This is a genomic window from Streptomyces sp. NPDC097617 (assembly GCF_044761485.1).
In the GTDB taxonomy this organism is placed as follows: Bacteria; Actinomycetota; Actinomycetes; order Streptomycetales; family Streptomycetaceae; genus Streptomyces.
Window position 1 is genome coordinate 1 of record NZ_JBIWCL010000021.1, and the last position, 55,211, is coordinate 55,211.

Here is a 55,211-nt window from a genome sequence, read left to right on the forward strand (position 1 = left end):
CGACACATCCGGACCAACGCCATACGACCGGCCCGGGACACTCCCGGACCGGTCACACCATACGAATCAACGACCCGCGAAGTACGGGGCTAGACAGCCGCACCGGCCGCACCGAGTGGGGAACCGGTCCCGTGGCCGCGCGTCATCTCAGCCCGCCTCGACACGAGTTGGTCGCGCCGAAGCCACCGCACCGACCCGGGTGACCAACTCACCCTCTCCACACGTCCGTTACCGAGTCCACCCATACCGTCGCGCAGAAACAATCAGGCATACGGTCACACAACTCCCCGAACCGCTTCCCCGCCTCCACGAAAAAGTACCTGTCGACTGGTTTCCTTTCCGGATGCCCGACTACATTGACGGCACACCGCAGCGACCAGCGCGCGGGAAGTGACCAAGGGGACGAACGCACGTGGCGAGGGCCAGACAGGAGCGGGCCGAGATCACCCGCCAAGCCATACTCTCCGGCGCGGCAACCGCCTTCGACGCCAGCGGGTTCGACGGCACCAGCCTCAGCGACGTCGTCAAGCACGCCGGAGTCACCAAGGGCGCGCTGTACTTCCACTTCCCGTCCAAGGAAGCCCTCGCCCGGACCCTGATGGACGAACAGTTCCAGGTCTCCGCGCACCTCCCCGCCGTCGAGGACCCCGGCCTGCAGACCGTCATCGACCTCACCCACCGGATGGCCCACGGGCTGCGTACCGACGTGCGCATCCGCGCCGGCATCCGCCTGGTCATCGAGTTCGGCTCCTTCACCAACCCCGACCCGACCCCGTACGACGCCTGGATCAACACCTGCCGCAGCTGCCTGACCCCCGCTCAGCAACGCGGCGACATACACCCGTCGCTCGACGTCAAGGCCCTCTCGACGCTGCTCGTCGGAGCCTTCACCGGCATCCAGGTCACCTCGCACGTCCGGACCCGCCGCGAAGACCTCCACACCCGGGTCACCGACCTGTGGAACTTCCTCCTCCCCACGATCGTCCCGGCGCAGCGCATCAGCAGCTTCCGGCCCACGGGCACCCCGGGCAGCCCGACGCCCTCCCCCACACCGCTGCCTCCCACCCACTGACTCAGGACGGCCTCGCACACGCCGTGGCGAACCACGGGGGTGCTCGCCACGGCGTGGCCGAGACCGTCCTGACCCGAACCGCTCCTGACCCGAACCGCTCCGCACCGGCCTACGGTTGCGAGGCCGACCGGGGGTGCTCCAGGACGAACGCCTGCCGGGACGCACAGGTCCAGATCACCGGCCTGACCCGGTTCTGCGCATCCAGCGCCGCCCCGCCGACGCGGTCGTCGTCCGTGACGGCGAAGGCGGCCGTGAACCGGGACGGGGCCAGCCCGGGCAGCACGCGCATCGGTCCACTGCCGGTCCAGTACTGGGCCCGGGCCTGCGGGCTGTCCGGCGGGCGCGGCGCGGCGTAGGTGAACTCCGCCAGGCCGACCGCGACACCGGTGTTCGGGCTGATCGCGTCGAAGGTGCCGCCGATCGCGCCGGGCGCCCAGGGCGCATACACGGGATCGCCGTCGGGTCGGTTCCACAGGACGGCGAACTCGGCGGCGCCCCCCGTCTCCCTCCACCGATATCCGACGATCCGGCCGGATTCGTCGATACCCCGGGTGTGGTACCCGTCCCCCGTGTCGTCGACGGGCCGCAGCACCGAGGGCGCGGTGGCCGGGTAGGCGGGCCAGTAGAGCCCGGGTGTGACCAGGAACCGCGAGCCCGGGAGGGGATCCTGCGCCTGGCCGTCTCCGGAGACCTGCCCGGCGTTGTTGAGGCCGGACGCCGTGTGGAACCGGTATCCGGCGGGTGGCGGCAGTTCGCGGCGCAGCCGGCCCCCCGACCATTCGAGACCGATGGTCCGGTTCAGGGCGGCGTCCCAGAGGCTGCCGACGATGACACCCCGGTCGTTGACCCCGCTCGCCTCGTCCCCGCCGGGCAGTACGGTGATGGCGCTCTCGCCGTGCCGGTAGCTGAACGCCTTGCTGCCCTCGGGCGTGGACACCTGCCCGACCATCAGGCCGGACCGGTTGACGTCCACGACCCGGCCCGTACCCGAGCCCGCGGGGACCGGTACCGCGTACACCCGGTCCCCGATCCAGTACGCCGCCTTCATGCCGGACATGCCGACGGCCAGGCGCGAGGACCCCGGCGCGATGGCGGAGACCTGGGTGCGGCGCACCCAGGGACTGGGATGCGGATCGTCGGTGGCGGGCAGCGTCTGAAGGACCTGGAGGGACGGCTTGCAGGGTGCGGCGGCTCCCCCCGGGGCCGCCTGGGCGGGAGCGGCCACGCCGAGCCCGGCAAGGATGCTCCCCGCCACGGCCAGGCCCGTACGCCTCGTGTGCCTCGTATGCCTCGTGCGCCTCGTTCTCGTTGCCATGAATCCCCCCGGATCACGTCACGTGGAAGCAGACTCGCAGGGAGACATCCTTGCCCCACCGGACTGGGGTGAACAGCGACGATCCGGACAATCAGCACGTCTCTTCCGGGCCCGCCTCCGGAATTCGGAGCCGTCGGGCCGCAGGGGTCAGGCGTCAGCGGGGGCGAGGGAGTCGGCGTCCTCCACGAAGCCGAGCACCCGGGCGTTGACCGGGCAGCATCCTCGCGGGACAGCGGAAGCCCGAGTCGGCCATCGCGGTACTGCGCCACCACCTCGACCGAATCTTCACCGTGCCCCGGCCCTCCACGCCCACCGAGCCCCCCACGCCCGCCGACGGGCAATAGCCCGACGCTCCGGCGAGTTCCAGGACTGTTCACCCCCGCGTGACCCGCATCTTCCCGGACGAGCCGGGCGCGGGCTGTCGAATGACCCGAGCGAGAGGTCTGGACCAATCGAGTCGCGCCAATCCATGGCGCATTGGCTCCGGTGCCACACCCTCGCAACAACTGGTCTATACCTTTGACGCTAGGGTGGGCCACCTGAAACGGGTACATGCACAGCCGTGGGGGGCTTTATGACCGTTCATCATCTTCCGCAACCACCATCCGACGAAGAGCTCTACTGGTACTTCGGACCGCAGCGCCGCTGGGTGCTCGTCAGCACCTCGCTCGCCTTCGTGTTCACGGCGGCGACCATGTTCACCTTCGCCCTGCGGACACCGGCCCTGTGGGCCTTCCTCGCCGTCCTCGGCCTCAACGTCGCGGCCCTCGCACTCTCCTCCGTCAACAGCCTGCGCCAGCGCCGGCTGACCCGGCAGTCGCACGAGGTGCTGGTCCACGCCTGGCGGCCCGCCGCGCTGCCGCACGTCGACCTGTACCTGCCCACCTGCGGCGAGCCGCTCTACGTGCTCGGCAACGCCTACCGCGCGGTCGCGGCCGTCGACTGGCCCGATGCGCTGACCGTCTGGGTCCTGGACGACGCCGACCGGCCCGAAGTCGCCGCGCTGGCCGCCTCGTACGGCTACACCTACGTCGTACGCCCCGACCGGGGCCGTCTGAAGAAGGCCGGCAACCTCAACCACGCGCTCACCCTGAGCAGCGCGGAGTTCATCGCCATCCTGGACGCCGACTTCGCTCCGAGGCCGGACTTCCTGCGCCACCTCGTGCCCTACCTGGCCGACCCCGCCGTCGGCATCGTGCAGAGCCCGCAGTGCTTCGACACCGACGAGACCATGGGGTGGATCCAGCGGGCCGCCGGCTCCGCGCAGGAGTGGTTCTTCCGCTGGATCCAGCCGTCCCGGGACGCGAGTGACGCCACCATCTGCTGCGGCAGCAACGCCGTGTACCGGCGCAGCGCGATCGACCTGGCGGGCGGCTTCGCCCGGCTCGACCACAGCGAGGACCTGTACACCGGACTCGCCCTCCACGAGCGGGGGTTCCGCACCCTGTACGTGCCGGTGCTCGTCGCCAAGGGCACCTCGCCCGACGAGGTCACCTCCTTCGTCAACCAGCAGTACCGGTGGGCGATGGGCAACCTCCACCTGCTCGGCACACCCGTGCTGCGGCGGATGCGCGCGCCCTGGCGGATGCGGCTGTGCTTCTACGAGGGCATCGTCGGCTATCTGACCACCGCGGTGAACACCTTCGTGGCGCCGCTGCCGCCGCTGGTGATGATGTTCTGGTACCCGGACCACATCCGGCCCTGGCACGTGCTGCCGCTGCTCGCCCCGCTGTGGCTGTGGCACGTGCTGCTGCCGAGGATCAGCCGGACCCGCTGGCGGGTGGAGGTCATCCGGGCGAACGTGCTGACGAGCGTGGCCGCCGCGACCGCGTTCGTGCACACGCTGCGGGGGCGCAGCGCCGCATGGGTCCCCACCGGCACGCGCGGTGCGGCGGCCCGGGGCGGGATGGCCCGCCGGGTGATCGCCGTCGCGCTGGTCTGGCTCGTCCTGTCCAACGGCGCCGCCGTCATCGGCCTCGCGCTCGCCGTGGACCGGGGCGGCTGGGAGCCCAACTGGGGTCTGCTGCTCTACCTCGTGGTGCAGTGCCAGATCAACGTCCCGCTGATCCGGGACCTCGCGGCGGAACTGCACCCGACACCAGGACCGGTACGCGCCCGGCTGCGGGCCGCCCTGCGCTCGCGCACCGGCATGCTGCCGCGCCGCTGGCCCGAGACCGTGGCCGCCTCGGCGGTCCTCCTGCTCACCGGCCTGCTGGCATCGGGGTGGGTCAACCCGATGCTTCCCTGGCTGAGTTGAAAGGCACCATCGCCATGTCCTTCCTCGTCACACCCGGCCGGCGCCGGCCCCGCAGGGGAACCGTCCCGCGAGCCGGAGAGCTGCCGTCCGGACCCCGCTCGGGCAGCGAGTCCGGGCCGAGCCCGCACCGGTCCCCGTTCCGGCCCGACATCGAGGGCCTGCGCGCGGTCGCCGTCCTCGCGGTGCTCGCCTTCCACGCCGGGATTCCCCGGACGGCCGGCGGATTCGTCGGCGTGGACGTCTTCTTCGTCATCTCCGGCTACCTGATCACCGGCCTACTGGTCCGGGAGGCGATCACGACCGGCCGGATCCGGCTCGGTGACTTCTTCTCCCGACGGGCCCGACGGCTGCTGCCCTCGGCCGCCGTGGTGCTCGCCGCGGTGGCCGTGGCCGGGGCCTGGCTGACCGTGCCGCTGCGCCGTGCCGACATGGAGTACGACGTCGTCGCGGCGGCGCTGTCCTTCGCCAACTGGCGGTTCGTGTCACAGCGGACCGACTACCTCGCCGCCGGGCACGACCAGAGTCCGCTGCTGCACTTCTGGTCCCTCGCCGTCGAGGAGCAGTTCTACCTGTTCTGGGCCCCGCTGCTGGCGGTACTGGTACTGGGCGCGGCCCGCGCGGTCCGGCGCGGCCGGGCCGTGCGCCTCGCCGTGGTGCTCGCCGCCGCCCCGCTCGCCGGCGCGTCGTTCGCCCTGGGTGCCTACTGGACCGAGCACTCCGTGTCGCTCGCGTACCTCGCAACGCCCTCGCGGGTCTGGCAGTTCGGCGTCGGGGCGCTGCTCGCCCTGCTGCCCTGGCACCTGATGCGCGGGCCGCGCCCCCTGCGGCTGTTGTGCGGCTGGGCCGGCGCCGCGGCGATCGGCTGGTGCGTCGTGACGTACGACGCCGCGACCCCGTACCCCGGTTACGCGGCGCTGGTGCCGACCCTGGCCACCGCCGCCGTGATCCTCGCGGCGATACCGGGCCGGGGCGAGCGGTACACCCCGGGCACCTGGGACGTCGGGCGGCTGCTGTCGGGGCGGGCGCCGCGGGCCGTCGGGCGGCTCTCCTACACCCTCTATCTGTGGCACTGGCCCGTGCTCGTGCTCGCCGAGGCCCGGTTCGGCACCCTCGGCTGGCCCGCGAAGACCGCGCTGACGCTGACGGCCGTCCTGCCCGCCCTCGCCACCATGCGCTGGGTCGAGCAGCCGCTGCGCCGCAGCCGTACGGTCTCCGAACTCCCGCGCCGCGGGCTGTCGGTGGGCGTCTCCGCGATCGTGCTGCCGGTGGTCCTCGCGCTGGTCGTCGGGACGACGACGCTGCGCGTGCTCGGGCCGGCCGTCCCGGTGGACACGCAGGGGCTGCCGCCGGGCGCCGCGGCCGGCCCCACGCTGCTCGCCCGCACGCCCGGTACACCGCTCGTGGACGGTCCGGTGGTGCCCAGCCCCGTGCAGGCCCGGTCGGACTTCCCGCCGGACGGGCCCTGCGAGGTCGCGCCCGCCGAGACGCGCAGCCCGGACTGTCTGTTCGGCGCGGTGGACAGCCCGGACCGGATCGTGCTGCTCGGCGACTCGCACGCCGGGCAGTGGTTCTCCCCGATGCTCGCGCTGGCCTCGCAGCGGGGCTGGGCCCTGCAGGAGCTGGTCAAGCAGGGCTGCCCGCTGCCGGAGCTGGCGGTGGACAGCCCGCAGCTCGGCCGCGCCTACCGGGAGTGCGACACCTGGCGGGCGGACTCCCTGGAACGGCTGCGGCAGCAGCCGAAGCCCCGCCTGATCGTGATCGCCTCGCTCAACCGGTACACCACCGACACGAAGCTGCTGGCCGGGGCCTGGGAGAAGACCCTGACGCCGCTGCGTGCACTGGGGGCGCCGATCGTCTATCTCGAGGACACGCCCGTACCCGGTAGGGACATCCCGGCGTGCGTCTCCGGCAGCCCCGACTCCCCCGCCGACTGCGCGTTCAGCCGCACCGACGCCCAGCTGCCGGATCCGCTGGCGCTGCGGATCGCCTCCGGCGCACTGCCGGGCGTACGGAGCGTCAGCGTGAACCCGGTGCTGTGCCCGGGCGACGGGCCGACCTGCCCGGCCGTGCTCGACCGGATCCTGCTCTACCGCGACGACGCGCACCTGACGAACGCGGCGGCCGTGGTCCTGACCAACCGGCTGGAGCGGCTGTTCACGGAGTCCGGGCTGCTGCCCGCCGCGGCCGGGGCGGACCCGGCCGGACCCGGCTCCGCCCCGGGGGCGGACGGGTGGACGCGGCTGCTGCGCGACGACTTCGACGGTCCGGCGGGCACGCCTCCGTCCGCCGCCGACTGGCTCCACGACGTCGGCACCTGCTACCCGGGCTGCCCCGCCCCGCAGTGGGGCACCGGGGAGATCGAGACCATGACCGACTCGACCGACAACGTCCGCCTGGACGGGAGGGGCGCCCTGGAGATCGTGCCCACCCGCAAGGACGGGCAGTGGAGTTCGGGACGGATCGAGACGCGGCGCTCCGACTTCGCGCCGCCGCCCGGCGGGGCGTTGCGGATCGAGGCGTCGATCGCGCTGCCGGACGTGACCGGCGGGAAGGCGGCCGGGTACTGGCCGGCGTTCTGGACCCTGGGGGCTCCGCTGCGCGACGGGTACACGGGGTGGCCGGGTGTCGGGGAGCTCGACATCATGGAGTCGGTGAACGGGCGCGACACCGTCTTCGCCACGATGCACTGCGGTGTCCTCGAAGGGGGACCGTGCCAGGAGCCGGCGGGCCTGACCTCGGGTCCGCAGCCGTGCGACGGGTGCCGTACGGGGTTCCACTCGTACGCCGTCGAGGTCGACCTCACTCCCGGCGCGCAGGAGGTGCGCTGGTACCTGGACGGGCGCGTGCACCACCGGGTGGGCGCCGACCGGATGGACCCCGGAACGTGGAAGGCAGCCGTGGAGCACGGGCTGTTCCTGATCCTCAACGTGGCCGTCGGTGGCAGCCTGCCGCTCGCCGACGGCGCCGTCGCGGGTCCCGCGACCGAGCCGGGGCATGCGATGCGGGTGGACCACGTCACCGTGTCGGCCCGGGGAGGCACGGTGTAGACGCAGGAGGGCGAGCGCCCCGCTCCCGGGCCTGGAGGGGTCCGGGAGCGGGGTGCCATGTACGGGGACGTTCAGTCGAGGACCGCGATGGCCTCCACCTCGACCAGGTGCTCGGGGACGTCCAGCGCCGCGACGCCCAGCAGCGTGCCCGGCGGTACGGGGGTGACGCCCAGCTTCCTGGCCGCGCGGCCGATGCCGTCCATGACCAAGGGCATCTTGTCAGGGGTCCAGTCGACGATGTACACGGTCACTTTCGCCACGTCGTCGAAGGACCCGCCGGCCGCCGCGAGGGCGGTGGCGATGTTGTGGTAGCACTGCTCGATCTGGGCGGCCAGGTCGCCCTCGCCCACCGTGGCCCCGTCGGCGTCCCAGGCGACCTGCCCGGCGATGAAGACCAGCTTCGACCCGGTCGTGATGGCCACCTGCCGGTAGGCATCGATCTTCGGCAGTCCGTCGGGGTCCACCAAGGTGATCGCCATGGTTCCCGCCTCCCTCTCTCGTGGTCTCTTGTGGTTACTGGGGAACCGTAGGAGAGTGAGCGCTGACATGGAAGAACGCACTTTTGAGTGACTGGGGAACCTTATGGTGACCAAGCAGTTCAGCGACTCGCCCGAGGGGGCGGAGTTGAGGCGCGCCGACTCGCTGGCCCGGGAGATCTTCTCGGACGTGGCCAACAAGTGGGCGCTCCTGATCATCGAAGCCCTGGGTGACCGGACCCTGCGCTTCAGTGAGGTGCGCGACGAGGTGGAGGGCATCAGCCACAAGATGCTCACCCAGAACCTGCGCATACTGGAGCGCAACGGGCTGGTCGTTCGGACCGTCCACCCCACGGTGCCGCCGAGGGTCGAGTACACCCTCACCGCTCCGGGCCTGGGGCTGCGGGAGACCGCCCACGGAATGTGCGACTGGACCCAGCGCAATCTCGGTCATATCGAGGCCTCACGCCGGGAGTTCGACGCCTGACCCGGACCGGACTCAGAACGCGAAGACGGCGTTCCCGTTGAGGGTGGCGGACATGGTGCAGGAGTTGGAGAACGTGTGCTTCCAGGCGACGCGGCTGCCCTTCCACACGCCGTCGGCGGTCACGGTGACCGGGGCGTAGTGCATCGGGCAGGCTCGGTCCGGGTTCGGAGCGGCCAGCAGGCGGTCCAGCGCTCCGTCGGCGGAGTTGAGGGCGGCGCAGGCGGCCCGCGGGTCCGGGTGGGTGCCCAGAGCGGTCGGGGCGCAGCTGAGGGTGGAAGCCCGCAGGACGGTGGACGCGGCGGCGCCGTCGCCCTGCGCGACCGTGAACACCAGGGCGGACGGGGCGTACAGGCTGGAGGGTTGGGCAGCCGCGACACCGGTGGCGCCGGCCAGACAGACAAGGGCGGCGGCGGAGGCAGCTGCGATGCGGTGACGCACGACGAGACTCGCTTTCGATTCGAAGGTTGAACGCGATATTTGGTTTCGATATCGCGTCCTTGCGGCACCAGACTGTCCGACCTGAGGGCAAGTCGCACACTGATGACCGATTTACGGACAGAGCGTTCGTATATCGACGACCGAATGGTCGTTCGGGCAGCTCACGAGGGGCGCACCGCGCGTAGCGGGTAGACGCCGAGGCACCCCCGGCCGATCACGACGTGCACCGCCGCCCCTGCTGACCCGCCGTCGGCCGCGCACGGTTCACCGGACGGCCACTCAGCTTGACCGGATATGCACGTCCGGACCCGCGAGCACCCCGTCGGGGAAGGACAGGGCGGTACGGATGCCTGACATGGAGTTCCCCTTGGGCGTTCGGTGGGCGAAGGTGCCGATCGATAGAGGTTCAATTGATCGTTAGAGGCTATAACGACTTGCGGTGATGGTCAATAGATTTCGTGATACCTTCTAACCAACTTGATCGGGTGAACGGTCGGACGCGGAAGGCGGCAGATGATGGCGGGAACGGACGCGGGGACCCCCCGGGAGCGCTACCGGGCCCAGGTACGCGCGGAGATCAAGGAGCGCGCCTGGGAACAGATCGCCGCGGCGGGCGCGTCCGCGCTCTCCCTCAACGCGATCGCCAAGCAGATGGGCGTGAGCGGACCGGCGCTCTACCGCTACTTCGCCGGCCGCGACGAGCTGATCACCGAACTCGTGCGGGACGCCTACCGGAGCCTCGCCGACACCCTCGGCGCGGCCTCCGCCGCCGGCGCCGACCTGACCGGCCTGGCACGCGCCCTGCGCGACTGGGCCCTGGCGGACCCCCAGCGGTACTTCCTGATCTACGGCACGCCCGTCCCCGGCTACCACGCACCCGAGGACACCACCGCCATCTCCGTCGAGATCATGACCACCCTGCTCGACGCCTGCACCACACCGGCCCGCACCACCCCCACCGCCGCCACCGCCCCCGCGGCGCAGTTCACCGCCCACCTTGCGGACCATCGCGACTGGGCCGCGGGCCGCCCCGCCCCGTCTGACGCCCTCCACCGCTTCCTGACGTTCTGGACCCGCCTGCACGGCGTGCTGTCCCTGGAACTCGCCGGTCACTTCGCCACGATGGGCTTCGCCCCCGCCCTGCTCTTCGCCGCCGAGGTCGACAGCCTCCGGACCCACGGCAATTGACGCCGAGGGCTCACTGACACACCCACCCCGCGCCGTCACCACGGACGCCGCCGCTCTTGACGACCGCGCCCGGACCCGGTCGGGCTGCATCCCGCCGCATCCGGTCGCCCGACTCCTCGAACTCGGCCATGCCGAGCAGGTGGAGGTCTGGGCCGGGCACGGCGAGTGGTTCTGCGCGCGGGAGTGGGCTCGGCTGCTCGGTGAACGCGGCCGCCAGGGGCAGGCACAGGCGCTGGCACTCCTCGACCCCTACCTCGCGACGGGCTGGTGGCCGGGCATCCACGGGCGCTGGAGTCCTACGCCCGCCTCCTCGCCCGGCACGACCGGACCCGGGAATTGCGCGCCTACGCGGCAACCGAGGACTGGATCCTCCATTGCTCTGCACCCTCTGCACGGACCAGGGCCGTCCCGACGACGGCCTGGCCCACCTCGACGCCCTCGAGGAACGGCGCGGCGAGGAGGAGTGGGACCTGTTCCGGATACGGTTTCCGCTGATGGCCGCCTGCGACCGCGTCGGCGAAGCGATCGAGCGGGCGCAGGCCCACCCCGAGGGCGGGGCCTCGTACGCGGCGCCGCACATCGCTGGGCTGCTGGCCGGGGACGGCCGCACCGAGGAGGCCGTCGCGGTCCTGCTCCCCCACGCCCCCGCGAACGGCTGCGAGCTTGCCGGCTACCTCATCGACCTCGGCCGTGTCGAAGAGGCCGTGGCCGTCCCGCACCGACCCTGATCGCCCGGTCGGAGTCCTTCGAGGCCACGGGCATGCCGGGGTACGGCGTTTCAGCGCTGCGGCGGGTGCGCGGCGAGCCAGTGACGTGCGATCTGCTCGCGGGTGGCGATCCACGCCCCGCCGCGCTGCGCCACATGGTTCAGGAAGCCGTCGAGCACGCGGATGCGGCCCGGGCGCCCGATGATCCGGCCGTGCATGCCGACGCTCATCATCCGGGGACGGTCGGCCCCCTCGGTGTGGAGCGTGTCGTAGGTGTCGACGAGGTACGCGAGCATGTCGTCCGCGGTCGTGAAGCCGTGCACGATCAGGAACTTGAAGTCGTTCGCGTCGAGGCTGTACGGCACCACGAGGTGCGGGCGCCCGTCGCCGCCACCCGTCCCCACATAGAACGGCAGGTCGTCCGAGTAGTCGTCGGAGTCGTAGAGGAACCCGCCCTCCTCGACGACGAGGCGCCGCGTGCGCGGACTCGTCCGGCCGGTGTACCAGCCGACGGGCCGACGGCCCACGAGCTGCTCGATGGTCGCGATCGAGCGGGTCATGTCGGCGCGTTCGACCTCCTCGGGGACGTGCCGGTAGTCGATCCAGCGCCAGCCGTGGCTCGCCACCTCCCAGCCGGCGGTGCCCATCGCCCGCGCCGCCTCGGGGTTGCGGACGAGGGCCTGCCCGACCGCGTACACCGTGAGGGGCGCGCCGTGCGCCAGGAGCGTGCGGTGGATGCGCCAGAAGCCGGCGCGCGAGCCGTACGCGAACATCGACTCGACGTTCAGGTCACGCCCGCCGACCACCGGGGGCGCGCCGACGAGCTCGTGGAGGAAGCCCTCGGAGGCGGGGTCGCCCTCCAGGACGTTCTGCTCGCCGCCCTCCTCGTAGTTGAGGACGAGGCTGACGGCGACGCGGGCGCCGCCGGGCCAGGCGGCATGCGGCGGCGTGGCGCCGTAGCCCACGAGGTCGCGCTGGTGCTCGGACACGGTCGGCACCCTACCGCCGAACACCTCCCGCGCCGCGGCGACCGCGCGGTGGTCCGGATCCGGGTCCGGGACGGGCGCGTGCTCCCTCGCCGTACCGTTCTAGAGTGGGGCCCCGAAGGGGGAGGGTGGTCATGACGAACCGTCACGCGGTGGTGGTCGGAGCCGGAATCGGCGGCCTGACGACCGCCGTCGCACTGCACGGCCGGGGCTGGGACGTCACCGTCTGCGAACGCGCCCCGGAACCCCCCGTCACCGGCGCGGGCATCGGACTCGCCCCCAATGCCCTGCGCGCGCTCGACGCCGTCGGCGTCGATGTCTCCCGCGCGGTCGGCGGCGCCGTTCCCGCCATGATGGGCGTGCGCCGACCCGACGGCCGGTGGCTCACCCGGGCGGGCACCGCGCAGATGACGGCGCGCTACGGCAGGGCGCCCCTCGCGGTCCCCCGCCCGGCCCTCACCGCCACCCTCGCGGGCGTTCTGCCGCCGTCGGCCCTTCGCTACGGCACCGAGGTGACCGGCGTCGACGATGCCGAGGGCCGTCCGATCGTCCGCACGGCGGCGGGCCCGGGCCTGCCGGCCGATCTGGTCGTGGCCGCCGACGGCATCCACAGTCCGCTGCGCCGCGCGTACTTCCCCGCGCACCCCGGGCTGCACTACATCGGTGAGACGGCCTGGCGGACCATCGTGGACGCCCCGGACCTGCGGGTACCGGCCATGAGCGAGACGTGGGGGCGGGGGAAACGGTTCGGGGTGACCCCGCTCGTGGACGGCCGGTACTACCTCTACGCCACCGCGGTCGTCCCGCCGGACTCCCGCTTCGCCGACCCGTGCACCGAACTGCGGCGGCGCTTCGGCGGATGGCACGAGCCCATTCCGGCCCTGCTGGACCGCGTCGGCCGCCTGGACCCCGCCGATGTCCTGCGCAACGACCTCTACGACCTGGCCGCCCCGCTCCCGTGCCTGCACCGGGGCCGGATCGCCTGGCTGGGCGACGCGGCCCACGCCATGGCCCCCAACCTCGGCCAGGGCGGCTGCCAGGCCATCGAGGACGCGGTGGTACTCGCCCGCCTGCTGCCCACCGGAGAGCGCGGGGACGAGGGGGACAGCGGGGACGACGGGGACGGCACGGACGCCGCCGTGCCGGCCGCTCTCGCCGCGTACACCGCCGCCCGCCTCGGGCGCACCGACGCCGTGCGGCTGCGTGCCCGCCGCGTCGGGCGTCTGGGCGTCCTGCGCCATCCGCTCGCGGCGGCCGTCCGCGATCTCGCGGTCCGGGCCACGCCCGACCGGCTGGCCCTTCGCGGTATGGACGACCTCTTCAACGGTTTCCGCCTCCCCGACTGAGCGGGGACGCCGGCCGGAACCGGGCGCTGCCCGGTGCTGCCCGGTGCTGCCGGACGCTACGGGGCGGTGCGGGCCGGGAAGGCGAAGCTGTAGCCCTGCTCGGTGAGCCAGGGCAGGTACTCCTTCAGCGCGGCGACGGTCTCGCTGCGGTCGCCGCCCCCGTCGTGGAAAAGGACCGTCGGCTGCTGGGGGAGCTTGCCCTGCACGGTGGAGAGGATGGCCTTCAGGCCAGGCCTGCTCCAGTCCTTGGGGTCGACGCTCCACCCCAGCGGCCGCATGCCGCTCTCGGCGGCGATCGCACGGCTGTCGGGGGTGAAGGCTCCGCCGGGCGCACGGTAGTAGCTGACGGGGACCCCGGGAACGGCCTTCTCGATCATGGCCTTGCCCTCGAGGATCTGCTGCCGCTGGTAGGCGACGGGCTTGTGGTCCATCGTGACGTCGTGGTCGACGGAGTGGTCGCACAGCTGGTGCCCGTCGGCGGCGACCGCACGCGCCAGTTCCGGGTACTTCTGAGCCTTCGTGCCGATCATGCAGAAGGTGGCCTTGACCTGGTTCTTTCGCAGCGTCTCCAGGACCTGCGGGGTCCAGCGGGGGTCCGGGCCGTCGTCGATGGTGATCGCGACCTGGCGGCCGGTGCCCTGCGCCAGCCGGGAGATCCCCAGCGGGACCTTGGCCGTGCCGTGGGCCGCACCCTGGGCGGCGCCCTTGGCCTCGCCCTTCACCTCGCCCTTGGCCGCACCCTGGGCGGCGCCTGCGGCTCCGGCCGGTACGGAGTGACCGGCCGGGGGCGCGTCCGGGGCGCGGTCCACCGAGCCGTCCGTGGTGGCGTACGCCGGAGTGCCGGCTGCCGCCAGGAGGCCGAGGAGGGCGGCCGCAGTGGCGTACCCCGCCCGTCGACGACGTGCGGGACTGGTGGTGATGCGCATGGACGTGCTCTTCCTTTGCCCTCAGCCCCCGAACCTCGCTGGTCGGTCCAGGCTAGGTCATCCGTTCGGGGTCCCTACTCGACCAAATGGCCCCTTTTGCGTGGTTCCGCGCACACGGGTCCCCCGGCGGAAACCCCACAGCCTCGGAGCGCCAACGGCTGTGGCGGCCTCCGTGGTGCGCCATCGCGTGTGAGCAGTGTCACGACCCCCGGCTCACGGCGCGGACGTGGCGCCCCAGTGCTTTCTGATCAGCGCGTACGAAGCGATGCGGTCACCGAGGTCGTGGACGGGCGTGGCCAGCATCAACTCCTCCGCCCCGGTCTCGGCGGCCAGCTGTGCGAGCCGCCGCACGACAGTCTCGGGCGTGCCGACGGCCTGCTGGGCGCGGAAGCCCGCCAGCGCCTGCCGTTCAGGCTCCGTGAAGGGGTGGGTGGCCGCCTGGGCGGGGGTGGGGAAGGGCATCTGGCTCTCCCCCTTCAGGAGGCCGGCCTTGACGACGTTCATCGGCGCCGCTCGCCGGACGGCTTCCTCCTCCGTCTCCGCGCACACCGTCTCCACGCACAGCAGCACCCGGGGCCGCTCGCACCAGCGGGACGGGGTGAAAGCCGACCGGTAGTGCTCCAGAACCGCGCGGGTGTTGTCCGGCCGGATGTGGTGCGCGACCGCGACCGGCAGGCCGAGTTCGGCGGCGAGCGCGGCTCCTGCGGGGCTCGACGCCAGCAGCCACGGCTCCGGCAGCGGTCCCAGCGCCACCTCGTCCACCAGGAACGACAGGATCGCGGCCACGTCGGAGCGGTACTCGGCGTCCGTCGCAGGTCCGGCGCCGCGGCGCAGGGCCCGCGCGGTGGCTTCGTCGAACGTGCCGGGACCGCGGCCGATGCCCAGGTCGATACGGTCCTCGTGCAGGGCGGCCAGCGTGCCGAACTGCTCCGCCACCGTGATGGGGGCGTGGTTGGGGGCCAGCACCCCGCCGGAACCGAGACGGATGGCCGAGGTCGACGCGGCCGCGTGCGCCGTCAGCACGACCGGTGGGAACGCGCCGATCGCGGGAGAGTGGTGATGCTCCGCGTACCAGATGCGGTGGTAGCCGAGCTGCTCCAGTCCTTGGGCGAAGGCCGTGGTGTCGCGCAGGGTGTCCGCGGCTCGGGTGCCCGTTTGCACCATCGCGACTTCCAGCGCTGAAAGAGGTATGTCGAGCATGGCGTCAGCATAGGGACCGCGGGTGGCGGCGCGGGCGAGCGTGATCGTTTTCGCGCCACACCGCCGTGCCGCCGTGCCGCCGTTACGGCCGGGTGGGTGACTCAGTGCCCCTTGAGCAGGGCGCAGACGAAGTTCTCCTGCACGGTGCGCAGTCGGGCCAGCAGCGCGGGCTTGTTGCTCTTGCTGGTCTGGGTGTTGATCGAGAAGGTCAGCGACCGGGTGCCGTCGGGCGTCGTGGCGGCGAGCTGCGTGTACCCGGGGAAGTTCCCGGTGTGTCCGTAGAGCACGCCGCAGCGGGTGGTGTACTGGAAGATCGCCAGCCCGGCGGCGTTGGTGCCGGGGCCGGCCGGCTCCGAGGAGTCGCCGGGGCGGAAGGTCAGCTGCTCCTTGCGGGTCTGTGCCGACAGCAGCGAGGGGCCGCCGTAGGCGCGGATGAAGGCGCCCAGTTCCCTGGGGGTGGAGACGATGCCGCCGGAGGCCCAGACACCGGAGGCGCCCACGGCCTCGCTGATGTCCTCCGGTGCGGCCGGCGGTTGGACGTCGTAGCCGTGCAGGTACGGACGCGGGAGCCGGTATCCGAGGGGCAGGCTGGTGCGGCGCAGCCCCAGCGGGCGGTACACGAGCTCCTTGAGGAGGTCCTCGTAGCTGCGGCCGGTGGCCGCCTCGGCCATCAGCGCGACGGCGATGTTGTCCGAGTTGGAGTACTCGTACAGGGAGCCGGGGGCGAAGTGCAGCGGCTCGTCGGCCACGAAGTCGAGGAGGGTGTGCGGGTCGAACACATGACGCGGGTCGGCGGTGAGGATCTCCAGGAAGCCCGGGTCGGTCGAGAAGTCCGGCAGGCCGCTCGTGTGCTGGAGGAGCTGGCGCAGCGTCACCGCGTGCCAGTCCTGCGGCTGGCCGGGCAGGCGCTCGCCGATGGTGTCGTCGAGGGAGAGCAGGCCCTGGTCGACGAGCCGCAGGGCGACGGCCCCGCTGAACGCCTTGGCGATGCTGGCGATGCGCATGTGGTCGTCGGGGTGCGGCGGGCGGCCGGTCGCGATGTCGCCGACACCGGCCGTATACACCTGCGTTCGGTCGCCCCGGGTCAGCATGGCGATCACCCCGGGCGGGCCGTCCTCCTGGGCGACCAGCCCGTCGAGCTGCCGCTGGAGGCCCTTGTCGTGGCGCGGGCGGCCATCGCCCGGGCCCGGGTCACCGGCCGCCTGCGCGGGCTGCAGAAGCCCTCCGAGCGCGGCGGCGGTCAGGACGGTGGCGGACAGTCCGGTGCGGAGGCGGCTTCGGCGGGCACGGGCACGGGCACGGGTCGGCATGTACGTGGCTCCTGGTGTGCGCTGGGACGGCCGGAGCGAGCGTCACCCGGCCCGGCCCAGCAGTAGCAGCCCGAGCGGCACGCCGGGGTCGCGGCGCGCGCCGCCACCCCCCGGTTGGCTGTGTAAGTCACCGTCCGATACCGGCGGTCGGAGTACCGGGTGGTCAGCGGCCGGGCGCGCTGCCGGTGCCGCCCGGCAGGGGCGCCACCTGCCGCGGTTCGACCAGGAGTTCGCTGCGACCGTCCAAGCGTCCGGACGGGGTGCGGCGGGCCGCGCGCACGAGGTCGACCGCGTCCGCGCCGACGAGGCCTGCCGGTCCGGACCGGCAGGCGGTCGAGGCCCGGCCGGGGACGGCCTTCGAGACGCGGCAGTCCGTCGCCGCGTACCGGCCGAGCCAGGGCGCGCCGGCGCGCCTGCCAAGGACAGACCGCCCGGCCGCGTCACCCGGCACGGTTCGACCCGCCCGCGCCGGGGCAGCCGCTCACGGTCAGCCGGACCGGCGCCGCTGCCGGAGGCTCCGGCAGGCGCAGGCCCGGACCGCCGGGCGTGATCGAGCCGAGGACGCTCGTGTGCCGGGCGCCGGTGCAGGAGGGGACGGTGCCCGGCAGACCGTGCGCGGTGAGCCAGCCCAGAACGGCGAAGGCGTAGGCCTCTTTCGCCCCCGCAGGCAGCCCGAGTTCGTCCGAGGACCGCACCAGGCACCCGCCGACCCCGGCCAGTTCCTCCCGCAGCCAGTCCATCAGTACCGGGTTGCGCGTCCCCCCGCCCGACGCGATCACCTCGGTCGCCCCGAAGGGCCGGATCGCGTCGGCGACGGTCCGGGCCGTCAGCCGCGTCAGGGTGGCGACGACGTCCTCGGCGGGCAGCGGCCCGCACGGGTCCAGCGCCGCGCGCAGATAGGGCAGGTGGAAGAGCTCCTTGCCGGTCGTCTTCGGCGCGGGACGGGCATAGTACGGATCGTCCAGCAGCCTTCGCAGCAGCGGCGGGTGGACCGTGCCCCGCGCGGCGAGAGCTCCGTCCGCGTCCATCGAATACGCCTGGCCCGAGGCGTCGCGCCCCGCCAGCGCGCGCACCGCCGCGTCGATCAGCGCGTTGGCCGGGCCGGTGTCGAAGGCCAGCGGTTCACCCACGATCCCGCCCGCCCTGCCTGACCCGCCCGTCCCGCCCGCCGCGTCCACTCCGCCCGGCACGACCGTCACGTTCCCGATCCCTCCCAGATTCAGTGCGACCGGCACCCCGGGCCGTCCCCGCAGCCACATCACGTCGACGATGCTGACCAGCGGCGCGCCCTGTCCCCCGGCTGCCACATCACGGGTACGGAAGCCGGAGACGACGGGCCGCCCGGTCGCCTCGGCGATCCAGGCCGCCTCGCCGATCTGGAGCGTGCCGCGCACCCGGCCGTCCTCGGTCCAGTGGAAGACCGTCTGGCCGTGCGACGCCACCAGGTCGGCCCGTCCGCCGCACAGTTCCTCGTCCGCCCGCACCGCCGCCGCGGCGAGGGCCCGTCCGATGCGGGTGTCGAGACGGCACACCGTGGCCAGGTCCGCCCCGGCGGGCGGCAGGGCCCCGGCCAGTTCCGCCCGCAGCTCCTCGTCGTAGGCCGTGCTGATCATCCCCAGGGGCGTGAGCACCAGGGTATCGCCGTCGAGGGAGAGGTCGGCGGCGGCCGCGTCGATCGCGTCGTACGACGTGCCGGACATCAGCCCGACCACGCGCAAGGTGCTCACCGCAGCGCCCGCTCGTGGTCGTCGCCGCGCAGCGTCAGCAGCGCGGCCACGCTCACCGCGCAGGTCGCCGCGGCGTAGTAGCCGGGGACGTCGACGTTCCCGGTGCGCGCGACCACCTCGGTGATGACCAGTCCCGCACAGCCCGAGAACACGGCGTTGGACAGCGCGTACGCCAGCCCGAGCCCAGTGCAGCGCACCCTGACCGGGAACATCTCGGCCAGCATCGCGGGCCCCGGACCCGCCATCAGGCCGACGCCGGCCCCCGCGGCGAACAAGGCCGCGCCCTTCGCGTATGCCGGTCCGCGCGGATCCTGCACCACGTGCAACAACGGGAGCGCGAGCGCCGCCACCAGCAGGGCCCCCGCCAGCATCACCGCCCGCCGCCCGATCCGGTCGCTCAGCCGGCCGGCGGGCAGGATCGACGCGGCGAACCCCAGGTTCGCCAGGACGGTGCCCAGCAGTGCCTGCTGGAAGGTGGTGCCGAGCGTGCTCTGCAAGTAGGAGGGCAGGACCACCAGGAAGGTGTAGCCGGCCGCCGACCAGCCCATCATCCGCCCGACGCCCACCACAACGGCCCGGGCCGTCTCCCCGGCGCGCGGCCGGGGCCGTCCCGGGACGGGCGGCTCGGCCTGTACGCGGGCGGGCGGTTCTTCCGGGGGCAGCCGCAACCGCAGCCGCAGCGCGACGAGTCCCAGCGGCAGGGTCAGCAGGAACGGCACCCGCCAGCCCCACCCGTGCAGCTGCGAGGTGGTCAGTACGCTCGCCAGGGCCACCGCCACGCCGGCGCCCGCGAGCAGGCCGAGGGCCACCGTGAACGACTGCCAGGCTCCGTACAGGCCCCGGCGGCCCGGCGGCGCGCACTCCGTCATGACCGATACCGCCCCGCCGAACTCCCCGCCCGCCGACAGCCCTTGCACGATCCGCAGCAGGGTCAGGAGCCACGGCGCGGCGGCGCCGATCGAGGCGTACGTCGGCAGCGCGCCGATCATGGCCGTGGCACCCGTCATCAGGCAGATGACCAGGACGAGCGCGGGCCGCCGGCCCACCCGGTCACCGAACCGCCCGAACACCGCGGCCCCGACCGGCCGGATGAAGAACGCCAGGGCGAAGGACGCGTACGCCTTGACGAGCCCCTCCACCTCGCTGCCGCCCTCCGGGGTGAAGAACTGTGCCGCGATGACGGTGGCGAAGTAGCCGTAGATCCCGAACTCGTACCACTCGATGAAGTTGCCGACGGATCCCGCCACCAGCGCCCGGCGCGCATCGCCCGGCCGAACCGTCGCAGGAGGCCGCACCGGAGCGGGGACGGGTGTGGTCATGGGTCAAGCGTGCTGACCGCGGGGCAGCTCCACAAGCGCCGTCCGCCATCTGCCGTACGCCGGCGCGCCCCCGAGAGAGGGCATGGGCCGACAGGGTCTGGCGGGGCCGGGGGCGGGTTGCGAGACTGACGGGATGGAAGATCTTCCCGCATCCCGGATCGACGCGTACCTGAGGCGGATCGGGGCGGGGTGGCCCGGGTCGGCGAGCGCGGCGGCGCTGCGCGACCTGCACCTGCGGCACCTGCGGACCGTCCCCTTCGAGAGCCTGTCCATCCACCTGGGCGAGGAGATCGTGCTGGAGGCGGACGCACTGCTCGACAAGCTGCTGACCGGTGGCCGCGGCGGATTCTGTTACGAGCTGAACGGCGCGTTCGCGCTGCTGCTGGGGGCCCTGGGCTACCGGGTGGAGCTGCTGCAGGCCCGGGTGTACGCGGCAGGCGGCGGGCAGGGCGTCCCCTACGACCACCTGGCACTGCGCGTCGAGAGCGAGGACGGCCGTCCGTGGCTGGTGGACGTGGGCTTCGGCGACCACAGCCACTTCCCGCTGGCCCTCGACGAGCGCGGCGAGCAGCCCGACCCGGGAGGGGTGTTCCGGATCGCGGTGGCCGACGGCCCCGAGGGGGACCTCGACGTCCTCCAGGACGGCGCGGCGCAGTACCGGCTGGAGACGCGCCCCCGGATCCTGCCCGACTTCGTGACCGGCGCGTGGTGGCACAGCACCTCGCCCGTGTCGGGATTCACCCGCAAGCCGGTGTGCTCGATGCTGACGGAGGGCGGCCGAACCACCCTCAGCGACCGCGTCCTGACGGTCACGACCGCCGGGAAGCGGACCGAACGGCCCCTCGCCGACGACGCCGAGGTGCTGGCGGCCTACCGCGACCACTTCGGCATCGACCTGCCCCGCGTCCCGGTCCCCCTCCACCCCCGTCCGTGACGGCCGAGCCCCACCTCCCGTGCGCCGCGCCGGGTGTCAGCCCGTATCGGCCCGGGGCATCAGGCGGGTACCGCACCAGCTGCAGTAGCGGGCGTCGGCCTCGATGGCGTGCCGGTGGCACTGGTCGCAGACGAGGTGGACCGGGCACTGCGGGGTGAGCGGTTCGGTGCGGGGAGGCCGGCCGATGGACATGCCGGCGCGCCTGCGGTGCGCGGTGAGGAACACCAACCCCTCGGGGCCGGCCCGGAGCGAGCGGGGGGCTCCGCGCGGCAGCAGGATGAGGGAGCCGGGCGAGGCCTCCGATACGGCGCCGTCCAGGCTCAGCGAGCCGCCGCCCTTCACGACGAGGAGCAGTACGTCCACCTCGGGCTCGCGGTGGAGGGCGATTTCACCATCGGGCAGGAGACGCACCAGGTTCGCGTCGAGCTGCCGACCCTTGTGCCGGAGCCGCCACAGGGCGCCGCTCCGGCCCTCCGCGGCGGCCTCGATCAGTCCTGTGACCGTGACACCCACGGCTCCTTGCTCGACCACCACTTGTCCTTCCCTCGCGTCCGGCCGCTCTGCCGGCCCACTGTGATCGACTATGAGATCACCTCGGCCCGTGTCCGCACCAACCACCGGGGGCGAAGCGGTCGCACGAACGCAAGGACATGAGCGATCGGCGCGCCGGTTCCGGCGCAGCGGTGTGTTCCCGGCCTCGGGCGTGGGCGAAGGCGGGTGGAGGAGGGATGCCACCCGTTGGGGTCAAGATCCGCCGCGTCACGGGACTGTCCCGGCGGACGACCGCCTCGTAACGGTGCGGAATTCCGGCGGGAACCGCCGTTCCGGCTGGTCGGCGGCGCGCCCTGGGAGGGTGGGCACGTGTCGGACCCGAGAGTGCGTGTAACAGGAAGGTATTGGCGGGCGGTTGGGTGGAACGGCTGTACGGGCCGGGCGGGTCCTGCTGTTCGGAAAGGCTCGCTCGTACCGACCCGAACAGCGGGACCCGCCCGGCACCGCCAACCGATCGATCCTGAGGAAGAAACGATGCGCGTTCACAAGCTGACCCTCGCCGCCGCGGCCGTTGCCGCGAGCCTCTCGCTCACGGCCTGCCAGAACGGCGACGACGGCGCGGGGGAGAGCGCCCCGTCGTCCACGTCCACCGCGTCGGCCCCGGCTGGCGCTTCGGCCTCGGGCAGCTCGGATCAAGGCGGCGGGAAACCCTCCACCGGGGCGAGCTCCGGCGGGAGCGGCAAGAGCGACACGTGCCGAACCGACGAGCTGGCGATCACGGCCGCGGAGCACACCATCGGCGGTGACACGGACGGCACGGTCGCGGTGACGCTGAAGAACCGCGGTAACCGGGACTGCTCGATCTCCGGGTACCCGGGCGTCGACCTGAAGACCGACTCGGGCTCGCTGTCCGCGCAGCGCACGGGCCAGCAGCCCGACACGGCCGTCCTCAAGAAGGGGGAGTCGACCTACTTCGGGATCAGCTACCCGCTCAACACGTCGGGCGGCTCCGGCGTCCGCGTCACGGGGCTGGTGGTGACCCCGCCGGACGAGACGAAGTCGGTCACCCTCGCCTGGCCGGGCACCGGCTCACTGCCCGTCACGGAGGGCGGCGGCTCGGCGGTGAAGGTGGGCCCGGTCGGGAGCGCCGGTCAGGGCGGCTGACCCGGACACCCCGTCCGGACGCCCCACGGGGTCCGCGCCGGGAAGGACCGGCAGGACAGCCGACTGCCCCGTACCCGGGTGGTGACCCGCGGGGACGGGGCAGGTCCGTTTCCGCAGGGCCGCGCCGCCCGGTCGGGCGGGCGGCGACCGGTCAGACGGCGACGGTCACGCCGCGATGGTCAAGCCGCGGCGGTCAGGCCGTCGGCGGGGTCCAGTCCGCGGGCAGGCCGGACTGGGCGAGGACCGTGGCCAGGCTGTAATGGTCCTTGTCGGAGGCGATCCGGCAGCCGTTCCTGTCCAGGTCGAGCACGGTGGTCATTGGCACGGCGAAGGGCTTGGGCGCGCCCTTGAGGTGGCCGGCGTACACGGCCCGGACCGTGACGCGGTGGCCTTCGACGCGGGTGGTGCGCACGGTGACGTGGACGTTGTCGATCAGGCTGTCGGCGCGGGCCTTCCACCCCGAGATCTCCTTGCGGCCCCGGAAGGTGGCGGACACGGCCTCGTCGGTGTAGGTGCCGTCGACGGTGAACAGGGCGCCGAGCGCCTGCGGTTCGGTGCCGTTCCAGGCCCGGGCCCAGGCGCTGACGATGCCCGGCGTGCGCCGGGCATCACTCTGCGCGGCATAGGCGGCGGTGGATGCGGTGGCGCCGAGCACCGCAGTGGCGGTCAGCACGGTCATGGCACGGAGTGCGCGGGACGTCATGGTGGATGCTCCTCGGGATACGGATACGGATACGGATGCGGGGGCGAGCACGGGGGCAGGTGCGGCCTGGGCCGCGTCCGTCCGGATACGTGCAACGTTCATGGGCACAGACTCCTGGCGGTCGGTGTCCACCTGCCAGGCCCTACGGGGCCGTTGACTGTCCAGCCCTGCCCACTCCTGTCCACCCGGACCGGCCGGCCGGGCACATCCCGGGCACTCCCCCGGCATCCCCGGGCACCCCGGGTGCCCTCCCTACGCCGACCGGCCCAGCGAGCTCCGTACGTACGCGCCCGGCGTCTGCCCGAAGTGGCGACGGAAGGCCAGGATGTAGCCGTTGGTACTGACGAACCCCACCCGGGCCGCGACCGCTCACCAACTGGCCCTGTTCCAGAAGGCTCAGGGAGTGGTTGAGCCGGAGCCGGGTGCGCCATTCCGAGAAGGCCATGCCGGTTTCCGCGCGGAAGGCCCGGCGCAGGCTGGTCGAGCTCGTGTAGAGGTTCTCCGCCCACTCCGTCGCGGTGCGCGGGTCGCTCGGGGTCCGGGCCAGTTCCCGCGCGACCGCTCCGGCAGTGTGGCTGGTGGGCTGGGGCAGCGGGAGGCAGTTGCGGTGCCCGGCGGACAGCACGGCGAAGACCTCCGGGTCGTCGTCCCGGGCGAGGGTGCCGCGCATCCGGCCGAGCACCAGCCGACGTTGGGCGTCGGTGATGTTGATCGTGGTGACGTGGCCGCCACCCCGGCCCGGCTGCGCGGCGCCCACCGGTCGGGCGTCCGCCGCGCCGTCGTCGTCGCCTGCGTACTCGTCCTGATGCTGCTCGCGCTGCTCGTCACCTCAGTGCTGCTGGGCGGGGTCAAGCGGATGGCGGCGGGTGACATCCTGCCCGCCGCGTTCGGCATGCGCACCGGGCTCGCCGACTACGTGATCTTCCGCATCCGGATGCCGCGCGCCCTGGCGGCGCTGCTCGCCGGAGCGCTCTTCGGCCTCTCCGGCGCCCTCTACCAGCGGCTCATCCGCAACCCGCTGGCCACCCCGGACATCGTCGGCATCTCGGCGGGCGCCGGGGCCGGCGCCACGACCATGCTGCTGTTCGCCCCGGCGGTTACCTACGGGACCTCGCCGGCCGGCCTCGGCGGGGCCTTCCTCCTCGTGGCGATGGTCCTCGCGCTGAGCCGGCGCGGCGGGAGTGTGGACACGTACCGCATGGTCCTCGTGGGCATCGGCCTGAGCGCCGTGTGCACCGCCTACGTGAACTACCTCTTCACGGTGGCCGGGCAGCACAGCATCGCGCAGGTGATGCGCTGGCTGGTCGGCAGCGTCAACGACGCCACCTGGGAGGGGGTCTCCACCCTGGCGGGCACGCTCGCCGTGTGCGGACTCTGCACCGCCCTGCTCGGCCGGTCCCTGGGCAGCATGGCCCTCGGGGACCAGCTCGCGCTGGGGCTCGGCACCCGGGTGGGCGCGGCCCCGATCGCGACCCTGCTGGTCGGGACCGCGGCCGCCGCGCTGGCCACCAGCGTCACGGGCCCGATCGGTTTCGTCTCGCTGATCAGCGGTCCCATCGCGGTCCGGCTGGTGGGCGCCGACCGCTCGGTCGCCCTGGCCGTCCCGATCGGCGCCGTGATCGTCCTCGGCGCCGACGTCCTCGCCCAGCACGGCCCCCTGATCAGCCCGGTGCCGACGGGCGTCCTCACGGCGCTGCTCGGCGCCCCCTACTTCGTCTGGCTGATCCTCCGGCGCAGGCAAGGAGCCACCGTATGAGCGCACCACCCGTACGCGCCTCCACGGACGCCGGTTTCCGGCTCGAAGCCCGCGGCATCAGCGCCGGCTACGACCGCACTCCGACCATCGAGGAGCTGTCACTCGGGATCGAGCCCGGCAGGATCACCGCGCTGGTCGGCCCGAACGCCTGCGGCAAGTCGACCCTGTTGAAGTCGGTCGCCCGGCTGCTGCCCGTGGCCGCCGGATCGGTCCTCCTCGAGGGCCAGGACATCCACGCGCTGTCGACCCGCGAGGTGGCCCGACGCCTCGGCATCCTGCCGCAGTCGCCGATCGCCCCGGAGTCCATCACCGTCGGCGACCTCGTCTGGCGCGGACGCCATCCGCACCGCCGGTTCGGTCAGCGGCGCACCGCCGCCGACGACGAGGTCATCGCGGACGCCCTGATGGCGACCGGTACGGCCGAGCTGATCGACCGGCCGGTCGACCAGCTCTCCGGAGGCCAGCGCCAGCGCGTGTGGATCGCCCTCGCCCTCGCCCAGGACACGCCGACGCTGCTCCTGGACGAGCCCACCACCTACTTGGACATCGCCCACCAGATCGAGGTCATGGACCTCCTCGCCGACCTCAACAAGCAGGCCGGCAAGACGATCGTGCTGGTGTCCCACGACCTCAACCAGGCCGCCCTGTACGCCTCGACGATCGTCGCCATGCGCGACGGCCGGATCGTGCGCCGGGGCACTCCCGAAGAGGTACTCACCGAGCAGACCGTGGCCGAGGTGTTCGGCCTGGACTGTCTCGTCGTCCCCCATCCCCGCTCCCAACGGCCCCAGATCCTCCCCCTGGGCCGTCGTATCCCCGCATAGGAGAACCCACCACCATGTCCGTCCTGAACAGATCGCGCCGCCGTCCGGCCCGCGCCATCGCCGCCCTCACCGCGGCCGCCGCCTGCCTCGGCCTGCTCACCGCGTGCGGTGGCGAGGACTCGACCGCCACCAACGACAAGCCGGCCGCGTCCGGCGCCGACGCGGCCGCCGGGTTCCCCGTCTCGCTCACCAACGCGTGGGGCAGGACCGAGGTCAAGAAGAAGCCGGTGAAGGTCGCGACGGTCTCCGACGGCGACACCGCCATCGCACTGGCCCTCGGCATCGTCCCGGTCATCACCCCGGACGTCGAGGACGGCGCCAAGGTGCCCGAGTACAAGCAGCGCGCCATCGACAGGCTGGGCACGGGCAAGCTGAAGACGTACGACGACACCGACGGCACCGCCTACGAGGCCATCGCCGCCGAGGCCCCCGACGTCATCCTCGGCATGAACACCTGGGAGATGGACGCGGACTACGCGAAGCTGCAGCCGATCGCCCCGGTCGTCACCTTCACCGACAAGACGCACGGCGACACCCTGACCTGGCAGGACCGCCTGAAGACGGCCGCGAAGGCCCTCGGCCTGAGCGCCAAGGCGGAGGAGGTCATCGCGGCGAACGAGAAGGCCACGACGCAAGCCGCGGCAGCGCACCCCGAGTTCAAGGGCAAGACGTACACGTACACGGTCGTCCACCCCGAGCAGATCAGCTTCATGTCCTATGCGGACCAGGACCCGGGCGTCTTCGAGAAGCTCGGCCTCACCAAAACCGACAAGGCGAAGAACTACGCGCCGAACAAGAACGCCGTCAGCCTGGAGAACCTCGACCAGCTCGACGCGGACGTCCTGCTCGTCACCTACCCCTTCGGCGACCGCGGTGTGATCAGCGCGACCGAGCTGGAGTCCAGCAAGCTGTTCCAGTCGCTGAACTCGGTGAAGACCAGGCACTTCACAGTGATCCCGTCGGAGAACTCGCTGTCCTCGGCCATCGCCTACCCGGACGCGCTGAGCGCCCCGTGGGTGGTCGAGCAGCTGACCCCGCTCCTCGCGAAGGCCGCCGCCGGCCAGTAGCAGCCGCGCCCACCCCGCGGCCTCCGCCTGGGCCCGCCTCCCCCGGAGGCGGGCCCAGGGCGTCTCTGATCGCGCACGTGCGGACAGGCCGTCGATATCCGGTCCTGATCCCGGTGTCCGGCGGCGGGAGATCCCGGCGCGGACGCGTCCTGGCCGTCTACGCGGCATGGGCCCTTCGGCTCGTTGTCGGCCGCGGACTGCCCGGGTCAGTGGTGCCAGGCATGGCCGCCCGTGTTGTGGATGAACCGCTGGAGGACCTTCAGCGTGGTCACGTACTCCTCGTCCGGGATGTCCCGGTGCCGCTCCTGCCACAGCTCTGCCTGGGTCGCGGCCAGCCGGGCGTAGAAGTCCGTTCCCCCGGCGCTGAGTTCGAGGCGTCCTTCGGGGTCCTGTATGACCCAGCCGCGGGCGACGGTGGCGTCGATCTCCTCGTCCAGGTCGTCGATGCCCGCGGCCGCGTAACCGCTCAGCACCCCGGTCACCCCGTCCCGGGTCGGCGGTGTTTCGGCGTTCGCGATCCGGTCCAGGATCCATGCCTGCGGCTGGGTGGTGCCGATTCCGGCGAGGACGGCCCTGATCCGGGTGACGACCGCCTCGGCCGCGGCCCAACCCCAGTAGCCGATGGGCTGCCGGACCAGTTCGACGTCAGTGTGCGAGTACTCCATGGCGGATGCGCTCCGTTCGCTCTTTCGAGATCCCCTGTCGCACAACACCGTAGGAGCTCAAGCGCACTTGAGGTCCAGCCTCAGGGTCCGGCCGCGGCGTCGAAGCGTGCGCACCGGATCGTGGAACCGGGCCTCCGGATTGCGCGCACGGTGCCAGTGACGTGGCCCGCGGGTTCGATGCGGCGCGCGTCCGCAGACGTAGCGTGGCCGCAACCCGGATCTACCGGCCCGGATGTGAAGGAGCAGTCAGATGTCCACCCGTAGTCCCCGCTCGGTCGTCACCTTCCCCATCGTGCTCAGGGAGCTGACGGTGGTGCGCGTCTCGGACGTCACGCCCGGGATGCGGCGGGTGACCCTCGGCGGGCCTCAGCTGCACGCCTTCGAGCACGCGGGCCTGTCCCTCCCGCCGCTGCGCACCGAGGGCTTCGACGACCACGTGAAGTTCTTCTTCGCCGAGGAGGGCCGGGATCCGGTGTTGCCGCGGCAGAACGTGAGCAGCCTGGACTGGCCCTCGGACGGCCGTCCGATCTCCAAGGACTACACGCCGGTGCGGTTCGACCCGGTGGCCGGGGAGATCGACTTCGACTTCGTCCGGCACGACGGCGGGATCGCCTCGTCCTGGGCGCAGCAGGCCGCTCCGGGCCAGGTGACCTGGATCGCCGGGCCGAAGATGTCGCACAGTCACCCCGAGGGCGCGGACTGGCTGCTGGTGATCGGCGACGAGACGGCGCTGCCCGCGATCGGCCGGTGGCTGGCGGAGATGCCCGCGGAGACCCGGGTGCGGGTGTTCGTCGAGGTCGGTGAGGACAGCCACCGCCAGGAGCTGCCGACGCGGGCCGACGCCGAGGTCACCTGGCTGGTGCGCGGTGCCACTCCGGCGGGGCGCAGCGAACTGCTGGAGCAGGCGGTGCGGGACATGGAGTGGCTGCCGGGCACGGTGTTCGTCCGGGCGGCCGGTGAGGCCGTCACACTCAAGGGCATCCGGAGGCACCTGTCGGTGGACCGGGGCGTTGCGCGCGAGCAGACGCACATCACCGGCTACTGGCGGCGCGCCGAGGTCGCACCCGGCCTCGCCGCGCCCGCCGACCCCGATGTCCTGGAGGGCGAGGACGCGCACGAACGCCTCCACGAGCTGACCGACCTGGCGCCGGGGCTGGCGATCCGCGTGGCCGTAGCCCTGGGGCTGATCGACCTCGTCTACCAGGGCGTACGGGAGCTCGCGGAGCTGGCGCGGCGCAGCGCGACCGAGCCGCGCACGCTGGGCGCTGCTGAAGTACCTGGTGGAGATCGAGGTGTTCGAGCTCGCCGACGACGGCTACCGGCTGACACCGGTGGGCGAGGAACTGGTCGAGGACGACCACTCGTTGGAGGAGTACGACCTGCGCGGCTCCCAGGCCGCCTTCGACCTGTCCCTGGCGGGGCTCGCCGAGCGCCTGACCTCGGGCGCGAACGGGTGCCGTACGGCGTCCGGCGAGAGCCTGGCCGACGCGCTGCGCACCGACGTACGGCTGGGCGCCTCCGCCCGTACGGCGATCGAGGACGAGGCCCGCTGGGTCTCGACCGGCGTGGCCGCCGCCTACGACTGGTCGGCGGTGGATGTCCTCGGCGCGGCGGGCACCGGCGCCGGCACGGTCGTCAACGCGCTCGTCAAGGGGTTCCCCGGCCTGCGGGTCAAGATCGCCGCCCTGCAGTCGGTGCTGGACGTCCTCGGCGAGCAGATCCTGGATCCGGAGGTGCTGCCCCGGGTGGAGCTCGTGGCGCAGACCCGTCCGGTGCCGTCGGACGCGGGGACGCTGCTGCTGTGCCGGCTGCTGGAGTGGCTGCCGGACGAGGACGCGGTGCTGACCCTCACCGAGGCCGCGGCCGCGCTGCCGGCCGACGGGTCCCTGGTCCTGGTCGAGCAGGTGGAGGCGGCCGACCCGGACGACATCGACGCGGTCCTGCACCACCTGCGGCTCACGGCGGCGTTCGGCTCCGGCCTGCGCTCCGTCAAGGAGGTGACGGCGCTGGCGGAGCGGGCCGGGCTCACGGTGCGCGACTGCCGTGACGTCGGCTGGGACCACCGCCTGTGGGTGCTCACCCCGACGGGCTGACGCGGCAGGTCTGCGGCACCGGCCCGGGCCGTCTGTGCGACTGTGGGGTCATGGTCTCTGAGGTCACGGCCGCGGCCTGGGCCGGGCAGCAGGTCGCCGCCGTCCGCGACGACCCGGCCGGGCGGATGTCCTTGATGGAGCGCTGCTACTACGGTCCGTTCGGCAGGGCGCCGCGGCACCTGCCGTTCCGCAGGGCGGCCATGTCGTTCATGCGCTGGCAGCTGCGGCGGGGCGTGCTGCAGCCGGCCTTCAGCGACCGGCCGGGCAGCCCGTGGTGGCGGGCGGTGAACGAACGGATCCTCCGTGACGGCTGTGAGGCGGTGGGCCTGAGCGGCGCGCTTGCCGGACCCTCCTCCTCGCTCACCGTCGACCACTGGCTGTCCTTCGCCGACCGCCCCACCGCCCGGGCCTGGTACCGGGCGCACAACGGGAGCGTGGTCGCCGCCTACCTGGAGAACCGCGACCTCGCAGAGGCGGAGAACGAGACCGAGCGCTTCTTCATGAACGTCGTCCTCTGCCGCGTGCTCTACGCCCACGCGCTCGTCGCGGCGCCCCGTATCTCCCTGGGATGGCTGCGCCCGCTCGCCCCGGTCCTCGGTGATCCGCGGCTGGAGATGACCGGGATCTTCCTGCAGCTCTCGCGCGTGCTCCCCGACGAGTACCCGCTCCACGACAGCGTGCGGTCCCACCTCGACAGGGAGATCGGCTTCGGCCGCCTCCTCGATTTCGGGGTGATCGCACCGCGACTGCAGCAGCTCTACGCGTGGTCGGCCCGCGAGCTCACGGCGCCCGGCCTGCTCGACTGCATCCGCGGCGGAGCGCTGACCTACGCGTGGTCGTTCGACGACCGGCACGTCTGGCAGCCTCCGGACTCGCTCGCCGTCCGGCTGATCCAGCGCGCGCTCCCGCCGTCCTGAGCCCTGCCCGCCTGAGCCCCGCCCGCATGAGCCCCGGCCGCCGTCCCGGAACGGTGCTCACGGGCGGTCAGCGGCCGACGCCCTCCCCCGTGCGCTCCGCCTGCGGCCCCAGCTGCCTCAGTTCGGCCAGGAGCTCGCTCTGGCCTGCCAGAAGCTCGGTGAGGATGCGGCGTGCCGCGCGCAGGAGCTCCGCCACGTCCCCGCCGGCGAGGGCGTAGCTGACCGTCGCTCCGTCGCGTATCGACACGACGATCCCGGCCCGGCGCAGGACCGCCAACTGCTGGGAGAGGTTGGACGCCTCGACATCGATCGCGGCGAGGAGGTCGCGTACGGGTACGGGGCCGTTCTGCAGGAGCTCCAGGACCCGGATGCGGACGGGGTGCCCGAGCATGCGGAAGAACTCGGCCTTCGCCTGGTAGAGGGGTACCTGCATTCCCATGAGTGCTCCTGCTGTTGCTTCAAGCCTTGCTCGAGGGCGCGGGGCTTCCGGTCGGCCCACCACCCATACGTTCGTACGGACGGGCCCACGCACGCCTGCGGATTACCGGTTTCAGATGTGCCGGATTGAAGAATTCTTCAACTCGCGGGCATGCGTGGGCGCGGATGTACCGGGTTCAGAGGTCCAGGTCGGCCTCGATGCGCTTGAGCTGGTGGCGGGCCATCGCCAGGTTGGACTTGGCCTTGTCGAGCACGAGGTACAGGAACAGCCCGCCGTTGCCCCGGCCCTTGAGGAGCCGGATCAGGTGGTACTGGCCGCCGAGCGTGATCAGGACGTCCTCGATCTCGTCCTGCAGGCCCAGCATCTCCATGGTGCGCAGCTTCGCCCGGATCACATCCGTGTTGCCCGCGGCGGCGACCGTCAGGTCAAGATCCTTCCCGCCGCCGAGGGTCCCCAGCGCCATACCGCTGGTGTAGTCCACCAGCGCGGCTCCCACTGCGCCCTCGATCGACGTCATCGTCTCCTTCAAAGAGACCTCAACGTTCGCCATCGGCATGCTCCCTTGCCTTCAACGGTCCCCGCCCGGCGCTCGGTTCCTCGTGACACCGGACGGCTTGTGATGCTGACGCTACCCAGCGTGCGTGGCGGCGTGGGGGGGGAACGAAGGAATGCGTGGAATGTCCATGGACAGGTATCGGCCGGCCGGGGCACTGAGCACGCTGCGAGCGCCGGCCCAGAAGCGAGCGCTGCGGCGGGCATCTTCGGCCGAACGGCGGGACGCGGGCGCCCGGCGCGAGTTTCCCCGCGGTGCCGGGGCATGCGTAACCCCATGACCATCTACGTCGTGACCCTCCCCGGCACCCTTCTCACCGAGCTGACCCCCGAGGCGCGCACGGAACTCACCCGCGCCCTCAGCGGGTCCGATCCCCGCGATACGGACCTGGGGGCGGCCGAGGACCTGGACCTCCTCACGTTCTACCCGGACTCGTCGGCCTTCAGCCTGCGGCTCGAGGTCGAGGCCGCCGATACGGCGAGCGCCGAGGCCCAGGCACTGGACCTGGCCCAGGCCGCCCTGCGGACCGTCGGCCTGACCGGGGAAGCCGCTCCGCTCGGCGACCCGGTGATCACCGGAATCGCCGGGGCCTGAGGCTCGGGCGCCCCCGGCTGAGATGATGGCCGGATGCCTTCTTTGCCCTCTGCCCCTACGGACCTGTGGCTGCGCGGGGTCGCGGCCAACGCGGGAGCGCCCGCCGAGGTCCTGCTGCGCCTGCTGGACCCGGTCGCCGGGGAGGCCCGGCGGATCCTGTGCGAGGAGCGCCCCCTCCCCCAGGAGGTCATGGACGCCGTGATCGCGCACCCGGAGGTCAGGGTCCGCCGGTCCTTCGTCCGCAACCCCCACATACCGCCGGACCAGCGCGGCCGGCTGGCCGAGGACCCCCACAGCATGGTCCGTGCGCACCTCGCCGCAGGGCCCCGTCCGCGCCCGCGCCAGCCCCGCCCCCTGCCCGACGACGTCCTCATCGCCCTGCTGACCGCGGAGGACGGCGACGAGCCCCTGCTGCTCACGGCGTCCGAGATCGTGCAGGAGCTCATGAGCTCCTACCAGCTCCCCAACTCCTTCCGGTACAGGACACTCGGGCACGACCACCCCGGAGTCCGGTGCCTCGCGGCGGATCTGTGGTCCCGGCTCACCTCCGAGCAGCTAGACGCCCTGCTGGCCGACCCCGACCCGCACGTCCGCTCGCGCGCCGAGTACCGCGTACGGGCGGCGGACCCCGCGGCCATGGAAGCGGAGCTCCCGGAACACGGCCACCACCGGTGGCTGATCCTCAACAACTACGCGCTGTCGGATGCGGTCGTCGAGGCGTCCCTGGCCGATCCGGAGTGCCGGTGGTCCCTCGCCGTCAACCCGTACACGCCCCGCGGCGCCGTCGCCCGGCTCGCACGGGACGCCCGCCCCGAGATCCGCGAGCGGGTCGCCGCCCGGGCGGATCTCGATCCGGCCCTGTGGGCGCAGCTCGCCGAGGACCCCGACGAGCAGGTACGCACCCGTGCGCGGGTCCAGCCGCTGCCCCGCACCCCGGCGCAGTGCGGGGCCATCGACCATGAGATGGACCTGGACGCCTGCGACTGCACCTGCATGATCCTGGAGCCGTACGAGGACCCGGAACCGGACTGGTACCGAGCGTGCGCGCTGTCCGGGGAAGTGCGGCTGCGCCGGGCGGCCGCCCGGTGCTCCACGCTCCCCGCCGACCTGGTGGCACGGCTGGCGGAGGACCCGGACGAGGACGTGCGCCACCGGCTGGCCTCCTGGCACCCCCTGGCACCGTCGGCGACCGTCCTCGCGGCCTTCGTGGCCCGCCCGCGGCAGCGCTCCCACCTGCTCACGCAGTCCCGGCTGCCGCGGACCGGGCTGGCCCACCTCCTCGGGCACGAGGACCCGGAGGTCCGGGCCCTGGCCGCGGCCGATCCGACCGGGCGGGCTCCCGTGGAACTGCTGAACGACCCGGACGAGCGCGTCCGCCGGGCGGCCGCGGCCAACCCGCTCCTCTCGGGGAACACCCTGGAAAGGCTGCTCCAGGACCCCTCAACGGCCGAAGGCGCGGCGGCCAACCCGGGACTGCCCGCCGCACGGCTGCACGCTCTGCTCGATTCCGGCCGGCTGCCGCGCTGACCTGGCGCCGGCCCGCGCGCGGGCCGGCGCCCGGCGGCACGCCCCGAGCCGGATCCCGTACGGAACGGGCGGGCCCCCGGGGCCCGGGCCGGTGCAAGCGGGCCGCCCGCATCGCACCTGGTCAGCCTGCCTGTGGAGCTCGGTGCGAGGACCGGCGGCCGGTCGATCTCGAAGAATCCGCGGCGGTGGGCCCACGGCCCGGGGCGGGCGGGCGTCTCTGATCTCCAGAGCGCTATGCCCCCATTACGTAGATATTCTGTGAAGTGTGATCGAGTCTGGACGGCCGCGGCACCGCCGGCACCCCGGCCCGGGAAGACTTGTGCGGCTGTCGCCGGTCATCCTGACCGTCGTCATTGCCAGCCTGGCGTATTCCACACCGCCGGAGATGGCCTTCAGCCGCCTCCTGCCCGCGGCGCCGGCGCTCGCCGCCGCCATGTGGCCGGTCCTTCCCACCGTCCTGCTCGGAACGGTGTGCCTCCTTCTGATGATCGGCCTCGGCTTCGTCTTCCCCGACCTGGGGACGTGGTGGACGGCCTCGGGCATCATCGCGGTCACCGTGGCCGCCGCGTACGGGAGCCACATCCGGCTCCAGCGCGAGCGCACCCTCTTCCAGGTGCGGCTCGTGGCCGACGCGGCGCAGCAGGTGGTGCTCAGTCCCATGCCGCGCCGGTTCGGCGCCATCGAGATCGAGTCGCTGTACCTCGCGGCCGCGGCCGAGGCACGCATCGGCGGGGACTTCTACGAGGTGGTCGACACTCCGTTCGGGGTCAGGCTGCTCATCGGTGACGTCCGCGGCAAGGGCCTGCCCGCGGTGGGGGCGGCCGCTGCGATCGTCAACGCCTTCCGGGAGGCCGCCTACGGGGAGAGCGACATGGTCGATGTCGCACGCCGCATGGACGCCAGCAGCACCCGCTACAACTCCGCCTTCCCACCCGAGGGGCCGATGGAGCGGTTCGCCACCGCGCTCCTCGTCGAGATCCCGCACGAGGGCAGACGTATCGACATCCTCAACTGCGGGCACCCTCCGCCACTGCTCCTGAACCGGGGGCAACTGCGCACCCTCGAGTCGGACACCCCTTCGCCGCTGCTCAGCCTCGCGGAGCTGATCGGCGACCACTACAGCGTCGACACCTTCGACTTCGCCCCCGACGACCTGCTGCTTCTCTATACCGACGGGATCGCCGAGGCCCGTGCCCGCGACGGCGAGTTCTTCCCGTTGGCGGCCTGGATGGGCCGACAGCCTCCGACACCGCCGCGCGAGCTGCTCACGGCTCTCCACCGCGACCTCCTGCGCTACAGCAGAGGCCGCCTGGACGACGACGTCGCCGCACTCGCCGTACGCCTGTGCAGACCTTGAGCCGGGGGGCGGCCCGCAGGTGCGCGCCGCCCCCCGGGCATCACTTCGACTGGTAGACGCCGAAGACGTCGAGCACCAGGTCGGCGTCCTGGTAGCCCTGGTTCCAGAAGGTGATGACGCCGTGGTCGCCGTCGCTCGCCTGCACCAGGTTGGGGACGATCGCGCCGGTCGTCCAGTTCAGGGTGGAGGAGCCGGGGCGCGGCGCGGCGGGCGCGGCGGGCTCGCCGTCGGCCGGCAGCGCGTAGGGGCTCGGCGCAACCGAGAGGAACCCGTCGCCGCCGGTCTCGGTGACGGTGGTGTTCAGCACGTAGGCCTCGACACCCGTCGCCGCCTCGGGCGTGAACCCCTGAGTGATGTACTCCCGGGCGCGGAACCTGCCGCCGGGCCAGCCGTAGGCCTCCTCGCGGGTGTCGAGCGTGCGGAACGGGGTGAAGGGCAGGAAGGCGGCCTTGCTGCCCTTGCTGTAATAGCCGACGACGTCGACGACCACGTGGGCCGGCAGCCAGGCACCGTTGAACACCTTGATCGTCCCGTCAGCGGCCACCGGGACGATCACCGCGTTGGCGACCGTCTGCCCGGCCACGAAGTTCAGGTTCGAGGCCGTCGGGACCGGCCCGTCGCCGGAGAAGGCGGTCAGGTGGCCCGTCCCCTGGGGTTCGGTCACCGTGACGTTCAGGGCCACGGCCGTGATGCCCTCGGGCACCCCGCGCAGGCCGCCGATCCCGGTCGTGAACGCGCTGCGCGCGGCGAGCTTGCCCCGGGTGGTGCCGAGACCCTCCCGGGTGTCCACGAACCGGGCGGGCGTCATCGAGGTGTAGCCGGCCGCCTGGGCCCGGGTGAAGTAGCCGGTGACGTCGGCGATCAGGTCGACAGGCTGCCCGCCGCCGTTGTACAGCTCGATGTACCCGTCCTCGCCGACCGGCACGATCACCAGGTTCGGGACGGACCGGCCGGCCGTGTAGTTCAGGTTCGAGGTCCCCGGGCGGTCGTAGCCCGCGCCGGGCCAGGCGGTCACGTACCCGCTGTCGACGGTCTCGGTGACCGTGACGTTGAGGGCGACCGCGGTGACGCCCGCCGGAACGGCGGCGTTGCCGGCCACCTTCACCCGGGCGGAGCCCTGTCCCGGGACCTTCGCCACGGGTGCGCCGGTGCCGGTGCCGTAGCGGGTGTCGAGGAGGCGGGTCGGGGTGTGCGGGGTGAAGTCGGAGCCGGGGGTGAGGAAGGCGCCTCCGTTGACGGCCTGGACGGCGTTGGTGGTGTCGCTCACCGTCACCTTCACCTGGTACTCGCCCGACTTGTCGTACGTGTGCGAGTGGTGCAGCTCGGCCGCGCCCTGGGCGGTGGCCGTGTCGGACTTCCCGTCGCCCCAGTCGATGACGACGCCGAGCGCGAAGTCGGCGCTCGTGATCAGGGTGGTGAGCTCGATGCCGTGCGCGGTATAGCTCGTGCCACTGACGTCGACCGCGAGGGTCGGGTTGGCCCCCGCGTCCAGTGCGGCCGGCGCCGGCTGCCCGTCCTGCGGAGCCGGTGCGGCTTGCGGGGCCGGTGCGGCTTGCGGGGCCGGTGCGGGCGCTGCCTGCGCGCTCTGTGGTGCGGCGGTCTTGGCGTTCGCCTTGTTCTTCCCCTCGACGGCGGTGGGCAGGGCGGTACGGATCGTGCGGTCGGCCGGGCTGTGGAAGCCCTCGGAGGTGGATGCCTCGGCTATCGCGTCGGCCACGCCGGCCGCGACGGGTACGGGATCCGCCGCCTGCGCGGTGCCCGGAACGATGCCGAGACCGGCCGCCACGAGGGCAGCGGTCATTACGAGTCGGTGGTTGCGCACCGGCCCCCCAGGTGTGGTGATGAGCGAAGAGTGGCCACCGTATGGAAGGTTCCGGCCAAGGGTCACGAGGTTCTGTCGCGATTCACTCCTTAGGGGTCAACGCTTTACCCGCTGTGCGGTTTGCGATCGACAGCCCACCGACAGACAACCGACAGGACAGCGACCGGACGCAGTCGGCACGGCGCCCCTCGGGCGGCGCGTTCCTAGCGCATTTCCGTCCGGGGCACCACCGGAGGACTAAGCGATGCGGCCGGAATCGATCGGAATGCGAACGCGGATTCCCGCACGATGAACGGGCCGGCAGGCCGTCGACCAGCCGTTATCCAGCCACTGACGGCACACGGACCTTTCTCGTGCCGAAATGTGTCGTCACCGATGGCGCATAACGGTTCCTCCGGTCCGATGAACTCCAACGAAAGCCCACGTGCTGGTAGTTGGGCGTAGTTATGCTCCCGCCCACCGGTCAGAAGGTCCCCCTTTTTCGATAGTTCGAGGACATCGATGGAGCAAAGAGACATTCCCCCCGAAAATTCCCACCGTGCGGGCAGGGCAAGCCGTATGCTTCCCGCGATCGCAGCCGTGGCCGCCGCCTGTCTGGTCGGGGCGCTCGTATCCTCATCGGCACCGCTCGGCACCGCCCTCATCGCCGCCGGCGCCCTGTGCACCGCAGCCCTTTTCGTCGAAGCGCTGCGGCGCGGTCGCGCGGTCGCAGCCGGCCGCGCCCGGATCGCGGCCCTCCAGCACGTCCTGGCACGGCAGGAGGCCGAAGCGGGCCGGCTGTCCGAATCGGTGCTGCCCGAGGCCATCGAGCGCCTGCGCAAGGGCGAACCGGCCGAGGATGTGCTGACCGCCCTCGGAGGGCGCGGCGGCCGCGGTAACCGCTGGGGCGACGACGAGGCCCTGACCCCGCGCTTCAGAGCCGCCCTGCAGGCCGTGCTGGCCCACGTCATCGACGCGGTCGACAACGAGGAGAGCCTGCGCGACTCGGCACAGCGGGCCTTCGTGAACGTCGCCCGGCGCGTGCAGGCGATCGTCCACCAGCAGGCCCAAGAGATGCGCGAGATGGAGGACCGGCACGGCACCAACCCGGACGTGTTCGGCGACCTCCTGCGACTCGACCACGGCACCGCCCTGATCGGCCGACTCGCCGATTCCATCTCGGTCCTCGGCGGTGCGCGCCCGGGCCGCCAGTGGAGCCGGGCCGTCACCCTGTACAGCGTGATGCGCGGTGCGATGTCGAGGATCATCGACTACCAGCGCGTGGAGCTCCATTCGGTCTCCGAGGTCGCCGTCGTCGGTCCGATCGTCGAGCCGCTGATCCACACCCTGGCGGAGCTGCTCGACAACGCCACCCGGTACTCGCCGCCGCACACCCGCGTCCACCTCACAGCAGTCGAAGTGCAGTCGGGCATCGCCGTGGAGATCGAGGACGGCGGCCTGAGCATGAGCGAGGAGGCTCGCTCACGGGCCGAGAAGATGCTCGCGCAGGCGCAGTCCGGCATCGACCTCAACGACCTGGGCGAGACGCCGAGGCTGGGCCTGGCCGTGGTCGGCCGGCTGGCGCAGGCGTACGGGTTCCAGGTGTCCCTGCGCTCGTCCGCGTACGGCGGCGTCCGCGCCGTGGTCATCGTGCCGCAGCACCTGATCACCACCGCGTCCTCCGCGACCGGTCTCGCCCACGGCATCGGGTCCTCCTCGGGGCCCCGTGCCGTGGCCGCCACCCCGCGCGAGCACCCCGTCCATCACCCGTCGGTCGGCGTGTCCGCGCCCCGGTCGGCTCCCGTTCCGGCGCCCGGGCCGGCGCCTGTCAGCGGCGGTCCGACCGCCGAACGTACCGCGACCGGCCTCCCGCAGCGGCGCCGGAAGGACCGTGTCGCCACCTCCGACGCATGGCCGGCCGCGAGGCCGCAGCAGGCGGACGACAACGGCCCCGGAATGTGGCTGGAGGCGTTCCACAGCGGACTGTCCGGTGAGCCCGGTCACGACGCGCAGGACGCCCCGGACGCGTCGGGTTCAGCGACCAAAGGGGCGTAAACAGTGATGACTCAGCGAAGCAGTATGGACTGGATGCTCAAGGACCTCGCCGCCGGAGTGCCGCAGACGCGGCACGTGATCGTACTGTCCGCGGACGGGCTCTGCGTGGCGCAGTACGGGGCAGAGACGGACACCGCCGACCGCCTGGCGGCCGCCTGTGCCGGCCTGCAGAGCCTCGCTGGAGCGGTGGCCGCAGAACTGCCCAGCTCCCAGGGCAGAATGCGGCTGGTCGTGATCGAGATGGACGGCGGGTTCTTCTACCTGATGGCCGCCGGCGACGGCTCCTACCTCGCCGTGCTCGCCGACGAGGGTGTCGACGCGGGCCTGATGGGCGCGCAGATGCGTGCCCTGGTGACCCGAATGGGGGACCACCTGAGCAGCCCGCCCCGGCATGACGGGCAGCCCGCGTGAAAGAGCCGCCCTCGAGCTGGGAGGACAACATTCCCGAACGGCTCTACGTCATCACCGGCGGACGCAGCGGACCCTCCACCGCCGTGCAGCTGGACCTCGTGACCTTGGTGGTGGCCAAAGGGCCTCCCCGGCCCGAGATGCAGCCCGAGCAGGCGACCATCCTGCGGATGTGCCAGTCGCCTCTCTCGGTGGCCGAGATCGCCGCGTACGTCGGCGTGCCCGTGAGCGTCGTCACCGTGCTGGTCGGGGACCTGATGGCCGCTCAGCGCGTGTACGTCCGCCCGCCCGTTCCCGCCGCGCAGCTACCCGACCTTGCTCTGATCGAGGCAGTGATCGATGGACTTCAGAAGCTCTGACCCGCCCGCCGGGCCGCGCCACGCGGACATACTCCCGCAGACGGCCGCGGCCGCCGTGAAAGTCGTCATCGTCGGCGGCTTCGGCGTGGGCAAGACGACGATGGTCGGCGCGGTCAGCGAGATCAAGCCGCTGACGACCGAGGAGACGATGACCAGGGCGGGTGTAGGCGTCGACGACACCTGGGGCGTGGCCCGCAAGATCACCACCACCGTGGCCATGGACTTCGGCCGCATCAGCATCAACGACGAGCTGGTCCTGTACCTGTTCGGGACGCCCGGCCAGGAGCGCTTCTGGTTCCTGTGGCGCGGGCTCTTCGAGGGCGCGCTCGGAGCGGTCGTGCTCCTCGACACCCGTCGGCTGGAGATCAGCTTCGACGTCATCGGACGGCTGGAGGAGCGGGGAGTCCCCTTCGTCGTGGCCGTCAACTCCTTCCCGGGGGCGCCCGAACACCCGCTGGAGGAACTGCGCGAGGCCCTCGACCTGCCCGCCGCCGTTCCGATCCTCGCCTGCGACGCCAGAAGGCGGGACTCGTCCCGCGATGTCCTGCTGACCCTCATGCGCTACCTGCACTCCCAGGCAGCCACCCAGGAGGCAATGTGAGTACCAGCCCCACCCCACCGCCGCAGTGCCCCGCCCACGCGGCGGCGACGGCCGGCGGCCTGTACCGGCTCCACGGAGCGGAGGCCCAGGCCGATCCCCTCGCGTTGTACGAGAAGCTGCGGGCCGAATACGGCCCGGTGGCTCCCGTGCTGGTGAGCGGGGACCTCCCGGCCTGGCTGGTCCTCGGTCACCGGGAGAACCTGGACGTGGCGCGCACGTCCTCGCGCTTCGCCCGCGATCCGCGGGGCTGGCGCGACATGAGAGAGGGCCGGGTGCCGGCCGATACCCCGCTGGGCCCCATGGTCTCCTGGGTGCCGGTGTGCAACTTCACCGACGGGCCCGTTCACGAGCGGCTCCGCTCGGCCGTGGTGGAGTCCCTGGAACGCTTCGACAAGCGCGGCATCCGCCGCTACGTCACCCGCTTCGCCAACCAGCTCGTCGACCAGATCGCGGGCGAGGGGTACGCCGATCTGGTGTCGGCCTTCTCCGACCAGCTCCCCATGCTGGTCATGACGCAGCTCATCGGGGCACCGGACGAACACGGCCCCCTGCTGGTCAACGCGGCGCGCGACATGCTCCAGGGAACCGAGACGGCTCTGCAGAGCGACCGCTACGTCACCACCACGCTGGAGAACCTGGTGATGGAGCGCAAGGCCGAGCCCGCGCGCGACCTCGCCTCCTGGCTGCTCGAGCACCCCGCGAACCTGAGCGACACCGAAGTGCTGATGCACCTGCGCGTCGTGCTGATCGCGGCCTACGAGACCACCGCCAACCTGATCGCCAACACGCTGCGGACCGTCCTGACCGACCCGCGCTTCCGGGCCAGCCTCTCCGGAGGCCACATGACGCTGCCGGACGCACTGGAGCAGGTCCTGTGGGACGACCCGCCGATCAACACGATCATCGGCCGCTGGGCCACCGGTGACACCCTGCTCGGCGGCCAGCAGGTGAAGGCCGGCGACATGATCCTGCTCGGGCTGGCCGCGGGCAACGCCGACCCGCAGATCCGGCCGGATCCCGCGGCCTCCGTCCACGGCAACCGTTCCCACCTGGCCTTCAGCAGCGGTCCGCACGAGTGCCCGGGCCAGGACATCGGCCGCGCCATCGCGGACACCGGCATCGAGGTCCTGCTGGACCGGTTGCCCGACCTCCAGCTGGCGGTCGACGCGAGCGAGCTGCAGTGGCGGGGCACTCTCATGTCCCGGCACCTGCTGTCCCTGCCGGTACGGTTCTCCCCGCACTCCGTGCCGAACCCGCAGCCCCAGGAGGAGCAGCCGGCCGGGCACCCCGTACACGCGGTCATCCCGCCGCAGCCGACGGCCCCGCCCGTGGCGGGGGTCACCAATCGCCGCCGACGAGGCGTCAGTTGGTGGCGGCGGCTGCTCGGCCACCACTGACGGGCACTGACGGCCGCTTCGGGCCGGGGCCCCTGGCCGCACCGATCGGTGCGGCCAGGGGCCCCTGTCATGCCTCACTCGCGCAGGCGCTGCCACCAGGAGGCGAGGGCCGGCAGACCCGGCGGCGGCCCGGTTCCGTCGACGCTGGGGGCGTCGGCGTACCGGACCGCGAACCGGGCTTCCGCGAGCGGTAGTTCGTAACGGTTGCGCGGGCTCGCGTACCGGGGCGCCCTGGTCTGCCAGGCGATGGAGCCGGCCACGTAGTGGCCCAGCGCCGCCAGGTGTCGGCGCAGTTCCCCGTCCGCGCCCGCCGGGCCGTCCGGGCCGTCCGGGCTGTCCGGGCCGCCCTCCAGCTGCGCCCGCAGCGTCATGAAGAGGACCAGCACCCGGTCCCGCAGGGCCACCGCGAGGGGCACCGCCGCGGCGGGCGAGCAGTTCTCCTGCTGGGCGAGGACGTTGACGAGATTCACTTCCCGCGGCTCCAGGTGGTCGTCCTTGTCGTAGGAGAACAGGTCGTTGTCCGCGCTGACGACGAATCCGGCCGCGTCCGTCAGTGCCGTCAGAGCGGGGGAACAGAGCACCTCCGCCGGAAGTCGGTCCCCGCGCGCGACGTCGGACCAGGTCAGCGAGAAGCGCGTACCGTTCGCAAGCGGCCCCATGGCGACGAAGTCGTTCAGAGTCGGCATGGTCCCGGCCTCGGCCTGTGCGGCCCGCCAGGCCGCTCCGAGCAGCCAGTCGCGCGTCCCCTCGACGAACCTGCGCAGCTGGTAGGGCGTGAGCATGGCATGGGTGCGGCGCACCAGGTCCAGCAGTGCCCGGGTCATCGGCCCGTCGGGCAGCACCGACGCCCCAGGGTCCTCGATGGTCCGCAGCAGACGTGCCCCGTGTTCGACGACGGCCCCCGTCCCCACCTCGTCGGAACCCGAATCCTGCCAGTCGTCGACGGCGTTGGCCCAGTAGTTCCACTCGGTGAAGAGCAGGACGGCCTCCACGTTCCCGCCGGGGATGATGCGGCAGGAGAAGTCGGTGCTGTGGGTGGCGAGCCCCCATGCGCGCTCGACCGGATCGGGGTAGATGCCGAAGTCGTCCAGCCATGCGATCGCCCGGACCTCCACCTGTTTCGCCTCGGGATGGACGAGGTCGCGCTCCAGGGGGCAGTAGAACGACGGCAGGTGCGTACCGAGGAGCGAGGGTCGCGGTGAGGCCGGCACCGGTGCTGGTGCTGGTACGCGTGCTGTTGACCCCGTCATCGGCGGTCACCGACCCGGAAGTGCAGCAGCCGCGTCTGCACCGCGTGGTCGCGCCAGAGTCTGAAGAACCTGCTGTGGGCGAGCGTCGACTGCTCGAGCCGTTCGCCGCTCCAGGCGCCGGCCTCGGCGCCGGACCCCGAGCGGACCCGGTCGAGTTCGGCGGTGTTCCACGCCATGGACTGCACCCAGAACTCCGTCACCGCGTCCGTCACGTCCTCCTCGTGCTCGAGTTCAAAGCCGGCCGCCCCGGCCGCGGCGAGGTACTCGTCCCGCAGCCCGAGCCGCGTTCTGTAGTAGTCGTCGATGAACTCGCGCCATGAGGAGCGGCCCACGAAGTGCTCCTGGATCCCGAACCACCCGCCGGGGACCAGCGCCTTGGCGACGACCTCGAAGAGCCGGGTCCGGTCGGTGTATCCGCTGCTCTCGTTGGCGTAGACGGCGTCGTAGGCACAGGTCTCGTCCAGGTCGTGCACATCCGCCAGTACGGGGTTCACCCGCTCGCCGACTCCGGCGCTCCGGGCGAAGTGCCGGACGATCGGGATGTGTTCCGCCGCGACCGTGAGGCTGGTGACCGCTGCTCCGTGCTCCTGCGCCCAGTACAGCGAGGTCCCGCCCAGGCCGCAGCCGATGTCCAGTAGCCGCCGGGGAGGCGCCTCGTACGCGCCCCACGACCGGGCCGCGTGCTCGACTATCAGTTCCTGCGCGTCGAACATGTGCTGCTTCAGGACGTCCTGGGGGACGGTGCTGTCCGGCGGCCCGTCCGGATACAGTCCTACGTGGAAGTGGACACGGGGGCCCGGGCCGTACTTGTGCAGGATCTCCTGTGTCTTGTGGCTGTAGTAGAGGCGTATGGGATCGTCCTCGGCCGAGCCCCGGTCGCTGCCTAACGACGATACGTGGGAGGTGACGCGCATGGGGTGTCCGCCCTTTCGTGGGGTAGGGCCGCCTCCGGGACGTGCGGATACGCTGCCACCGCACCCACCGCGTCCCGTTCGGCACACTGTCGAAGCACGGATCATCGTGGCACTTCGCGGGCCCCACGTCAGCCCACTGGAGCAACACGGAACAGCGTCCGATTCCGGCCGGAAGCGCTCTGACCGGCACACGCGTTGCGCACACCCCTTCTCTCCCCCGGCCCGCCCCGGTCGGTCAGCCGGGCCAGGTGCCCGTGACGCGCCGCGTCGCGACCGCTCCGGAACGGTCGACCGCCGCTTTGACGACCGCGAAGATCGCGCCCTGGAGCGCCGCGGCCATCAGGATCTCGCGCCAGGAGCGGTCCTCGTCGGTGGCGTCAGGGGCGCCGTCCGCCCCTTCCACCAGCCTCCAGACCTGCTTGAACAGCACTGCCGCGAGCGCGCCGCCGAGGGCGCCGAGAGCCAGCCCGACCGGCTTGTACGCGATCGCCGAGGCCTTCATGTGTGCCCCCTGTTGTGCCGTACCAGCAGGATGACGAGCACGGCCGCACCGACCGCGAGCAGTGCGGCGGTCCGCTCGGCGCGGGGTGTGGCCGCGTGTTCGATCCCGCCCCGGATCCGTCCGGTGACGCGGGCGGCCTTCTCCGTGGCCTGTGCCTTGACATCGGCCTTGGCCGCCAGTGCCTCGACGGTCCGGCCGAGTTCGTCGCGGGTTCGTTCGATCTGTTCCCGCAGTGCTGCGGGGGTGGGTTCGTCGGGCTGGCTGCTCATCGGTGCGCCTTCTCTCTGATTGCGGCCACATCGGCCTTCAGGCTGTCCATCGCCTGCTCGGGCGCCGGCGTACCGGCCTTCGCGATCTGCTTCCTGCCGGCCATCGCCACCACGGCGGCGGCCACGGCGAGCACGGCGGTGACGATCAGGGCCGAGGCCCACACGGGCAGTACCAGCGCCAGCGCGGCGATGCCCGCCACCACCAGGGCCTGGGCCGCCAGGACACCGAGGAGTCCGGCTCCTCCGAACAGGCCGCCGCCCGTCCCCAGCCGCTTCCCCTTCTGCGTCATCTCCGCCCGCGCGAGCTGCATTTCCTGGCGTACCAGCTCCGAGATCTGCTGGGAGGCCCGCGATACCAGTACGCCCACCGAGTCATCGGCGCGGCGGTGCGTCTGTCCGTTCGTTTCCACGATCATGCCCACGGTGTTCCACCTCGTCCTCGAGTCGTTCGGATGCACCCCGTGCCCGGTCACCGGGCCGTATCGGGGATCCCTCCATACGGCGACGGTCCTCGTCGCTCCATGCCCTGGTGTCACGGGGCCGCACGTACGGCTCCTCGTCCTCGGGCAGTCCTCCTGCGATCGCCCGGCGGCGGGTCAGCTCCGCGTCGAACTCCAGCCCCAGGAGGATGGCCAGGTTGGTGATCCACAGCCACACAAGGAAGACGATCACGCCCGCGGCCGTGCCGTACGTCTTGTTGTAGGAAGCGAAGTTCGCGACGTAGACGGCGAAGCCGGCCGAGGCGATCATCCAGATCAGCAGGGCCAGGAAGCTGCCGGGGGTGACCCACCTGACGCCGCGGCCCTTGGCGTTCGGTGCGGCCCAGTACAGGAGCGCGATCATGGTCGTGACCAGGAGCACCAGGACCGGCCATTTCGCGATCGACCACACGACGAGCGCGCCGTCACCGATGCCGAGTGCCTCGCCCGCCCGCCGGGCCAAGCCGCCCGTGAAGACCACGATCAGGGCGCTCGCGCAGGCCAGGAGCATGAGCGCGATGGTCAGGGCCAGGCGGAGCGGGAGGATTTTCCACACGGCCCGGCCTTCGGGCACGTCGTAGACGGCGTTCGAGCTGCGGATGAACGCCGCGACGTAGCCGGACGCGGACCACAGGGCGACGACGAGGCCGACGACCGCGACCAGCGAGCCGATCCCGCTGCGGCCCTGCAGCTGCACCACGGCGTCACTGATGACGTCCCGGACGGAGCCGGGTGCCAGCCGCCGCAGGTTGTCCAGTACGCGCTGTGTCGTCGACTCACCGGCGATGCCCAGCAGGGATACGAGCACCAGGAGGGCGGGAAAGAGGGCCAGCACCCCGTAGTAGGTCAGGGCCGCCGCGCGGTCGGCCAGCTCATCGTCCTTGAACTCCTTCGCCGTGCCGCGCAGCACGGCCCGCCACGATCGTTTCGACAGGTCGGAGGGCCGGTCGGGGGCGCGTTCGCCGACCTGGTCGTCGTCTTCCGCGCCACGGTCCGGCGCCGGCGTCGGGATGCGTTTCATACCTTGCGGCTTTCCGCGACGGCGGCAGTCATGCCCGTAGGCCGGGTCGAACCTGTTCCCTTCCGCTCGCACGCGGCTCACGGGCGCAGTCGGTGCATGCCCCCGGTGGCGCTACCACCACCGGACCGGGTATCGGGCGGCTCCGCGGCGTAGGCGGGACGCGGCGAATCCGGCGAGGACGAGGACCACGGTGGCGCCGAGCAGCAGGGGGACGAACCGCGTGGGCGCCGGGGTCTGGAGCACGACGACGACGGCGGTGGCGCAGGCGGGTGAGTGCGGGGTGCGGGCGAGGGTGGTGGCGGCGAAGGTCAGTCCCCCGGCCAGCGCCGCGCTCCAGGGGCTGCTCTGCCACAGCGCGAGGACCACGTATCCGGCTCCGGCGCCGAGGAGGTGAGCGACGATGACGCTCCGGGGCTGGGCCACGGGCAGGCCGGGAGTGCTGTGGAGGACTCCGGCACTGGCGGCGAGGGACGGGATGAGCACCGGTTCGCTGATCATCGTGCCGATGGCCGCGAGCACGAGCAGGCCGGTGGTGACCGCGCCGATGCTGTGGAGGGACGCGGCCGCGGCATGCCGGGCCACGTGCAGGCGCCCGCGCCCGCCCGGCAGCGGCGGCCCGTCTGCGGGCGCCTGGGGGCCCGCCGCGCGGGGGCGGGGCAGCACGGAGTCAGCTTTCACGAGGGCGGCTCCTGGCACGACGGCGTACGGGTCGGTCGGCGGAGCGACGGGAGGGTCGCGCCGTCGGCCACCCTGCGCCGCCGGCCTGTCACCGGTCTACAACGCCTGGTCGCACGGCCCGGCGTACTGGAGATCCCGCGGGCCGGGAGCCTGCGGAGCCCCGCGCCTACATGGGATCCATGGTTCCGGAGCCGGGCCCGTTCACCTCTTCGCTCTTCTCCCGGATGTGCAGCGCCTTCTGCGTGAGCCGCCGCTGCTCCGCCGGATCGGTGGCGTACTGGGCGGCCTGCTCCAGTTCCTGGGCCTTGTCACGCATCTCCTGGGCCCGCTTGACGGACGGGTTCTCGAAACTCACTTCGACCTCCTCGGTCGGCCTGGTCGGTATCCGGCTACCCACGCATCCGTGGGGCATTCACCAGGGCCACCCGCGAAACCCCGGTCCGCGTAGGAACCCCGCGTCACGGAACCCATTGATCCACTGCCGGCTCTCGGGAAGAGTCCGCGTCATGGAATTCTTCTGCTACCACCGCGATCGCGCCGGCTCCCTGCCCCTGCGCATGGAACTGCTCGAACGCCACTGGTCCTACATGGACCGGTACGAGAAGGAGCTGATCGCCCGGGGTCCGACCTTCGTCCCCGGCGGTGACGCCCCCAGCGGCAGCGTGCACATCGTCGACCTCCCGGATCCCGCCGCCGCGCGTGCCTTCGCCTTCGACGAGCCCGGGTACCAGGCCGGGGTGTACCGGGACGTGCTCCTGCTCCGCTGGCGCAACCTGCTGGGGCGCACCATGTGGGACTTTCCCGGCGGCCGGACCGGGGGCAACCGCTTCCTGGTGCTCGGCCTCGGCCCGGTGGAGGCCGCCACCGACCTCGCGCTGCCTCCCGGCGAGGACGAGCTGATCGCCTACGGCCCCCTGCTGTCCGACGACGGCGCCGCCCGGCTGGGTACGGCCGCGCTGGTGCGGGCTCCGGACGCCGGTACGGCGCGTACGGCCTTGGCGGCGGACGGCCATGCCGCTGTCGAGGTCCACGCGTGGGAGTTCGGCGGGCGGCGGTGACCGGCGGCCCGGGAGCCGGCCCGGGCCGCTCGGCCCTTCAGCGTGGAACCACCCAGCTCGGCGCCCAGGTCCCGGCGGCGTCGTGGCCGGCTGCCGCGGCGGCGAGGTGCTCGCGGAGGACGGCCAGCGCCGGGTGCGAGTTGTCACGGTGCCACAGCAGCGAGTGCGGGTACACGGGTGTCGGGCCGGTCACCGGGATGCGGCGCAGCCCGTGGCCGGCGGGCCAGACGAGGCGGGTGTGCTCGCCCATGAACGTGGCCAGGGCTGGCGTGTCGGCGACGGTGTCGAGGAGCGCGTCGGAGCCGAAGTTCGGGCCGGTGGCCTCGATGGTGAGGCCGAACTCGGCGACGAGGGCGTCGTAGTAGGCGCCCCACTCGGTACCGGGGACGATGCCGGGCATCCAGATCCGGTGTCCGGCGAGCCGGGCGAGTGGCACCGACCGGGCACCCGCCAGCGCGTGCGCCGGGCCGGTGAGGAGCTGGAGCGGCTCGTCGAGGACCCGGACGGAGCGAATGTCCTCGGGAAGGGGCCGGCCGGGCGCGGCGACGGCGCGGAAGGACGCGTCGATCTCACCCGACCGGATCGCCGCGAAGGCCGTCTCGATGTCGAGCAGCATGACCACGTCGAGGTCGATCTCGGGGTGCGCGCGGTGGAAGCCGCGCATCAGGCCCGACGGGGCAACGCGTGAGGCGATCACGTCGACGCGCAGCGGGCGGCGTCCGGTGCGCACGGACGCGACCGCGCGCTCGGCGACTCGCAGCAGCTCGCGCGCGTGGGGGAGGAAGGCCTGCCCGTCGATGGTGAGCTCGGCGCCGCGGGGCGTACGCGTGAACAGGCGCACGCCGAGGGTGCGCTCCAGCGTGGCGATGCGTTTGGACACGGCCTGCTGGGTGACCCCCAGCTCGGCGGCGGCCTCCTGGAACTGCCCCGCGTCGGCGGCGGCGACGAAGGTCCGGACGGTGTCGAGGTCCATACCGGCACCCTATGTGCACAACCGGTGGTTGTGGCTGATGGCTCCGTGGTTGTTTGATCCCCGGGGATGGCTCTCGCTTTGATACATCCGATCGCGGATCGGTTGTACGGGTGAGGGGCATCGGGCATGCGGAGCGGACAGTGGCCGGGGCGCAGGTTCGGGTGGCTCTGGGGAGCGTACGGGACCAGCGCGCTCGGGACCTGGCTCGCCTTCGGCGCGTTCCCCCTGATCGCCGTCCAGGTGCTGCACTGCGGACCGGCCGGGGTCGCCGCGCTCTCCGCCGCGGGGGCCGCGGTGGGCGCGGCCGTGGCGGTGCCGCTCGCCCCGTGGGTGGAGTTCCGCCGGAAACGGCCGGTGCTGATCGCGATGGACCTGGTGCGGTGCGCGGCGCTGCTGAGCGTCCCCACCGCGTTCGCGTTCGGTGTGCTGACCTACCTTCAGCTCCTGCTGGTGTCGGTCGTCGTCGCGGCGGGCGACATCACCTTCCGCGCCGCCTCCGGCGCGTACCTCAAGGCGCTGGTACCGGCCGAGGACCTGCTCGTCGCCAACGCCCGGTTCGAATCCACCGCCTGGACGACCACGATCATCGGACCGCCGCTGGGCGGCGCGGCGATCGGGCTCCTCGGCCCGGTGGCGACCGTGGCGGCGGACGCGGTGAGCTACTTGCTCTCGGCCCTGGGCATCTGCGCGACGGGCGGGCACGAGCCGCAGCCCGGGCGCCGAAAGGCGCGGCGCGTCCGGGCCGGCGACCTGCTCGACGGCTGGCGGTACATCCTCGCCGACCGGGCACTGCGTCCGTTGTTCTTCAACACCACGGTGTTCAACGGCCTGCTGATGGCCGCCCAACCCCTGCTGGCCGTCCTGATGCTCGGCCGACTCGGGTTCGCGCCCTGGCAGTACGGCCTCGCCTTCGCCGTGCCCTCGATCGGCGGGCTGCTCGGTGCGCGCCTGGCCCGGCCGCTCGCCGCCCGGTTCGGGCCGCGCCGGGTCCTGGTCGCGGCCGGGAGCCTGCGCGCGATCTGGCCCGTCGGGCTGGCTTTCGTGGGACCGGGCACCGGCGGGCTGCTGCTGGTGGTGGGCCTCGAATTCGGTCTCATCCTCTGCTGCGGGGTCTTCAACCCCGTCCATGCCACCTACCGCCTCGAGCGCACCGCGACCGACCGGATCACCCGCACGCTGTCCGCCTGGGCGGTGACGGCCAAGGCCTCGACCGCGCTGCTGACGGCCGTCTGGGGCGTGCTGGGCGGCCTCCTCGGGCCACGTACGGCCATCGGCCTGCTCGGCCTGCTCCTCCTGGCGACCCCGCTGCTGCTCCCCCGCCGCGCGGCGGCGCTCCCCTGCGAGCCGGAGCCCGGGAGCGGGCCGGGACCGGAGTCGGAGCCGGCACCGAGCCGATCCTGACGGACCGGCACCGACCGGCGGGCGGGCGGGAAGCAGCCGGGATGCGGTTCAGCCGGTGCAGGTGATCGAGAAGGGGACCGGGTTGGAGAGGGTGCGGGTGGGGCTCTGGAGTTCCACGGCCATCCCGGTGGTCAGGGTGCCCACCTTGGTGTAGGTCGTGAGACGTACGGTGTCGTGTCCCGTGGGGTTGGCCTTGTCCCCGATCGACATGGTGCGCCAGTGGGGATCGACCACCGAACCGTCGCCCGACACCCATCGGTAGGAGATCAGCGTCGGCTCGGGCGCGGTGAAGGTCGCGGTGAACGCCGGGGCCCGGCCCTCGGGGGTCGGGCAGCTGCCGGTGTAGGTCGTGTTCGCGCCCGCCACCGACACCCGTACGCCCGAACCGGTCGCGGCGTCCTTGTCGTTGCCGGCGAGTGCGTAGGCGACCCCGCCGGCGATCAGTACGCAGGCGGCCGCGCCGGCCGCGACGAAGGTCACCGTACGACGCTTGCGGGGCGGGGCGTCGTCCACGACGGGCGCGGGCACGACGGGCGCGGGCACGACGGGCGCGGGCACGACGGCCACAGTGGGGCTGGGCTCCGCCGCGGTGGTGGGTGCCGCCGCGGTGGTGGGTGCCGCCGCGGTGGTGGGTGCCGCTGCCGTGTCGGTCGCGGCCTCGGCGACGGGTGCCGCTGCCGTGGCGGGTTCCACGGGAACCGGGAGGATCCGGGAGGCGGCCGTGGTGGCGTCCGGTGCGTGGGCGATGTCGCGCAGGGCTTCGGCGACTTCGATGGCGGGGGTCCGCTCCGCGGGCTCCTTGCGGAGCAGCCCGGCGATGACCGGGGCGAGCGCGCCGGCGCGGGTCGGCGTGGGCGGTTCGTCGTCCACGACGGCCCGCAGGGTGCTCAGCGCGGTGTCCTGCCGGAACGGCGAGATGCCCTCCACGGCCGCGTACAGCATCACGCCGAGGGACCACAGGTCCGACTCGGGGCCCGAGGGGCGGCCGAGGGCCCGCTCCGGCGGCAGGTACTCGGGAGAGCCGACGACCTCGCCGGTCATGGTCAGGGCGGTGCTGCCCTCGACCATCGCGATACCGAAGTCGCTGAGCACGACCCGGCCGTCCTGCGCGAGCAGCACGTTGGCCGGCTTCACGTCCCTGTGCTCCACACCGACGGCGTGCGCGGCCCGCAGCGCGCTCAGCACCTCGGCGCCGATGTGCGCGGCGCGCCGCGGGGTGAGCGGTCCCTCGGCCCGCAGCAGATCGGCGAGCGACTGCCCGCGGACCAGTTCCATCACGATCCAGGGCCGGTCGTCCTCCATGACGACGTCGTGGACCGTGACCACGTTGCGGTCGGGTATTCGGGCGGCCGCCCACGCCTCCCGCTCCAGCCGGCTGTACATCCGTGCGATGTCGCCGGCCCGCAGACCGGCCGGTGCCCGTACCTCCTTGACGGCGACCTCCCGGTGCAGGGTCTCGTCGCGGGCCCGCCACACGGTGCCCATACCGCCTTCGCCGAGCCGGGACAGTAGCCGGTAACGGCCCGCGATCAGGCGTTCCGCGCCCGCCTCCCCCGGCGTTGCCACGGTGGTGCCCGTGTCCGTGTCCACGGCAGTCTCCTCAACCCCCACCGCGGTGACGGCCGCGGTGGCAGCGGTATCCACACTGGTCGCCGCGGTGCTGGCCGCGAGGGCGGTCTCCGTCACGGTCTCGGTTTCCTCGTTGTGCATGGGGGCGGTCTCCCTTTAATCGCCGGCCGACGCAAACATCACGTACCGACCGGGCCCCGGGTTCAGCGGGGCGCAAAAGATTCTCAGAAATGGTTGAACCGAACACGTTCTCGATGACGTGTTGCAGTCGTACGCGGTATCGGCAGCGTCGTTTTCAAGGGGTGTGGAGTGCCATCGGTCATCGTTGGGCGCACGGGTCCGTTCACCGGACAGAGCGTGGTTCTGGGCAGCGAGCCCCTCAGCTTCGGGCGCAAGAGCGACAACAGCGTCGTGATCGTAAGCCCCAGCGCCTCCCGGCTGCACGCCGAGATCCTCACGGAGGACGCCGGGTTCGTCCTCTACGACCGGGACAGCCGCAACGGCACGTTCGTCAACGACCAGCGCGTCACTCGGCACGTACTGCGCCCGAACGACTGCGTACGGATCGGTGACGAAACGTTCCTCTATGAGGCGCAGGACGCCATGGAGACGGTCATGGACCTCTCCCTCATGGACGTCCCCCGGGCGAGCACCGCCGACCCCGGCATGCTGCGGGTCACCATCACCGGCGGCGGCCCGGTGGGCCTCGCCTTCGCGCTGGCGCTGGACGAGATGCTGCCCGGCCGGACCGTCATCACCCTCTACGACGGGCGCTGGACCAGGAAGGGCTCCGCGGTCGTCTGGAAGGACGCGACCCAGGGCAACTTCCGCCGCCAGCAGGTGGTGACCGTACAGAGCCGGCAGTACCTCGCCCTGTCGCAGGAGCTCCTCGCGGCGCTGTTCGACGACGACGGCGCCTACTCCGAGATGTGGCCCGTCGGCCCGGACTCGGTCGACGGCCGCCCGCCCCGCAACATCCGCATCGCCCACATCGAGGACCGGTTGCTGGACCTCGCGAACCGCAGGCCGGCGATCCGGCTCGTGCCCAAGCGCTTCGACGTGACGGAGCAGCAGAACCGGCTCACCCAGGAGCACGTCCTTGTGGTCTGTGAGGGCGGCCGCTCCCGAACCCGTGAGCACTACGCCGACCGTTTCGGCTCGGCCGACGCCTCGATCTACTCCCTCGACGGCGAGCATCTTCAGGACGTCGTGCTGGGGCTGCGGGTCAAGTCGAAGCTGCCGGACCCGATGAGCGTGCTGCTCACGGTGTCGCAGAACCGCTTCCTCCTCAATTCGCTGCGCGGCGAGGGCTTCCTGAACATGCGGCTCACCCGGGAGGAGGCCAAGAACGTCATCGGCATCGACCCGGTGCGCCATGTCTTCGAGGAGTGCATCGCCGCCCGCCCCTGCCTGATGAGCCGGCAGGAGGAGGACAACGAGTTCCGCTGCCCCACCCACGGCACCCTCTTCCTGCCCGCCCTGCTGCGCAGTTCGCCGCTGTGGAAGGAGATCCGGCAGGGCCTGAGCCTGTTCGGTGTGGCCGAGGACGACCTGTCGGCGATCACCTCGTTCCGGCTGGACATGGTGCAGCGCCCGCGGTTCACCGCGCAGTTGCACCGGCCGACCGCGACCAGCCCCGGTACCTACGGCTTCCTGCTGGGCGACGCGGCCAACGCCATCCACTTCTGGCCGGGCCGCGGCCTGAACAGCGGTCTCGCGTCCGCCACTTCACTGGCCCGTTCGCTCAGCCGCGCCTGGCAGGGCAAGCCGCTGCGGGACGCCGACTTCATCCGGCACGAGGCGGCCATGTCCATGCTCCAGTACCGGCACAAGAGCCGGGCCTGGAACGCCATGGTGACCACCGACGAGCAGGGCGTCACCCGCGCCATCCGGGACATCATCGCGCGCAGCACGGAGGCCGGCCCCGGCACCGGGGCCGACGCCGCGGACGGGAGCGACCTCGACGCGCTGCTGGAGCGGATGACCGAGATCCGCGACCGGCTGGGATCCCGGCTGCCCGGCCTGCCCACGGACGCTGAACTGCGCGCCCACCTGGCCCCGATCGCGCCCGCCACCCTGCGCACGCTGCGGGAGAGCGGCGCCTGGGACACGCTGATCGTCGGCGGCGAGGAGGCCGACATCGACCTCTTCTACCAGTCGGAGTCCCCCGTCTTCGTACCCCGCCCGGCCGACCCCCGCAGCCTCCTGCAACCCCAGGCCTAGACGCGGACCAGCACGCCGCCGGGGCCCGCCGGGACGGGCCCCGGCCGGCGGGCCTCCGCGCGGCTCGCGCGTCACAGACTGGTCAAAGTCCGGCACAACCGCCCGCACGACCACCCGGGCCCCGCCACAGTGGCGGGATGCGCACACATCGCCCCCTTGCCCTGCTCGCCGTCGCCGCCGGATGCCTCGCCCTCGCGGGGTGCGACCCGCAGGCCGCCGACACCGGCCCGGCGCCGGGCGCGCCCGCCACCACCCGAAGCGCCGCCGCCCCGCCGAAGGCGGGAAAGACGGCGGCTGTCGTCCCCGACTTCGTCGGTCAGATCCTCCAGGGCGCCCAGGACGGCGCGCAGGCGGCGGGGTTCTACCTGCTCTCCTCGCACGACGCGCTCGGCAAGAACCGCAACCAGGTACTCGACCGGAACTGGAAGGTCTGCACGCAGACCCCAGCCGCCGGTACGGCCACCAGCACCGACACGAGGATCGACTTCGGCACGGTGAAGAACGAGGAGGTCTGCCCCTAGGAGAAGGGAGGGCTTGGATCACCGTGGCAACGCACCATGGGCCGGCTTGCCGTCGACGTACGTGCCGATGACCTCGATCGCTCCGATCCGCGAGGCGTCGACCCGGCGCGGGTCGTCGCCCAGGACGGCCAGGTCGGCGCGTCGCCCCGGGGCCAGGGTGCCCGCGGCGGTGTCGCAGTGGCAGGCGAAGGCGCCCGCGACGGTGTAGGTGCGTAGGGCCTCCTCCACGGTGATGCCCTCGTCGGGGCCGATCAGGGCGCCGGACGCGGAGGCCCGCTCCACCATGAACTGGATCGCCCGCAGCGGCGATCCGTCGGTGACGGGCCGGTCGGAGCTGCCCACCAGGGTGACGCCGTGGTCGAGGAACCCCCTGCCCCGGTAGAGCCACGGCGCCCGGTCCGCGCCCATGACGGCCGCGTAGTCGTCACCGAAAGAGCGCAGGAAGTTCGGCTGGACCACCGCGCTCACGCCGAGGCCGGCGAAGCGCGCCAGCTGGTCGGGCCGGATCAGTCCGGCGTGTTCGATACGGTGCCGGGCAGTCGGCCGGGGCCGCAGCCGCTGGGCTCGTTCGAGGGCGTCCAGGGCCAGGTCGGCGGCGCGGTCGCCGATGGCGTGCACGGCGAGCTGCCATCCGGCGAGGTGACCGTCGACGATGGTGTCGGTGATCCGCTCGGGGGTGTCCTGGAACTCGCCCGCCCCTTCGCTCCCTTCGTAGGGGCGGGTGAGGGCGGCGGTACGGGCCATCATGCCGCCGTCGGTGTAGACCTTGAGCGCGCCCAGGGAGAGCCAGTCGTCCCCGAAGCCGGTGCGCAGGCCGAGGTCGAGTGCGCGCGGGATGCCGTCGCA

General features: G+C 72.5%; 54 protein-coding genes and 1 pseudogene (1 of these 55 running past the window's edge). 27 read left to right on the top strand and 28 right to left on the bottom strand.

All coding sequences use genetic code 11. The annotated features are described in order from the left end of the window. The first annotated feature begins 412 nt into the window (after positions 1–412). Positions 413–1,072, top strand: a complete 660-nt coding sequence (locus ACIQZO_RS28145; protein ID WP_403631370.1) for a ScbR family autoregulator-binding transcription factor — start codon at positions 413–415, stop codon at positions 1,070–1,072. A gap of 109 nt (positions 1,073–1,181) precedes the next feature. Here the strand turns inward: ACIQZO_RS28145 and ACIQZO_RS28150 are convergent, their stop codons facing one another. Continuing rightward, positions 1,182–2,327 (bottom strand): hypothetical protein, encoded by a 1,146-nt coding sequence (locus tag ACIQZO_RS28150; protein WP_403631373.1) that lies wholly within the window; start codon positions 2,325–2,327, stop codon positions 1,182–1,184. Between the two features lie 634 nt (positions 2,328–2,961). Here ACIQZO_RS28150 and ACIQZO_RS28155 point away from each other — a divergent pair. After that, complete coding sequence (locus tag ACIQZO_RS28155) at positions 2,962–4,644, top strand: glycosyltransferase family 2 protein (protein ID WP_403631376.1); 1,683 nt, start codon at positions 2,962–2,964, stop codon at positions 4,642–4,644. A gap of 14 nt (positions 4,645–4,658) precedes the next feature. Then, entirely contained in the window at positions 4,659–7,691 is a 3,033-nt protein-coding gene (locus tag ACIQZO_RS28160) for an acyltransferase family protein (protein ID WP_403631541.1), read from the top strand. 71 nt (positions 7,692–7,762) lie between these two features. Here the strand turns inward: ACIQZO_RS28160 and ACIQZO_RS28165 are convergent, their stop codons facing one another. After that, positions 7,763–8,170: a RidA family protein gene (locus ACIQZO_RS28165; RefSeq protein ID WP_403631378.1), complete on the bottom strand. Its 408-nt coding sequence runs from the start codon at positions 8,168–8,170 to the stop codon at positions 7,763–7,765. A gap of 103 nt (positions 8,171–8,273) precedes the next feature. On the opposite strand from ACIQZO_RS28165, the gene ACIQZO_RS28170 reads away from it, so the two are divergent. Next, positions 8,274–8,654: a winged helix-turn-helix transcriptional regulator gene (locus tag ACIQZO_RS28170; RefSeq protein WP_403631381.1), complete on the top strand. Its 381-nt coding sequence runs from the start codon at positions 8,274–8,276 to the stop codon at positions 8,652–8,654. A gap of 12 nt (positions 8,655–8,666) precedes the next feature. Here the strand turns inward: ACIQZO_RS28170 and ACIQZO_RS28175 are convergent, their stop codons facing one another. Further along, on the bottom strand, positions 8,667–9,092 hold the full coding sequence (locus tag ACIQZO_RS28175) for a subtilase-type protease inhibitor (protein WP_403631383.1): 426 nt from the start codon (positions 9,090–9,092) through the stop codon (positions 8,667–8,669). Positions 9,093–9,608: 516 nt separating this feature from the next. Here ACIQZO_RS28175 and ACIQZO_RS28180 point away from each other — a divergent pair. After that, on the top strand, positions 9,609–10,280 hold the full coding sequence (locus tag ACIQZO_RS28180; RefSeq protein WP_403631542.1) for a TetR/AcrR family transcriptional regulator: 672 nt from the start codon (positions 9,609–9,611) through the stop codon (positions 10,278–10,280). A 374-nt stretch (positions 10,281–10,654) separates the two neighbouring features. After that, complete coding sequence (locus ACIQZO_RS28185; protein ID WP_403631386.1) at positions 10,655–11,008, top strand: hypothetical protein; 354 nt, start codon at positions 10,655–10,657, stop codon at positions 11,006–11,008. 50 nt (positions 11,009–11,058) lie between these two features. Here the strand turns inward: ACIQZO_RS28185 and puuE are convergent, their stop codons facing one another. After that, on the bottom strand, positions 11,059–11,976 hold the full coding sequence (puuE, locus tag ACIQZO_RS28190) for an allantoinase PuuE (RefSeq protein WP_403631388.1): 918 nt from the start codon (positions 11,974–11,976) through the stop codon (positions 11,059–11,061). Between the two features lie 131 nt (positions 11,977–12,107). Between puuE and ACIQZO_RS28195 the strand changes: the two genes are divergently transcribed. Beyond that, entirely contained in the window at positions 12,108–13,319 is a 1,212-nt protein-coding gene (locus ACIQZO_RS28195) for an FAD-dependent oxidoreductase (protein ID WP_403631391.1), read from the top strand. Positions 13,320–13,375: 56 nt separating this feature from the next. On the opposite strand, the gene ACIQZO_RS28200 is transcribed toward ACIQZO_RS28195, so the two are convergent. The 6 genes from ACIQZO_RS28200 to ACIQZO_RS28225 form a co-directional block, all read right to left on the bottom strand. Further along, positions 13,376–14,245 (bottom strand): polysaccharide deacetylase family protein, encoded by an 870-nt coding sequence (locus ACIQZO_RS28200; RefSeq protein ID WP_403631394.1) that lies wholly within the window; start codon positions 14,243–14,245, stop codon positions 13,376–13,378. Between the two features lie 213 nt (positions 14,246–14,458). After that, on the bottom strand, positions 14,459–15,445 hold the full coding sequence (locus tag ACIQZO_RS28205; protein WP_403631397.1) for an MsnO8 family LLM class oxidoreductase: 987 nt from the start codon (positions 15,443–15,445) through the stop codon (positions 14,459–14,461). A 101-nt stretch (positions 15,446–15,546) separates the two neighbouring features. Continuing rightward, entirely contained in the window at positions 15,547–16,755 is a 1,209-nt protein-coding gene (locus ACIQZO_RS28210; protein ID WP_403631400.1) for a serine hydrolase domain-containing protein, read from the bottom strand. Between the two features lie 163 nt (positions 16,756–16,918). Then, positions 16,919–17,206 carry a hypothetical protein gene (locus ACIQZO_RS28215; protein WP_403631402.1) on the bottom strand — a complete coding sequence of 96 codons (288 nt, stop codon included), beginning with the start codon at positions 17,204–17,206 and terminating at the stop codon, positions 16,919–16,921. Then, positions 17,196–18,473, bottom strand: a complete 1,278-nt coding sequence (locus ACIQZO_RS28220) for an anhydro-N-acetylmuramic acid kinase (RefSeq protein ID WP_403631543.1) — start codon at positions 18,471–18,473, stop codon at positions 17,196–17,198. Before ACIQZO_RS28220 ends, ACIQZO_RS28215 begins: the two co-directional genes overlap by 11 nt. Positions 18,474–18,478: 5 nt before the next feature. Then, entirely contained in the window at positions 18,479–19,801 is a 1,323-nt protein-coding gene (locus ACIQZO_RS28225) for an MFS transporter (protein WP_403631405.1), read from the bottom strand. Positions 19,802–19,934: 133 nt separating this feature from the next. Between ACIQZO_RS28225 and ACIQZO_RS28230 the strand changes: the two genes are divergently transcribed. Beyond that, complete coding sequence (locus tag ACIQZO_RS28230; RefSeq protein ID WP_403631408.1) at positions 19,935–20,735, top strand: arylamine N-acetyltransferase; 801 nt, start codon at positions 19,935–19,937, stop codon at positions 20,733–20,735. Positions 20,736–20,771: 36 nt separating this feature from the next. On the opposite strand, the gene ACIQZO_RS28235 is transcribed toward ACIQZO_RS28230, so the two are convergent. Next, complete coding sequence (locus ACIQZO_RS28235) at positions 20,772–21,248, bottom strand: hypothetical protein (protein ID WP_403631411.1); 477 nt, start codon at positions 21,246–21,248, stop codon at positions 20,772–20,774. 513 nt (positions 21,249–21,761) lie between these two features. Here ACIQZO_RS28235 and ACIQZO_RS28240 point away from each other — a divergent pair. Then, entirely contained in the window at positions 21,762–22,391 is a 630-nt protein-coding gene (locus ACIQZO_RS28240) for a DUF4232 domain-containing protein (protein ID WP_403631412.1), read from the top strand. Between the two features lie 193 nt (positions 22,392–22,584). Here ACIQZO_RS28240 and ACIQZO_RS28245 read toward each other — a convergent pair whose 3' ends face one another. After that, the gene (locus ACIQZO_RS28245) at positions 22,585–23,094 is read right to left on the bottom strand and encodes a nuclear transport factor 2 family protein (RefSeq protein ID WP_403631413.1); all 510 of its coding nucleotides are present in this window, start codon (positions 23,092–23,094) and stop codon (positions 22,585–22,587) included. A gap of 142 nt (positions 23,095–23,236) precedes the next feature. Further along, positions 23,237–23,851 (bottom strand): hypothetical protein, encoded by a 615-nt coding sequence (locus ACIQZO_RS28250; protein WP_403631414.1) that lies wholly within the window; start codon positions 23,849–23,851, stop codon positions 23,237–23,239. Between ACIQZO_RS28250 and ACIQZO_RS28255 the strand changes: the two genes are divergently transcribed. From ACIQZO_RS28255 to ACIQZO_RS28265, 3 genes are read left to right on the top strand one after another with little or no spacing between them, the layout of a single operon-like run. Then, a complete protein-coding gene (locus tag ACIQZO_RS28255) occupies positions 23,816–24,850 on the top strand; it encodes a FecCD family ABC transporter permease (protein ID WP_403631415.1) in 1,035 nt (344 codons plus the stop codon). The genes ACIQZO_RS28250 and ACIQZO_RS28255 overlap by 36 nt on opposite strands. After that, on the top strand, positions 24,847–25,674 hold the full coding sequence (locus ACIQZO_RS28260; protein WP_403631416.1) for an ABC transporter ATP-binding protein: 828 nt from the start codon (positions 24,847–24,849) through the stop codon (positions 25,672–25,674). The genes ACIQZO_RS28255 and ACIQZO_RS28260 overlap by 4 nt, the downstream gene beginning before the upstream one ends. Positions 25,675–25,688: 14 nt before the next feature. Next, complete coding sequence (locus ACIQZO_RS28265) at positions 25,689–26,741, top strand: ABC transporter substrate-binding protein (RefSeq protein ID WP_403631417.1); 1,053 nt, start codon at positions 25,689–25,691, stop codon at positions 26,739–26,741. 206 nt (positions 26,742–26,947) lie between these two features. On the opposite strand, the gene ACIQZO_RS28270 is transcribed toward ACIQZO_RS28265, so the two are convergent. Further along, positions 26,948–27,406, bottom strand: coding sequence for a MarR family transcriptional regulator (locus ACIQZO_RS28270; RefSeq protein WP_403631418.1), 459 nt, complete (start codon positions 27,404–27,406; stop codon positions 26,948–26,950). A 340-nt stretch (positions 27,407–27,746) separates the two neighbouring features. On the opposite strand from ACIQZO_RS28270, the pseudogene ACIQZO_RS28275 reads away from it, so the two are divergent. The 3 genes and pseudogenes from ACIQZO_RS28275 to ACIQZO_RS28285 form a co-directional block, all read left to right on the top strand. Continuing rightward, positions 27,747–28,397: pseudogene (locus ACIQZO_RS28275) on the top strand (siderophore-interacting protein); the annotation flags it as partial. Between the two features lie 289 nt (positions 28,398–28,686). Next, the gene (locus ACIQZO_RS28280; protein WP_403631419.1) at positions 28,687–29,499 is read left to right on the top strand and encodes a methyltransferase; all 813 of its coding nucleotides are present in this window, start codon (positions 28,687–28,689) and stop codon (positions 29,497–29,499) included. Positions 29,500–29,549: 50 nt separating this feature from the next. Then, a complete protein-coding gene (locus ACIQZO_RS28285) occupies positions 29,550–30,416 on the top strand; it encodes a hypothetical protein (RefSeq protein WP_403631420.1) in 867 nt (288 codons plus the stop codon). Positions 30,417–30,483: 67 nt separating this feature from the next. Here ACIQZO_RS28285 and ACIQZO_RS28290 read toward each other — a convergent pair whose 3' ends face one another. Both ACIQZO_RS28290 and ACIQZO_RS28295 read right to left on the bottom strand, forming a co-directional pair. Continuing rightward, the gene (locus ACIQZO_RS28290) at positions 30,484–30,849 is read right to left on the bottom strand and encodes an ArsR/SmtB family transcription factor (RefSeq protein WP_403631544.1); all 366 of its coding nucleotides are present in this window, start codon (positions 30,847–30,849) and stop codon (positions 30,484–30,486) included. Between the two features lie 181 nt (positions 30,850–31,030). Next, positions 31,031–31,405: a hypothetical protein gene (locus ACIQZO_RS28295; protein WP_403631421.1), complete on the bottom strand. Its 375-nt coding sequence runs from the start codon at positions 31,403–31,405 to the stop codon at positions 31,031–31,033. A 279-nt stretch (positions 31,406–31,684) separates the two neighbouring features. On the opposite strand from ACIQZO_RS28295, the gene ACIQZO_RS28300 reads away from it, so the two are divergent. The 3 genes from ACIQZO_RS28300 to ACIQZO_RS28310 all read left to right on the top strand — a co-directional run bounded on the left by ACIQZO_RS28300 (position 31,685) and on the right by ACIQZO_RS28310 (position 34,886). Further along, positions 31,685–32,002: a hypothetical protein gene (locus tag ACIQZO_RS28300; RefSeq protein WP_403631422.1), complete on the top strand. Its 318-nt coding sequence runs from the start codon at positions 31,685–31,687 to the stop codon at positions 32,000–32,002. Between the two features lie 33 nt (positions 32,003–32,035). Further along, positions 32,036–33,529, top strand: coding sequence for a hypothetical protein (locus ACIQZO_RS28305; protein WP_403631423.1), 1,494 nt, complete (start codon positions 32,036–32,038; stop codon positions 33,527–33,529). 319 nt (positions 33,530–33,848) lie between these two features. Further along, a complete protein-coding gene (locus ACIQZO_RS28310; protein WP_403631424.1) occupies positions 33,849–34,886 on the top strand; it encodes a PP2C family protein-serine/threonine phosphatase in 1,038 nt (345 codons plus the stop codon). 40 nt (positions 34,887–34,926) lie between these two features. Here ACIQZO_RS28310 and ACIQZO_RS28315 read toward each other — a convergent pair whose 3' ends face one another. Next, the gene (locus ACIQZO_RS28315; protein WP_403631425.1) at positions 34,927–36,687 is read right to left on the bottom strand and encodes a PKD domain-containing protein; all 1,761 of its coding nucleotides are present in this window, start codon (positions 36,685–36,687) and stop codon (positions 34,927–34,929) included. Between the two features lie 522 nt (positions 36,688–37,209). On the opposite strand from ACIQZO_RS28315, the gene ACIQZO_RS28320 reads away from it, so the two are divergent. Genes ACIQZO_RS28320 through ACIQZO_RS28340 form a run of 5 tightly spaced genes read left to right on the top strand, consistent with a single transcriptional unit; the run spans position 37,210 to position 41,507 of the window. Then, the gene (locus ACIQZO_RS28320; RefSeq protein WP_403631426.1) at positions 37,210–38,742 is read left to right on the top strand and encodes a sensor histidine kinase; all 1,533 of its coding nucleotides are present in this window, start codon (positions 37,210–37,212) and stop codon (positions 38,740–38,742) included. Positions 38,743–38,748: 6 nt separating this feature from the next. Further along, positions 38,749–39,153 carry a roadblock/LC7 domain-containing protein gene (locus ACIQZO_RS28325; protein WP_403631427.1) on the top strand — a complete coding sequence of 135 codons (405 nt, stop codon included), beginning with the start codon at positions 38,749–38,751 and terminating at the stop codon, positions 39,151–39,153. After that, positions 39,150–39,509: a DUF742 domain-containing protein gene (locus ACIQZO_RS28330; protein WP_403631428.1), complete on the top strand. Its 360-nt coding sequence runs from the start codon at positions 39,150–39,152 to the stop codon at positions 39,507–39,509. The genes ACIQZO_RS28325 and ACIQZO_RS28330 overlap by 4 nt, the downstream gene beginning before the upstream one ends. Continuing rightward, on the top strand, positions 39,490–40,110 hold the full coding sequence (locus ACIQZO_RS28335; protein WP_403631429.1) for a GTP-binding protein: 621 nt from the start codon (positions 39,490–39,492) through the stop codon (positions 40,108–40,110). The genes ACIQZO_RS28330 and ACIQZO_RS28335 overlap by 20 nt, the downstream gene beginning before the upstream one ends. Then, positions 40,107–41,507, top strand: coding sequence for a cytochrome P450 (locus ACIQZO_RS28340; protein WP_403631430.1), 1,401 nt, complete (start codon positions 40,107–40,109; stop codon positions 41,505–41,507). The genes ACIQZO_RS28335 and ACIQZO_RS28340 overlap by 4 nt, the downstream gene beginning before the upstream one ends. A 74-nt stretch (positions 41,508–41,581) precedes the next feature. Here ACIQZO_RS28340 and ACIQZO_RS28345 read toward each other — a convergent pair whose 3' ends face one another. The 8 genes from ACIQZO_RS28345 to ACIQZO_RS28380 all read right to left on the bottom strand — a co-directional run bounded on the left by ACIQZO_RS28345 (position 41,582) and on the right by ACIQZO_RS28380 (position 46,975). After that, positions 41,582–42,718 carry a hypothetical protein gene (locus ACIQZO_RS28345; protein WP_403631431.1) on the bottom strand — a complete coding sequence of 379 codons (1,137 nt, stop codon included), beginning with the start codon at positions 42,716–42,718 and terminating at the stop codon, positions 41,582–41,584. A 35-nt stretch (positions 42,719–42,753) separates the two neighbouring features. Continuing rightward, positions 42,754–43,671 (bottom strand): SAM-dependent methyltransferase, encoded by a 918-nt coding sequence (locus ACIQZO_RS28350; protein ID WP_403631432.1) that lies wholly within the window; start codon positions 43,669–43,671, stop codon positions 42,754–42,756. 235 nt (positions 43,672–43,906) lie between these two features. After that, positions 43,907–44,173 (bottom strand): DUF4235 domain-containing protein, encoded by a 267-nt coding sequence (locus ACIQZO_RS28355; RefSeq protein WP_403631433.1) that lies wholly within the window; start codon positions 44,171–44,173, stop codon positions 43,907–43,909. Further along, the gene (locus ACIQZO_RS28360; RefSeq protein ID WP_403631434.1) at positions 44,170–44,442 is read right to left on the bottom strand and encodes a DUF3618 domain-containing protein; all 273 of its coding nucleotides are present in this window, start codon (positions 44,440–44,442) and stop codon (positions 44,170–44,172) included. The genes ACIQZO_RS28355 and ACIQZO_RS28360 overlap by 4 nt, the downstream gene beginning before the upstream one ends. Further along, positions 44,439–44,858, bottom strand: coding sequence for a phage holin family protein (locus ACIQZO_RS28365; RefSeq protein ID WP_403631435.1), 420 nt, complete (start codon positions 44,856–44,858; stop codon positions 44,439–44,441). Before ACIQZO_RS28365 ends, ACIQZO_RS28360 begins: the two co-directional genes overlap by 4 nt. Further along, positions 44,815–45,942: a YihY/virulence factor BrkB family protein gene (locus tag ACIQZO_RS28370; protein ID WP_403631436.1), complete on the bottom strand. Its 1,128-nt coding sequence runs from the start codon at positions 45,940–45,942 to the stop codon at positions 44,815–44,817. Before ACIQZO_RS28370 ends, ACIQZO_RS28365 begins: the two co-directional genes overlap by 44 nt. Before the next feature lie 111 nt (positions 45,943–46,053). Continuing rightward, the gene (locus ACIQZO_RS28375) at positions 46,054–46,620 is read right to left on the bottom strand and encodes an HPP family protein (protein WP_403631437.1); all 567 of its coding nucleotides are present in this window, start codon (positions 46,618–46,620) and stop codon (positions 46,054–46,056) included. Positions 46,621–46,786: 166 nt separating this feature from the next. Continuing rightward, entirely contained in the window at positions 46,787–46,975 is a 189-nt protein-coding gene (locus tag ACIQZO_RS28380) for a DUF6381 family protein (RefSeq protein WP_403631438.1), read from the bottom strand. 151 nt (positions 46,976–47,126) lie between these two features. Between ACIQZO_RS28380 and ACIQZO_RS28385 the strand changes: the two genes are divergently transcribed. Next, on the top strand, positions 47,127–47,678 hold the full coding sequence (locus tag ACIQZO_RS28385) for a YciI family protein (RefSeq protein ID WP_403631439.1): 552 nt from the start codon (positions 47,127–47,129) through the stop codon (positions 47,676–47,678). 37 nt (positions 47,679–47,715) lie between these two features. On the opposite strand, the gene ACIQZO_RS28390 is transcribed toward ACIQZO_RS28385, so the two are convergent. Then, entirely contained in the window at positions 47,716–48,651 is a 936-nt protein-coding gene (locus ACIQZO_RS28390; RefSeq protein ID WP_403631440.1) for a LysR family transcriptional regulator, read from the bottom strand. A 126-nt stretch (positions 48,652–48,777) separates the two neighbouring features. Between ACIQZO_RS28390 and ACIQZO_RS28395 the strand changes: the two genes are divergently transcribed. After that, a complete protein-coding gene (locus ACIQZO_RS28395) occupies positions 48,778–50,052 on the top strand; it encodes an MFS transporter (RefSeq protein WP_403631441.1) in 1,275 nt (424 codons plus the stop codon). Between the two features lie 48 nt (positions 50,053–50,100). Here ACIQZO_RS28395 and ACIQZO_RS28400 read toward each other — a convergent pair whose 3' ends face one another. After that, a complete protein-coding gene (locus ACIQZO_RS28400; protein WP_403631442.1) occupies positions 50,101–51,762 on the bottom strand; it encodes a serine/threonine-protein kinase in 1,662 nt (553 codons plus the stop codon). Between the two features lie 216 nt (positions 51,763–51,978). On the opposite strand from ACIQZO_RS28400, the gene ACIQZO_RS28405 reads away from it, so the two are divergent. Both ACIQZO_RS28405 and ACIQZO_RS28410 read left to right on the top strand, forming a co-directional pair. After that, positions 51,979–53,844 (top strand): FHA domain-containing protein, encoded by a 1,866-nt coding sequence (locus tag ACIQZO_RS28405; protein ID WP_403631443.1) that lies wholly within the window; start codon positions 51,979–51,981, stop codon positions 53,842–53,844. A 137-nt stretch (positions 53,845–53,981) separates the two neighbouring features. After that, the gene (locus tag ACIQZO_RS28410) at positions 53,982–54,365 is read left to right on the top strand and encodes a hypothetical protein (protein ID WP_403631444.1); all 384 of its coding nucleotides are present in this window, start codon (positions 53,982–53,984) and stop codon (positions 54,363–54,365) included. Positions 54,366–54,383: 18 nt separating this feature from the next. Here ACIQZO_RS28410 and ACIQZO_RS28415 read toward each other — a convergent pair whose 3' ends face one another. Further along, positions 54,384–55,211, bottom strand: the 3' portion of a protein-coding gene (locus ACIQZO_RS28415) for an amidohydrolase (RefSeq protein WP_403631445.1). The gene runs 750 nt beyond the window's last position; 828 of the gene's 1,578 nt are visible here — the last part of the coding sequence; its start codon lies off the right edge, out of view — the gene reads right to left on this strand; its stop codon occupies positions 54,384–54,386.

What these genes read in the sequence shown, in the direction of transcription:
- ACIQZO_RS28155 (WP_403631376.1), top strand. Translation starts at nt 2,962, where the DNA reads ATGACCGTTCATCATCTTCCGCAACCACCATCCGACGAAGAGCTCTAC.
- ACIQZO_RS28160 (WP_403631541.1), top strand. Translation starts at nt 4,659, where the DNA reads ATGTCCTTCCTCGTCACACCCGGCCGGCGCCGGCCCCGCAGGGGAACC.
- ACIQZO_RS28165 (WP_403631378.1), bottom strand. Translation starts at nt 8,170, where the DNA reads ATGGCGATCACCTTGGTGGACCCCGACGGACTGCCGAAGATCGATGCC.
- ACIQZO_RS28170 (WP_403631381.1), top strand. Translation starts at nt 8,274, where the DNA reads ATGGTGACCAAGCAGTTCAGCGACTCGCCCGAGGGGGCGGAGTTGAGG.
- ACIQZO_RS28180 (WP_403631542.1), top strand. Translation starts at nt 9,609, where the DNA reads ATGGCGGGAACGGACGCGGGGACCCCCCGGGAGCGCTACCGGGCCCAG.
- ACIQZO_RS28195 (WP_403631391.1), top strand. Translation starts at nt 12,108, where the DNA reads ATGACGAACCGTCACGCGGTGGTGGTCGGAGCCGGAATCGGCGGCCTG.
- ACIQZO_RS28200 (WP_403631394.1), bottom strand. Translation starts at nt 14,245, where the DNA reads ATGCGCATCACCACCAGTCCCGCACGTCGTCGACGGGCGGGGTACGCC.
- ACIQZO_RS28205 (WP_403631397.1), bottom strand. Translation starts at nt 15,445, where the DNA reads ATGCTCGACATACCTCTTTCAGCGCTGGAAGTCGCGATGGTGCAAACG.
- ACIQZO_RS28210 (WP_403631400.1), bottom strand. Translation starts at nt 16,755, where the DNA reads ATGCCGACCCGTGCCCGTGCCCGTGCCCGCCGAAGCCGCCTCCGCACC.
- ACIQZO_RS28225 (WP_403631405.1), bottom strand. Translation starts at nt 19,801, where the DNA reads ATGACCACACCCGTCCCCGCTCCGGTGCGGCCTCCTGCGACGGTTCGG.
- ACIQZO_RS28230 (WP_403631408.1), top strand. Translation starts at nt 19,935, where the DNA reads ATGGAAGATCTTCCCGCATCCCGGATCGACGCGTACCTGAGGCGGATC.
- ACIQZO_RS28240 (WP_403631412.1), top strand. Translation starts at nt 21,762, where the DNA reads ATGCGCGTTCACAAGCTGACCCTCGCCGCCGCGGCCGTTGCCGCGAGC.
- ACIQZO_RS28245 (WP_403631413.1), bottom strand. Translation starts at nt 23,094, where the DNA reads ATGACGTCCCGCGCACTCCGTGCCATGACCGTGCTGACCGCCACTGCG.
- ACIQZO_RS28260 (WP_403631416.1), top strand. Translation starts at nt 24,847, where the DNA reads ATGAGCGCACCACCCGTACGCGCCTCCACGGACGCCGGTTTCCGGCTC.
- ACIQZO_RS28265 (WP_403631417.1), top strand. Translation starts at nt 25,689, where the DNA reads ATGTCCGTCCTGAACAGATCGCGCCGCCGTCCGGCCCGCGCCATCGCC.
- ACIQZO_RS28270 (WP_403631418.1), bottom strand. Translation starts at nt 27,406, where the DNA reads ATGGAGTACTCGCACACTGACGTCGAACTGGTCCGGCAGCCCATCGGC.
- ACIQZO_RS28285 (WP_403631420.1), top strand. Translation starts at nt 29,550, where the DNA reads ATGGTCTCTGAGGTCACGGCCGCGGCCTGGGCCGGGCAGCAGGTCGCC.
- ACIQZO_RS28290 (WP_403631544.1), bottom strand. Translation starts at nt 30,849, where the DNA reads ATGCAGGTACCCCTCTACCAGGCGAAGGCCGAGTTCTTCCGCATGCTC.
- ACIQZO_RS28295 (WP_403631421.1), bottom strand. Translation starts at nt 31,405, where the DNA reads ATGGCGAACGTTGAGGTCTCTTTGAAGGAGACGATGACGTCGATCGAG.
- ACIQZO_RS28300 (WP_403631422.1), top strand. Translation starts at nt 31,685, where the DNA reads ATGACCATCTACGTCGTGACCCTCCCCGGCACCCTTCTCACCGAGCTG.
- ACIQZO_RS28305 (WP_403631423.1), top strand. Translation starts at nt 32,036, where the DNA reads ATGCCTTCTTTGCCCTCTGCCCCTACGGACCTGTGGCTGCGCGGGGTC.
- ACIQZO_RS28315 (WP_403631425.1), bottom strand. Translation starts at nt 36,687, where the DNA reads ATGACCGCTGCCCTCGTGGCGGCCGGTCTCGGCATCGTTCCGGGCACC.
- ACIQZO_RS28320 (WP_403631426.1), top strand. Translation starts at nt 37,210, where the DNA reads ATGGAGCAAAGAGACATTCCCCCCGAAAATTCCCACCGTGCGGGCAGG.
- ACIQZO_RS28325 (WP_403631427.1), top strand. Translation starts at nt 38,749, where the DNA reads ATGACTCAGCGAAGCAGTATGGACTGGATGCTCAAGGACCTCGCCGCC.
- ACIQZO_RS28335 (WP_403631429.1), top strand. Translation starts at nt 39,490, where the DNA reads ATGGACTTCAGAAGCTCTGACCCGCCCGCCGGGCCGCGCCACGCGGAC.
- ACIQZO_RS28350 (WP_403631432.1), bottom strand. Translation starts at nt 43,671, where the DNA reads ATGCGCGTCACCTCCCACGTATCGTCGTTAGGCAGCGACCGGGGCTCG.
- ACIQZO_RS28355 (WP_403631433.1), bottom strand. Translation starts at nt 44,173, where the DNA reads ATGAAGGCCTCGGCGATCGCGTACAAGCCGGTCGGGCTGGCTCTCGGC.
- ACIQZO_RS28360 (WP_403631434.1), bottom strand. Translation starts at nt 44,442, where the DNA reads ATGAGCAGCCAGCCCGACGAACCCACCCCCGCAGCACTGCGGGAACAG.
- ACIQZO_RS28365 (WP_403631435.1), bottom strand. Translation starts at nt 44,858, where the DNA reads ATGATCGTGGAAACGAACGGACAGACGCACCGCCGCGCCGATGACTCG.
- ACIQZO_RS28370 (WP_403631436.1), bottom strand. Translation starts at nt 45,942, where the DNA reads ATGAAACGCATCCCGACGCCGGCGCCGGACCGTGGCGCGGAAGACGAC.
- ACIQZO_RS28385 (WP_403631439.1), top strand. Translation starts at nt 47,127, where the DNA reads ATGGAATTCTTCTGCTACCACCGCGATCGCGCCGGCTCCCTGCCCCTG.
- ACIQZO_RS28390 (WP_403631440.1), bottom strand. Translation starts at nt 48,651, where the DNA reads ATGGACCTCGACACCGTCCGGACCTTCGTCGCCGCCGCCGACGCGGGG.
- ACIQZO_RS28395 (WP_403631441.1), top strand. Translation starts at nt 48,778, where the DNA reads ATGCGGAGCGGACAGTGGCCGGGGCGCAGGTTCGGGTGGCTCTGGGGA.
- ACIQZO_RS28400 (WP_403631442.1), bottom strand. Translation starts at nt 51,762, where the DNA reads ATGCACAACGAGGAAACCGAGACCGTGACGGAGACCGCCCTCGCGGCC.
- ACIQZO_RS28410 (WP_403631444.1), top strand. Translation starts at nt 53,982, where the DNA reads ATGCGCACACATCGCCCCCTTGCCCTGCTCGCCGTCGCCGCCGGATGC.